Annotated in this window: 32 protein-coding genes and 1 pseudogene; 16 read left to right on the top strand and 17 right to left on the bottom strand. The window is 46.1% G+C overall.

Features of this window, described 5'->3' with window-relative positions; translation table 11 throughout:
* Positions 1-318: 318 nt before the first annotated feature.
* Together QUA83_RS19435 and QUA83_RS19440 are read right to left on the bottom strand one after the other, a co-directional pair.
* Positions 319-633 carry an RNA-binding protein gene (locus QUA83_RS19435; protein WP_333295206.1) on the bottom strand — a complete coding sequence of 105 codons (315 nt, stop codon included), beginning with the start codon at positions 631-633 and terminating at the stop codon, positions 319-321.
* Positions 634-1606: 973 nt separating this feature from the next.
* On the bottom strand, positions 1607-3289 hold the full coding sequence (locus tag QUA83_RS19440; protein ID WP_333295207.1) for a tetratricopeptide repeat protein: 1683 nt from the start codon (positions 3287-3289) through the stop codon (positions 1607-1609).
* Positions 3290-3536: 247 nt separating this feature from the next.
* Between QUA83_RS19440 and QUA83_RS19445 the strand changes: the two genes are divergently transcribed.
* A complete protein-coding gene (locus QUA83_RS19445; protein WP_333295208.1) occupies positions 3537-5414 on the top strand; it encodes a pseudouridine synthase in 1878 nt (625 codons plus the stop codon).
* Between the two features lie 158 nt (positions 5415-5572).
* On the opposite strand, the gene QUA83_RS19450 is transcribed toward QUA83_RS19445, so the two are convergent.
* Positions 5573-8029 carry an ATP-dependent helicase gene (locus tag QUA83_RS19450; protein ID WP_333295209.1) on the bottom strand — a complete coding sequence of 819 codons (2457 nt, stop codon included), beginning with the start codon at positions 8027-8029 and terminating at the stop codon, positions 5573-5575.
* 459 nt (positions 8030-8488) lie between these two features.
* Between QUA83_RS19450 and QUA83_RS19455 the strand changes: the two genes are divergently transcribed.
* Positions 8489-9502 (top strand): DUF4349 domain-containing protein, encoded by a 1014-nt coding sequence (locus tag QUA83_RS19455; protein ID WP_333295210.1) that lies wholly within the window; start codon positions 8489-8491, stop codon positions 9500-9502.
* 216 nt (positions 9503-9718) lie between these two features.
* On the opposite strand, the gene QUA83_RS19460 is transcribed toward QUA83_RS19455, so the two are convergent.
* The gene (locus tag QUA83_RS19460) at positions 9719-10813 is read right to left on the bottom strand and encodes a RuBisCO accumulation factor 1 (protein ID WP_333295212.1); all 1095 of its coding nucleotides are present in this window, start codon (positions 10811-10813) and stop codon (positions 9719-9721) included.
* Positions 10814-11040: 227 nt separating this feature from the next.
* Here QUA83_RS19460 and QUA83_RS19465 point away from each other — a divergent pair, with 227 nt between their 5' ends.
* From QUA83_RS19465 to QUA83_RS19505, 9 genes and pseudogenes are all read left to right on the top strand, one after another.
* Positions 11041-12255: a transposase gene (locus QUA83_RS19465; protein ID WP_333295213.1), complete on the top strand. Its 1215-nt coding sequence runs from the start codon at positions 11041-11043 to the stop codon at positions 12253-12255.
* 87 nt (positions 12256-12342) lie between these two features.
* Positions 12343-13287 (top strand): response regulator, encoded by a 945-nt coding sequence (locus QUA83_RS19470; RefSeq protein ID WP_333167152.1) that lies wholly within the window; start codon positions 12343-12345, stop codon positions 13285-13287.
* 385 nt (positions 13288-13672) lie between these two features.
* Complete coding sequence (gene ubiE, locus QUA83_RS19475) at positions 13673-14374, top strand: bifunctional demethylmenaquinone methyltransferase/2-methoxy-6-polyprenyl-1,4-benzoquinol methylase UbiE (protein ID WP_333295215.1); 702 nt, start codon at positions 13673-13675, stop codon at positions 14372-14374.
* Between the two features lie 82 nt (positions 14375-14456).
* Entirely contained in the window at positions 14457-15689 is a 1233-nt protein-coding gene (locus tag QUA83_RS19480; RefSeq protein ID WP_333295216.1) for a DUF445 family protein, read from the top strand.
* Between the two features lie 168 nt (positions 15690-15857).
* The gene (locus QUA83_RS19485; RefSeq protein ID WP_333295217.1) at positions 15858-16166 is read left to right on the top strand and encodes a DUF3493 domain-containing protein; all 309 of its coding nucleotides are present in this window, start codon (positions 15858-15860) and stop codon (positions 16164-16166) included.
* A gap of 692 nt (positions 16167-16858) precedes the next feature.
* Positions 16859-17434 carry an alpha/beta hydrolase gene (locus QUA83_RS19490; protein WP_333295219.1) on the top strand — a complete coding sequence of 192 codons (576 nt, stop codon included), beginning with the start codon at positions 16859-16861 and terminating at the stop codon, positions 17432-17434.
* Positions 17435-18233: 799 nt separating this feature from the next.
* Positions 18234-19451, top strand: a complete 1218-nt coding sequence (locus QUA83_RS19495; protein WP_333295221.1) for a DegT/DnrJ/EryC1/StrS family aminotransferase — start codon at positions 18234-18236, stop codon at positions 19449-19451.
* Between the two features lie 530 nt (positions 19452-19981).
* Positions 19982-20236, top strand: a complete 255-nt coding sequence (locus tag QUA83_RS19500) for a hypothetical protein (RefSeq protein ID WP_333295222.1) — start codon at positions 19982-19984, stop codon at positions 20234-20236.
* A 276-nt stretch (positions 20237-20512) separates the two neighbouring features.
* A pseudogene (locus tag QUA83_RS19505) lies at positions 20513-21121 on the top strand (glycosyltransferase family 4 protein).
* Between the two features lie 545 nt (positions 21122-21666).
* Here QUA83_RS19505 and QUA83_RS19510 read toward each other — a convergent pair.
* The 10 genes from QUA83_RS19510 to QUA83_RS19555 all read right to left on the bottom strand — a co-directional run bounded on the left by QUA83_RS19510 (position 21667) and on the right by QUA83_RS19555 (position 34366).
* Entirely contained in the window at positions 21667-21891 is a 225-nt protein-coding gene (locus QUA83_RS19510; RefSeq protein ID WP_333295223.1) for a hypothetical protein, read from the bottom strand.
* 235 nt (positions 21892-22126) lie between these two features.
* Entirely contained in the window at positions 22127-22873 is a 747-nt protein-coding gene (locus tag QUA83_RS19515; RefSeq protein WP_333295224.1) for a low-complexity tail membrane protein, read from the bottom strand.
* 421 nt (positions 22874-23294) lie between these two features.
* Positions 23295-26459 (bottom strand): translation initiation factor IF-2, encoded by a 3165-nt coding sequence (gene infB / locus QUA83_RS19520; protein ID WP_333295225.1) that lies wholly within the window; start codon positions 26457-26459, stop codon positions 23295-23297.
* Positions 26460-26841: 382 nt separating this feature from the next.
* A complete protein-coding gene (locus QUA83_RS19525; RefSeq protein ID WP_333152294.1) occupies positions 26842-27156 on the bottom strand; it encodes a YlxR family protein in 315 nt (104 codons plus the stop codon).
* A 262-nt stretch (positions 27157-27418) separates the two neighbouring features.
* A complete protein-coding gene (nusA, locus tag QUA83_RS19530; protein ID WP_333289703.1) occupies positions 27419-28702 on the bottom strand; it encodes a transcription termination factor NusA in 1284 nt (427 codons plus the stop codon).
* A gap of 270 nt (positions 28703-28972) precedes the next feature.
* Positions 28973-29440, bottom strand: a complete 468-nt coding sequence (gene rimP, locus QUA83_RS19535) for a ribosome maturation factor RimP (protein WP_333040953.1) — start codon at positions 29438-29440, stop codon at positions 28973-28975.
* A 325-nt stretch (positions 29441-29765) separates the two neighbouring features.
* Entirely contained in the window at positions 29766-29954 is a 189-nt protein-coding gene (locus QUA83_RS19540) for a MoaD/ThiS family protein (RefSeq protein ID WP_333295226.1), read from the bottom strand.
* The gene (locus QUA83_RS19545) at positions 29932-30081 is read right to left on the bottom strand and encodes a thiamine S protein (protein WP_333295227.1); all 150 of its coding nucleotides are present in this window, start codon (positions 30079-30081) and stop codon (positions 29932-29934) included. Before QUA83_RS19545 ends, QUA83_RS19540 begins: the two co-directional genes overlap by 23 nt.
* Positions 30082-30152: 71 nt before the next feature.
* Positions 30153-31544 (bottom strand): response regulator, encoded by a 1392-nt coding sequence (locus tag QUA83_RS19550; protein WP_333295228.1) that lies wholly within the window; start codon positions 31542-31544, stop codon positions 30153-30155.
* Positions 31541-34366, bottom strand: coding sequence for an ATP-binding protein (locus tag QUA83_RS19555; protein ID WP_333295229.1), 2826 nt, complete (start codon positions 34364-34366; stop codon positions 31541-31543). Before QUA83_RS19555 ends, QUA83_RS19550 begins: the two co-directional genes overlap by 4 nt.
* Before the next feature lie 376 nt (positions 34367-34742).
* Here QUA83_RS19555 and QUA83_RS19560 point away from each other — a divergent pair, with 376 nt between their 5' ends.
* The gene (locus tag QUA83_RS19560) at positions 34743-34949 is read left to right on the top strand and encodes a hypothetical protein (protein ID WP_333295230.1); all 207 of its coding nucleotides are present in this window, start codon (positions 34743-34745) and stop codon (positions 34947-34949) included.
* Between the two features lie 164 nt (positions 34950-35113).
* Here QUA83_RS19560 and QUA83_RS19565 read toward each other — a convergent pair whose 3' ends face one another.
* Positions 35114-36565: a hypothetical protein gene (locus QUA83_RS19565; RefSeq protein ID WP_333295231.1), complete on the bottom strand. Its 1452-nt coding sequence runs from the start codon at positions 36563-36565 to the stop codon at positions 35114-35116.
* 609 nt (positions 36566-37174) lie between these two features.
* Here QUA83_RS19565 and QUA83_RS19570 point away from each other — a divergent pair.
* Entirely contained in the window at positions 37175-38674 is a 1500-nt protein-coding gene (locus QUA83_RS19570; RefSeq protein WP_333295232.1) for a GUN4 domain-containing protein, read from the top strand.
* Positions 38675-38758: 84 nt separating this feature from the next.
* On the opposite strand, the gene QUA83_RS19575 is transcribed toward QUA83_RS19570, so the two are convergent.
* Positions 38759-39973, bottom strand: coding sequence for a transposase (locus QUA83_RS19575; protein WP_333295233.1), 1215 nt, complete (start codon positions 39971-39973; stop codon positions 38759-38761).
* 310 nt (positions 39974-40283) lie between these two features.
* Between QUA83_RS19575 and QUA83_RS19580 the strand changes: the two genes are divergently transcribed.
* The gene (locus tag QUA83_RS19580; protein WP_333295234.1) at positions 40284-40547 is read left to right on the top strand and encodes a hypothetical protein; all 264 of its coding nucleotides are present in this window, start codon (positions 40284-40286) and stop codon (positions 40545-40547) included.
* A 128-nt stretch (positions 40548-40675) separates the two neighbouring features.
* On the opposite strand, the gene QUA83_RS19585 is transcribed toward QUA83_RS19580, so the two are convergent.
* Complete coding sequence (locus QUA83_RS19585; RefSeq protein WP_333295235.1) at positions 40676-41203, bottom strand: P-loop NTPase family protein; 528 nt, start codon at positions 41201-41203, stop codon at positions 40676-40678.
* Between the two features lie 356 nt (positions 41204-41559).
* On the opposite strand from QUA83_RS19585, the gene QUA83_RS19590 reads away from it, so the two are divergent.
* The gene (locus QUA83_RS19590) at positions 41560-42126 is read left to right on the top strand and encodes a nucleoside monophosphate kinase (protein ID WP_333295236.1); all 567 of its coding nucleotides are present in this window, start codon (positions 41560-41562) and stop codon (positions 42124-42126) included.
* Positions 42127-42250: 124 nt separating this feature from the next.
* Positions 42251-42970, top strand: a complete 720-nt coding sequence (rph, locus tag QUA83_RS19595; protein ID WP_333295237.1) for a ribonuclease PH — start codon at positions 42251-42253, stop codon at positions 42968-42970.
* Positions 42971-43066 lie beyond the last annotated feature (96 nt).

Consider the following 43066-nt stretch of genomic DNA (forward strand, 5'->3'; position numbering starts at 1 on the left):
GATGAAGGACAGATTTTGGACGCATAAGGGTGGTGGGACAATGAAACTATCTTTCTCTTATTATAGGATCAATTGTTCTGTGGTGTTCTCTTAAAAACAGAAGTTAAGAGGATACCGAATCGCGAATTAGACTGGGAAGTTCGCTGCGGGCGTACCTGGGGGGATTTTTTGCCAAAAACAAAGCCCCCTCGAAGGAGGGGGCAAAACTGATTTAGAGGTTTGGGAGTTTTATTTGATGGGTCGATCGAACAACCCGAAAAAAAAGCAGCATTCGCACCTGCCGTCAACTACCAAAACTCAAATTTTCCGTGTCAAAGCTTAGTAGCGTCCGCGTGAAGAGCGATCGTTGTCGCCCCAGCCACCGCCACCGCCCGAGGGGCGTTTGTTGTTTTCGCGAGGTTTGGCTTTGTTGACTTTCAAGTCGCGGCCCATCCATTCAGCACCGTCTAAAGCTGCGATGGCTGCTGCTTCTTCTGCCTCGCTTGCCATTTCCACAAAAGCAAAACCCCGCATCCTGCCTGTTTCCCGGTCCACTGGCACTTGGACGCGGCTTACAGTACCGTACTCGGCAAATACTTCGTTGAGGTCGTCTGATGTTACCTCATATGAAAGATTACCCACGTAAATCGACATAAAATCTCCAGAATCATTAGGGTGCAGAGATTTAGATTCGGAGAGACGCTTGTAAATAAACACCAACAAACTACGCAACCGAATTTAATTCTTGGAAAACCACTATAACATGAAGCCAGCATAATCAGCAATTGGCTGTCATAATTTTCAATTTTGGGTGCCGTCGGGCAATCGCCAACAGAAAGTATTCGTGATAACTGACATCTTACACTCTTGGCGTCCTCCGCTTGGTTTCTTGCAGTGCGATCGACCTGATATCTTAGATTTTTCGTCGCTGTTAAGTAGGTGTGCAGAATTAATTACACAATATTTCTACTGAAACCCTTGCCTAGCAAGGAGTCTTTATGTAATTAATTTTGTGTGGTTACTTACCAGGTTGATTGGGTCTGATTGAGAACAGTGCCTAAGATTCAGTTATAACTGACATCAGGCATTTTTCTGGAACAGGCAGGATGCCTGGGTGTTCCACCAGATATCAATGTTTTTAGTCGCCGATTCATCTTCTGATTTGTTAATTTTTGCCGATTATTCATATTATTTCCTATCGAAAAACCTCCCTACCAACCTAATCAGGGGTTTTTTACTGGGCAGGATATTATGACTTTGTTGAGCTAATTTCATCGGGATATAGCAATACTATTTAACATCAATTCCGGTTGCACTCATACCTGATTGTTGACTGTAGAAGGAGGGGTGGAAAAACTCAATGGTTGAGTGTTAAGTGTTGACTGGATTTTATTATTCCGATGCAACCGGAAACGATATAATTTGTGAATTAGATTTGTTTATGCACCGCAGAGGGCGCAGAGAACGCAGAGGAAGAGAAAAGAGGGAATGTTTTAGGAGTGTTGGCTGTCGGATCACAGCAGAGCTTATATCTCACAGCGAGCCTCCTGCTAGGGAGCGAGATATATCTCGCTTCGTGATCGGAGAGCGAACACTACGAAATAAAGCTATCCTTGGGATGCTCCCATTACCACTTTCCTGACATCGCGCCCTTGAGTCTCAATTCTTCTCGACTGACTAAAGCTTCGTAGTAATCGGGTTTGATTTCGAGGGCGACTCCGTAAGAGCTAATGGCATCTTGAGTTCGCTGCAATTTTTGCAAAACGTCGCCCCGCTGCGCCCAAGCTTCCCAGTTGTCTGGCTTGAGTTGAATCACTTGGTCAAAAGCGACGAGTGCTTGGGAATAGTTCTGCATTTCTCCTAGGATCAGACCTCGCTGTACCCAGCCTTGATAGTTATCCGGCCAGATAGTAATTGCTCGATCGTATGATGCTAGAGCTTGTTCGTACTGCTGCAATTTTGACAAAGCGTTGCCGCGTTTCAACCAAGCTTCAAAATTGTCGGGCACGATTTTAATTACGCGGTTGTAAGCTGCGACGGCTTCTTGGTAACGCTGCAATTTTTCCAGCGCTGCGCCTTGCTGCAACCCTACTTTTGATGTAATTTCTGCTTCTGAAGTCAGAGAGATTACTTTATCAAAACAGGCGATCGCTTCTTCGTATTGCTGTAATTTTTCCAAAGCTTCGCCTCGCAAGTTCCAAGCTTCTAGAAAATTACCTTCAATTTGTAGAGCATTACTGTAAGCGATAATTGCCTCTTTGTAGCGTTCCAATCCGGCCAGGGCGATGCCTCTACCCAGCCAAGCTTCGGGAAAATTCGGATTAATTTGAACGGCTTGGTCAAATGCAGCGATCGCCCCTTCAAAATCTCTCGATTCTGACAGTGTTTGACCGCGCCCGATCCATGCTTCGGGATAAAAAGAATTAATTTGAATTGCCCGATCGAAACAAGCAATTGCCGCATCGGCCCACTGGTGTTTGAGGGCCATTCCTTTATAAAACCAAGCTTCGCAGTCGTTGGGCTGCATTTGCAGTACGCGATCGTAAGCTGTCACCGCTTCTGCATATTTGTGCAATTTTGCTGAAGCAATGCCCCGATTGAACCAAGCCAGACTATTTTGCGGTTGCAGTTGAATGGCGCGATCGTAAGAAGTTACAGCTTCAGCGTAGCGTTCCGCTTTCATCAAAGCCAAACCTCGGTTCAGCCAAGCTTCCCAATTAGTCGGGACGAGTTTCAGCGCGCGCTCAAAAGCGGCCACGGCTTCAGGATAGCGCTCCGCTTGAACCAACACGTTGCCTTGCCGATACCACATGGCGGGCAAATTCGGATGAAGTTGGGTTGCTCTTTTGTAACAGGTTGCGGCTGCATCCCACTGCTGCAATTCCTCTAAAACTCTGCCCCGCTGATACCAAGCTTCGTGCTTTTCTGAATTGATTTGAATTGCGGTGTCGAAAGCAGCGATCGCTTCTGAGTGATTTTGCAAACTTAACAGCCCTGTGCCGCGCAGCATCCAAGCCCAGTATTCTTCGGGATTAATTGCTGTAGCTTGATCGGCGCAGGCTACGGTTTCTGCGTAGGAATGCAGTTGCTTGTAAGCTTTGCCCAGATTCAGCCACGCCCTAGCCCAGTCCGGCTTAATTTGAACCGCTTTTCCGTAGCAAAGGACTGCCGCTTCGTACCTTCCTGCGGCGTACAATCTATTGCCCCGATCGTAATCTGGAAATGCTGCAAAAATTCTTAAAATCGGCGGCAGCAGAGCTGGTTGGGGGTTTGAGGAGTTTTCAGGAGCCGAAGTCGAGAGGTCTGGCATACGCCTTGCACATAAAAAATTTAGTGGGATAACAAGCTTGCGGTCTTATATATTAACTTATGCTTTTCTTAATCTCGCTGCTGTTTGGAAACAAATTTAGCATATCAGGCTTGGTGCAACCAATCATTTTTACTTAATTTGAGTAGGTATAAAATTATGCCCCGTTCCCGCTTTCGTTACACCGCTGTAAAATACCGTCAAGACACAAGCAGATATGTCCTAATTCAGGTTTCAAACCAAATTGAAGATGCTAGAGTTGCACGCGCTTTTAGATTTTACGGACTGTCATTGGGAGTCGATCGACTCGCACCCGAATTATTGGTACGAAGGCCGTTGTCCTCAAAGTGGCGAGCTGCTGAGACTGCCCCGCACTCGAATGTCCGAAGATCTCGCGCGGCGTTTGATGCAGTACCTGGCCGCTGACGATTCCTACGATCGCGAAGGGAAGATGTACGGCATATTACTTGTGGAGATGCCTTCGGGGGAACAGGGGATACTCAAAGCATTTTCCGGGCTGCTGAACGGTTGCAGCATTGTTGAGGGCTGGGTGCCACCGATTCCGGGACGCGAGCGAGTTGCTTTCGATGAAGCCCGCACGTTAACTCAATTGGAGGCGATGAAACAGGAACTTATTGCACTCAATCAACTCCCGCAGCGACAAGAGTATGAAGCCTTATGTCGGGAGTTTGAAGTGCAAATGCAAGTTTTGAGCGATCGGCATCGCAAGTGCAAGCTGCTGCGAGACGAAAAACGCCAGTTACTGTGTCAAACTCTCCCAGCAGAAACACTAGAAATTGCCCTGGAACAACTGAATCAAGAAAGCCGTTTGGAGAAAAGTGAGCGCAGACAATTGAAACGACAGCGGGATGAAACATTGCAGCCGATCAAACAATTAATTGAAGCTGCCGATCAACGGATGCGGGCGCTAAAACAGCGGCGAAAAGAACTTTCCCGCGAACTTCAGACGCAAATGCACGCGGCTTACACTCTGATGAATTTTTTGGGGAAATCGCGATCGCTCTCCTCATTGATGCCAACTAATTCTATTCCCACTGGCACCGGCGACTGTTGCGCGCCAAAATTGCTCCACTACGCGGCAGCAAACAATCTGAAACCGCTGGCAATGGCTGAGTTTTGGTGGGGGCCGCCATCGGAGGATAAGATACAGGGAGAATTTTATGGTGCTTGTGGCGATCGGTGTCAGCCGTTGATGGGTTTTTTGCTGTCAGGATTGGCTCAAAATCCGATTTTTTCTAATATAAATGAGGGTTTGACGGGCGGGCTAGAAGCCCAACCCCTACTCCCCACAAGCAATAATTTTTCTTGTGGAACGGGCATCTTGCCCGTTGCGGGCGGGCTAGATGCCCAGCCCCTACTCCCCACAAATCATCATATTTCTTGTGGAACGGGCATCTTGCCCGTTGCGGGCGGGCTAGATGCCAGCCCTAAAAACCATAATATTTCTTGTGGAACGGGCATCTTGCCCGTTACCCAAATGCCACCGATTATTTATGAAGACAAATGGTTGATAGCGGTCAATAAACCCTCTGGCTTGCTGTCAGTTCCAGGTCGTTATTTGGAAAATCAAGATAGTGTTTTCAGTCGTTTGCGTAACTTATTACCGGATTGTTTAAATTTGACAATCGTGCATCGTTTAGATTGGGAAACATCTGGAATTTTGCTATTGGCGCGAGACAAAAAAACTAGCAGTCAACTCAGGCAGCAATTTGACAAAAAGCAGGTTCACAAAGTTTATGAAGCGGTGCTTTTGGGTACTGTAAAAATTGATGCGGGGACGATCGATCTCCCACTTTGGGGCGATCCAGAAAATCGCCCTTACCAGCAAGTCAATTGGGAGTGCGGAAAACCCAGTGTTACTCGCTTTCAGGTAATGGCGAGGGAGGGAAATTGCGATCGCGTCGAGTGTTTGCCGCTGACGGGACGCACGCATCAATTGAGGGTTCATGCAGCGGATGTTCGAGGGTTGGGGATACCGATTTTGGGCGATCGGCTTTACGGATGTCGGGCTGCTGCGAATCGGCTACACTTGCACGCGCGGGAACTTTCGTTTGAGCATCCGCAGTTGGGAGGAAAGCTGCACTTACAGGCAGAAACACCCTTTTAAGCTAAGGGCGATCGGACAACGAAGGATAGTTGAGTAGTAGGAATTACAGATTTATTGTTGAGTAATCGGAGCAACAAATCGGGGAACTTCAGCTTAAGTTGTCACCCATGAGTAGAGCCGGAAACAAGCTACTTATTACTGATTACTTCTTACTTCTTTTATATCGCATTACTCGGAAATCTCTGCTTCAAAACAGGCATTACCGGACAAGGTTTTTGCTCCTGCAAATTCTCTGGTTTGTTCCAAGTAAAAGGCCCTTTTTTCTCCGCTGCCATCCACAGCAAGCTTTTTGCTCTGGTCATCGCCACATACAGCAGTCGAAACTCTTCTGCTGTTTTCAAATAACCTGCTTGTTCCCAGGCTTCGCCTAGATTTGGTAAAGGATATTTTTCGTGCAAACTCGCTCGAATTTGTGCTCTCGCTACCTCTGCTAAAGTGAAATCTCCTAAAAATCGGGATTGGGGCAAAACTCGCAAATTTCCGGGGATGGTTTGTTCGTGCAGAAACGGCAAAAATACACAATCCCAATCTAATCCTTTGGCTTTGTGCATGGTAATAATTGTTAGTTGACCTTTGCTGGTATAACGTTCTTCTATTTTGTCGTCTGCATCCACAGGTTCAAATCTTTCGGAACTGACAATTTCGCTTAGTACATCCAAAATATTACGCATTGAATTGTTGCCGGCTGTTTGGATTGCTACCCGTTCTGCTAATTTGTCGGCGGTGGCTAATTCTGTTTGGTCGTATTGCAGCGCTAAGGCTAAGAAGGAAATGATTTGGTAGGGTGGCAGTTCTAAGCTAGCTTGCAGCAAACCGCAGCAAAAATAGCGGCATTTGCGAACGGGGTCTGACTGCTGCGGGTCTAGGGGGCCTGGGTAAAGGAATTGTTCGGGGCTAGTCGCAAAAGCATTGTAGTCTTGTTTGGGGATCAGTTGTCGATCGCTCAAAATCTTTAAGGCTGCTTTTAGGTAGTCTGGAGAGTGCGGGCGATCGAGAAATTGCAGCAGTGTTAAGATTTCCCAAGGTACTTGAGAATGTCTGTCCCGTTCTCCCACATCCTCAATTTTAATCCCGTATTTACGCAAATCAAAGCTTAATCCGTGTTTTTGAGGATTTTCCAGCACTTCTTTGATAAACTTACCTTGTTTGTTTTCCCGCACCAAAATAGCCATCGATTTCAGATTTTCTAATGGCAATTTAGCGCTATTTTCCCCCTCGCTAGCTTCCGTGGCTGAATGGATAGCTTTTTCATTCCTTGCGAATTCAAAATCGGCAGGTAAAAATTCCTCAACTAACTCAATTACCCGCTTGCCAATCAACTCAACTGTATGGTAAATATCGCGTGGAGTATGCAATTCTAAGCCTCGACCAATGGGAGCCGGATTGGCATTATGCTGCGGGTCATCGCTGGGTACTGGCTTAATAGTTTGGTCGCGAAAAGGCTTTTCATGTTTTGCTAATTCTGAGCCATTTACCCATTGCAACATAAAGTTAGCGGCATCGATAATCACCTGGGTGCTGCGACCTGCACCGTCCATTGTCGCTAACTTATTCTCTACTTCGCAGTTATCGCAAAATTGGTTAAAATAAATCGGGTCGGCGGGAGTGAAAGTAGAATTAATCGCTTGATTTGGGTCGCCAACTCTGATAAAATTGGGAGGTAAAGTAGGATGATCGGGATCGATCGCCAATGTTTCCAAAAGCCGAGTCTGCAAAGGTGTCGAATCCTGCGCTTCGTCCTCAAAAACGGCAAATACTTGCTTTTGCTCGATCGCCCTCGCCCTCGGATTGTCCAACACCCGCAAAGCTGCTAAAATCATCTCGTCGTAATCGATGAATTCCCGACTCCTCAACAAAGCCTGATATTTTTGATATAAACCCCCAGCTACTGCTAAAATCTCATAACCGTCCCCAGTATCAAGAGCGCTCATTTCTAACAACTGTTCGGGAAACAAACCAGAAGATTTCGCCTCGTGAATCACAGTTTTAGCTACCTGGGGCAAAATTTCTGTCCGCAAAACCGATTGTCGCCGCAGCCTCTCCGTTTCCTCTCCATCGAATTGCTGTCCTTCCAACAAAACTTGATATCGGCGGGGATTTTCAGCAATCCAAAGTTCTACACAGGTGCGAATTAATCGGTGACTTTGAGTTGGAGTAACTAAGGTTGAATTTTCTAAATTTAAACCTGACAAATCAGGATGGCGCATCGCAATATTCAAAGCTAAACCGTGCAAAGTGTGCACGGCAAAACCGCCTTGAGATAAAGACAATTCTGCCAATCTTTCCCGAATTTTAGTTTTAATATTAGCAGCAGCCGATCGCGTAAATGTCACGACAATTAACTGGCGGCGGCTGTGAAGCCCGTTGCGCGCGATCGCAATTGCCGACGCAGCAGCCATTCCCGTAGACTTCCCGGCCCCCGGAACCGCCGAAACAGCAAGGGGGCCGCCTTGCCAGTCCGCCATGTCCTGCTGCCCCGCACGCAAGCTTTCGCGAATTTTAAGGCAAGCTTGTTCTCGCAAAACTGCGGCAGAGTCTAACCCAGAGGAAATGTTGCCAGGGCGATCGATATTGGTTGTCGATCGTATAAAATCAGTATCAAATTCATCTGTCATTCGATTTTAGATTTTAGATTTTAGATTTTAGATTTTAGATTAGAAAAATATTTGTGTCGTTGAGCCTTTTCAAACGTTATCAGAAACCGAGTTGCTTTAGTTGCGCCTATGCCCAGAACCCAAACCGTCAATCGATTTTAGATTTTAGATTTTAGATTTTAGATTGAATAAAGCGACCTCGCTCATAAATCCGGGGGTTGGCGATGGGAAGCGAGGAGCTTTTTTCTCCCTCCACGGATGAATCCGGGGACTTGTGACCAAATTGTTTTCGGTCATCACACCGATATTTATTGGCTTTCATCTGCGTTCATCTGCGTTTATCTGCGGTTAAAAATCCCAAAGTATTCAACCTCTACCGTTTCCATTTCGGTATCGGCTAAACTAACGCTATCTATTCGAGCTTAAATTGAAACCAGCATAAAATTCAATACCCAAGCCTTTTTTAGAGGAGTCACCCAAATGAAAACTCACCTCAAAATCAATTCCCCCCCACACCAGCCAAACCCAAACCCAGCCAACAGCAGCACAACTCGTTTTGCTGTAGCAGTATTCTTAACTTTATCTTCAGCCATTGCTTTGCCTAGTTGCGGAGGATCTCCGCTGCCCAGCAGCGATACAGGCGGCGCAGTTTCATCCAGCAGCCCTGAAAACCAACTTGTCCGATCGGCTCCACCACCCCCTCCTGTACTCCCAGCTATGCCAGGAGTCACAGCCTCAAGACCTCGTGGTATATCACAAAAAGTAGCAGAAACTCCGGCAATCCGTCCCCAACTGATTAAAAAAGCCGAACTCAGCGTAGTTGTCAAATCTATTGACGCCAGCACTAAATCTGTTACCAATATTGTCGAAAAACAGCAAGGCGATATCTTGGGTTTCCAAAATCAAAAGCCTCCGGATTCGAGTGTCCGCCAAACCGCATCTATGGAGATTCGGGTGCCCCAAGAACGTTTAGAAACTACTTTACAGGCTTTAGCAAAACTCGGAAATGTAGAGAACCGTTCTCTGATGGCTGAGGATGTTACCGATCAATTAGTTGACAACGAGGCTAGGCTACGGAACCTCCGCAAATCAGAGGAAATGGTGTTGAAAATTATGGAGCGATCGGGTTCTGTCGGCGATGTGCTCAAAGCTTCTCAAGAGTTGAGCAAGATTCGGGAGTCGATCGAACGCATTGACGCGCAGTTAAAAAGTTTGCGAAATCAAGTAGCCTATTCGACTATTAGCTTAACTTTAGAAGCAGCAGTATCGGCTCAACAAACTCAGGAACCTTCTCTCGGTTTGCGGGCGCAGGAAACTTGGGGAAAAGCGACTCATTCTGTGGGTGAATTGACCCTCGGTTTGTTTGGTTTGGGTATTTGGCTGTTGGCTTACAGTCCTTATTTGCTGTTAATTGCGGCTGCGGTTTACGGCTTTAATCGATTTAAGAAACAGCATTCTGTTCCGCAAATTCAAGAACCGAAACCGCCTCAGTAGTCAGTAGTCAGTAGTCAGTAGTCATTAGTCATTAGTCATTAGTCATTAGTCGTTATTAGTTATTAGTTATTAGTTATTGGTCGCAGCTAACAAATAACAAATAACAAATAACAAATAACAAATAACAAATAACAAATAACAAATAACAAATAACAAATAACAACTAACAACTGCCAACCGTCAACAGTCAACAGTCAACTGACAACTGACAACTGACTAATCATCAATTTGCCATCCATCTTTGGTATAGTCTTCGTCCACAATCTTTTTCGGACGCATCACCAGAACAACTCGCCCCAAAATAGGAATATCTGGGGATTGTTCAAACCAGTACAATTCTAAATTGCCAGCGTTATCGGCGAGGAAATAACTGTCAGCATCCCACTGTCTTTGAGCTCGATCGGCAATAATCAAAACTTCTTCAACTTTGCCTTGCAGCGGTACCGGCAATCTATCGCTCATTTCCAAAACCGCCACCGGATCTTCAGCGTTCAAAATTACCTGCCATCCGGGAATCGCCACCCAAGCTCCGGCTCCAGAAAATTTTACCATTCGGAACGGCTCGATTTCCTCCGGCAAAGGCACTGCCAGCAAATCTCTCGTAGAAAGCGGCAATTTGCCCACAACCGGGACAATCCGGGGCAATTGTTCCTCGGTATCGAGTCGGTAGACTGGTAAGCGGGGCGCTTCCCTTCTCGGAACTACGGTAAAATCGACCAGCAACTGCTCGATTTGCGCCCTAGCGGTTGGGCTGCTAGCTAATTTTAAACCGCGAGCAATTAAGCGCGATCGCTCTTGCAAATCGCTTTTCTGTCTCGCTAATTGCCAGCATTGGTAAGCCATAGCATCGCCGGGAGTGTCTGTGAACCCTTGGGGGAGACTCCCGAAGTGGGAAAACTCCTTGATCGCTTTAGCAACTTGGCGAGCATCGTCAACATCCAAGTTGTGGGTTAGCATCAAAGCAGCCGCCCCGGCCCGCTCTACTTGAGATAGAATCCGAAACTCGTATAAGATATCGCTACCTTTTTTCAAGAAGTGCGATCGAACTTCCTCTGAAGCCCCAGCGTTGACCATGCTGGTGTAAACTTGGGCTGCGACGCTTACTTGATTTTGCTGAATTGGCTCAAAACCAGTTTCTTCAAAAATCCTTTGAGAGTTGTAGCCAGCTTTTAGCAGTGCAGTGCAGGCCTGTCCCCACTCTACCCAAGTGCCTTCTTTTCGGCGGAGCGATCGAATTAACTTTTCAGCATCCACAACATTTGTGGAGGATGCAGATGAAGGAGGGGAGGAATCTTGCGGTGTATCAGTCATAATTGAATCAAAAACTAAGGCTAAGTTATGTGTAATTGGATACCGGCAAGGCTCGTGTCGCGGCAGAGCGATAAATTAATAGTAAGTGAGTTATGAGACTATTGTTACCGGAAAACGAGAGGAAAGCCCCCGACTTCACGCGTGGGGATGAACTCGGCAGCGGATGCGGCCACCTACAGTCTTAGAAAAATCCTGGTTGATTTCTAAAAGCATGATATGATTATATCATGCTAACAGTAACTCACGAGTACAAACTACGTCCAACCAAATCTCAAGTTCAAATATTTGAGATTTGGTTGTCTGTTTGTCGTCAGGTTTATAACTATGCCTTGCGAGAACGGAAAGATTGGGTGAATTCTCGTAAGTCTTCTGTTAATGCTTGTTCGATAGTTGGTGAGTATATTATCTCACCGGATACTCCTAGACCAACCTATGCTAGTCAGTGCAAAGGTTTGGCAGAAGCTAAGAAGCATTGTCCCGAATTAAAGACCCCTCATTCGCAAGTATTGCAGCAAACTTTAAAGGTTTTAGAGTCGGCATTTGTAGCAATGTGGGAGAGAGGGCATGGGTTTCCTCGCTTCAAAAAACGGATGCGATCGTTTGTTTTCCCGGCTGTTAAGGATGCAGCAGTGGAGAATGGAAAGGTTAACCTGCCTAAGATTGGGTGGGTAAGGATGAAAATGTCTAGACCCACACCAGAGGGTTTTATACTCAAGCAAATTAGAGTAGTTAAAAGGGCATCAGGATATTTTGTCATGCTGACCTACCAGTTAGCAGTCAACCTGCCCGCTCGCCCACCGTCAGGACATCCATTAGGGGTAGATATTGGGATTGACAAATACCTCGCAACTTCAGATGGAGAATTAGTCAACAGACCGAGATTTTTTCAGGCACTTCACCGCGAGTTGAAATCACTGCAGCGAAGATTAAAGCATCAAAGAAAAGGGTCTAATAATTGGCTTGCTCTCCAGAAAAAGATTGCTAGAATTCATCAAAAAATCAGTGATACCAGAAAGGATTGGCACTATAAATTAGCTCATAGGTTATGTGACCAAGCAGGAATGATATTCATTGAGGATATCAATTTTAAGGCTTGGGCAAAGGGGATGTTCGGTAAACATACTCTCGATGCAGCCTATGGTCAATTCTTCTCGATTCTGTCTCATGTGTGTTGGAAGCGCGGGGTGTATTTTGCTCGTGTTGATAAAAACTATACGAGTCAAATTTGCCCCCAATGTGGAACCCATACTGGTAAGAAAACCTTGGATGTCAGAATCCATAGTTGTCAGTCGTGCGGGTACACCACTGATCGCGATACAGCAGCAGCACAAGTAATTAGAGACAGAGGTATCCTTGCGGTCGGGCAGCCCGTGAGTAAAACTGCTTCTGGAGGCGTTCTATCGGGGATCGATAGTAATATCGGTCTAGAGTCGAGCCTTTGAGAGAAGAATCCCCCGCATTCTATGCGTGGGGAGTGTCAAAGAATAGTTGCTCGCCTAAATTTACGAAGGGGAGTTTATCGTATTGTTATGGATAATGCCATTTCAGAGCTAGATCAAATTAAACGCCAGCTCATGACCCTACACAGACCGAAAAAGCCCAAAATGCTGGTAGTAGACGACGAACCAGACAATCTGGATTTACTCTACCGCACTTTCCGACGAGATTTTAACGTTCTCAAAGCTGAGAGCGGAATTCGCGCCTTGGAAGTCCTCGGCATCGAAGGCGAGGTCGCCGTCATCATTTCCGACCAGCGGATGCCCGAAATGAAGGGAACGGAGTTTTTGAGCAAAACCGTGCCCCAGTTTCCGAATACGGTCAGAATTATCTTGACTGGTTTTACGGACATTGAAGACTTGGTGGATGCGATTAACTCAGGACAGGTTTACAAGTATATCACCAAGCCTTGGGACCCGAACGAACTGAAAATGGTGGTGCAAAAGGCGGCCGAGACTTATGAAATTCTCAAGCAGCGGACTGAGGAATTGGATCGCGCTCAAAATCAAATACAACTGTTAGCAACAATCATGCAAACGGCTGTGGATTATCCGAGTTTGGAAGCAAGTTTAGATCCAATTGCTACTGCTATAAGTGATAATTTTTTGGCGGACTCTTGCATTTTGCAACTGGTGGAAGGAAATGTTTTAATCCCAGTCCAAGGCTGTCACACCACGGGTTCAACTGTGGAAAATTGGCTGGCGGATGACCCTCTGGTTCGAGAAGCAATTACCTCTCAAACTATTCAGGGTGTTGTGAATATTGGACTCGACACCAACCTAGCGAGTCTGCCGCACTATCAGAAATCCGGCATTCAAGCTCACCTGAGCATCCCGGTGAGTCACAAAGGTCGATCGATCGCCCTGATTTCCATGCAGTGGAAACAACCTTGTTCCCTGCGCCCCGACGAACTCACAACCGTTCACCTCGCCGCTCAAGAAGTTGCTTTGGTATTGACGAGTTTTCAGGGTCATTAGTCATCAGTCAGTCGATTTGAGATTTGAGATTTGAGATTTACTTGCAGCGCAGTGAATCTTGGAGCTTGAACAAAAGTCTAAAATTTTGGAATCTCCACGACGATTGTCGGGAGCTTGTACCTGTTTTTGGGCGGAGCATCAGTCATTAGTTGTCAGTCATTAGTTATTAGTCGGCTCTCTGTCTTGAGTTTAAAATAATAGCAAACGAAGGATTAAAGAAGACAAAATCTCGCGGATAGCTAACAATAAAAAGCATTAATGACTGGCGACAGCATGACATGAATGGACGGATTAATTATTTTTATGTAATGACAAACTAGCAGTTACCAATTACAAATCACCAATTACAAATCACCAATTACAAATCACCAACCACCAATGGCCAATGACTAATAACCCCGAAGAAATTAAAACTATATTTAATCGAATTGCACCAGTTTACAACCAATTGAACGACTGGTTGAGCTTTGGGCAACACCGGATTTGGAAGCAAATGGCGGTGAAATGGAGCAGTGCGGGCCCCGGAAATACTTGTTTAGACTTGTGCTGCGGTAGCGGGGATCTAGCTTTGTTGCTGGCCAAACAAGCAGGGCCGACTGGTTGCGTATTTGGAGTAGATTTTTCCGCCGAACAATTGGCCGTGGCGGCCAAACGCGCGAGACCTTTTCTTACCCCTGCAAGTCCCATTTCCTGGGTAGAAGCTGACGCCCTAGACTTGCCTTTTGCTGACAATTACTTCGACTGCGCCACAATGGGTTACGGCCTACGTAACGTGACTGACATCCCCCGCAGTCTTCAGGAATTGCACCGCGTGCTCAAACCCGGTGCCAAAGCAGCTATTCTCGACCTCCACCGCCCCAGCAATTCCCTAATGCGGAGCTTTCAGCAGTTTTATCTAGACACTCTGGTAGTGCCCATTGCTCAGCAATTTGGCATGACTCAAGAATATGCTTACATTAATCCTAGTTTAGAAAAATTCCCGATCGGCCAGGAGCAAGTCGCGATCGCCCGCCAAGCCGGATTTGCCGCCGCCACCCACTATCCTATTGCTGGAGCTATGATGGGAGTATTGGTATTAGTCAGTTGACTGTTGTCAGTTGTCACTTGTCAGTTGTCAACAGTTAACAGTTAACAGTCAACAATCAACAATTCCCAATTCCCAATTATTGATGAATCCGTCTGACATTTGGCTGTTGCTGGCCCCACCTGTAGTGGGAGGAATTATTGGCTATTTCACTAACGATATAGCTATCAAAATGCTGTTCCGCCCCTATCGAGCTATTTACATCAAAGGGCGGAAGTTGCCTTTCACTCCCGGCTTGATCCCCCGCAACCAAGAACGCTTGGCAAAGCGAATTTCCGACACAATTATGGGTTCGCTGCTGACGCCGGAGGAACTGCAAAACTTGGCGCGCCGCCTCCTGCAAACCGAGCGGATGCAGTCGGTGATTCTCTGGCTGTTGCAGTTGGCGCTGGATCAGGTAAAAGCAGACGCAGAGCAAAAAACGGCTAAAATTCTCGCTAACATTTTGCGAGATTTGCTGGGGGAATCTGTGCCGCGAATTCTCAAAGTTTTGGCGCGCCGGGAAGATTTTTTAGAAGCTCAGCTTAATCAAATTTTTGACCAAGTTTTGCTGGAGATTCAGCTAACTGAAGCTCAGGCGGCTCAGCTTGCTGAGTGGTTGTTGCAGGTAGTAATACCACCGGAAGTGCTGCGTCAGGCTTTAATTGACTTTTTGACGGATCGCAATATTTCGATCATCGATGAAGGGTTTCGAGAAAAAACCAGCGGCACTTATTGGGTAGTAGCAAATTTGTTTGGTTTGCGGAACACTTTAACTCGGCTGCGGACTTTTTGTCTGGATGACAGAGAAGCGACAAATCAGCGCTTAGCAGAGTTAACTATTTCTTTGGGAATTCGCGGGCGAATTCAGGAATGGCTGCAAAATTTGTCGATGCAAAATTTACCGGTTTCGACTGTGAGACAGTTGCGAAAAACTATGCGGGACAGCGTTCGCAGCTACGTTCAGCAACGGGGTACAGATGTACTTGAGGGGTTGAGTAAATCTATTGACTGGGAAAATATTTCGCGGTTGATTCTCAATCGCTTGCAAACTTCAGCGGTGATGAGTGCTTCCCTGGAAATTGTCAGCAAAGAACTGGCTTTGGTTTTAGAGCGTTATTTAGAGCGGGATTTAGAAAATATTGTAGCTCAGGCTATCCCGATTTTGAATATTGACCAGGTGATTGTCGATCGAGTCAAAGGTACTTCTCCTGAAGAGTTGGAGTTAGCAATTCAGGGAATTGTCAAAAGCGAGTTGCAGGGAATTGTAAATTTAGGAGGCATTTTGGGCGTTTTTGTCGGCTGTTTGCAGACAGTTGTGCTTTGGATTCAGCGGTGATTTATTTTGGCAGTTGTGAGATATTTGTTGTAGTCTAATATTCGCTTGACTTGCGCCCACATTACCAAAAACCTGGTTTTGCGACCGTATTAGCCACCTCAGCCAGAGAATTTTTGGTATAAATCGGGTTTTTGTGGCCCAATCCTAATTTACTTATTTTCTAAATCTATGCCAGCCCCCAATTCGGACGATCGCACAAACATCCCAAAAAACCCGCGCAACCTCAGCCGCCAACAATACGAGCGTTTAACCGCAGAAATGGCCACTCCCTACCGGCCTCTGCGACAGTTTGTCTATCTAGCTTGTGGCGCTTCGGGCTTTATCGGCGGCTTGGTTTTCCTCGCTAAAATTGCCTCTGGCCGGGAAATTGGTTCTGCTTTGCCTAATTTTGCCCTCCAAGTCGGAGTTGTGGCTCTGATGGTGTTCCTGTTTCGGTGGGAGCAGCGCGCCGAGGGCCGATCCCCGAAGTCGAAGTAACAAAAATGTACAAATCGATACAAAAATTTATCTGAGGCAATAAAAATTTATAAATATAAAGAAATTATTATGAAATCCTGGTTTTCCAGCGATCCCTGTAATACTAACAATGTGGCTTAAATTGGGGTCAGCAAATTTAAAGACCCTAATCATAAACCGCTTGTAATTCGTTCAATTGGGGTCAGCTTTCATAAAGACCCTAAATATATAAAATCAATTTAAGCCCAGCGCCAGCCTTCACTGATAGAAGAGCTGGCGTTCGGCATTTTGGTAGGATCGGGAGATTGGAAGAGAGAATCATGTCAATTCCGGTTGCACCATCGGTGACTGTGGACTGTGGACTGTGGACTGGGGAGTGTTGAGTGTTGACTGTGGAATCGCAGTCGCAAAACTGAATGGTTGAATGTTATCAGTAGGGTGTACACGGCGTACAGAGAGGCCCGTACCAGCGCCCTGAACCGAGTTTTTTGCCTAGCATCCGATATAGGTAATACCAGTTCCCTAAAATCATGCAACTGTAGACCAGTGCTCGAAATCACGATCGTCATCACTCATTCACCATTCTAAAATCTAAAATGATATCAGTGCTGGGGCGATCGAATAATGTGGCATTTCCCGAAGACCTTAGCCTGTAAAGTAACTAATGAGATGTGTCAAAGTCCAAGTAGAAAAAGATGTTGGGAGATTTTACTATGGGTCGATCATTTTTCAAAGGGCGGTGGACGTTATTTTTAGCAGCAGGCGCGGGAATTGTATTTTACAGCAATGCTGCGGCTGCTGCCGAAAAGGTAGTGCTCAAATACAGTGCGATCCGAATGACTTTACCAGTCAGCGAATTAGAAATTTTTGTAGAAACTGGGAAAATGTCGCCCGGATTAGAAATGCTGCTGGGAAATGCAAAAAAAGACCCGGAAGCGGTTCGCAACAGTCTGACGAGACCTGTCAAAGTCAGTCAAAGCTTTTTGGATCGGACGCTTACCAGCAAGGTTGGGGAAATAATTCTCGATGAAGTGGGTCAGGTAATTCGCACTCCTTCTGGGAATGCAAATCGAGAAGCTTTGCGCGAGGCCTTGGTGCTGTCTGCAACTAATGATAACGAGATTACACTGCTGGAAGCGATGAAGAATTATCCTACTCCCGAAGTTTATGTTGAGGGCGATCGCTTAGTTGAAGCTTACGGCAAACTTGTAGCTTTGTCAGAACAATTGGGCGGCGTTTCCGAACGGCTGCAAGACATTTTGAACAAGATTCGTCTGCCTAGATTGTAGTGGATTTGGTCAAGGACGGTTGATTGCTTCGAGCGATCGCAGAATGTTGCTGAACCTGAATCAATTACAGCCCACATTCCGCACTTCTTAACATAGTCAAAAGTATGTTGACGAGAAAACGTCATCCTAGGAATTTAATCGCCCACATATTCTCTATAATTAATGACTATTGAAAACAGATACACACTCCTTAATAAAAACTCATATTTCTACATATCAGCGGAATGCTTGTAGCCAAATAATTACAGCCATTTCTTACCAAAAAATTCCCAATAAATGTTAAGACCTGCGGAATGTGGGTTACAGGGAAGTTACATTTTTTTTGTGCAAAATTTGCCTAATTTTTACACAACTTAAAAAAAATATAACTCCAGGCAAGCTCCAAATCTCACGGGAATCAGTCATTCCTAATTCTAAAATCTAAAATCAGATAACTTCGCTGTAATATCTATCTCATGATAGATGTTCTACAGTAAAAAAAAGTTTATGAAGGACTAGCAGTGTTGTTTGGCAGGAAAGTATTTAAAACAAGGCGGGTAAGAGCTTGTGTATCGCCGATAAACTGAAATACTATCGGGTGGATAGTGCCGATTATCTATCTTACGATAGATAAATTCTCTCAGAGTCAGGCGCGGGCGGAAAAACGGCTGCTCATTAGTAAGCTTGTGCTACAAAAGATGCCATTACGCAATGTATTACCAAAAACTATAAAATCCCAAAAATAGAATCAAAAACGCTGATACTCCCTTAATTAACACTTGCACTTGTTCGACTCTACTTACTGAGTAAGACTAGCAACATGAACAACAATCCTATTCGTCCAAAAGACCGTTTTTTGGTGTTCGGTGCTCCGGCGATCGAAGATGCTGAAATTCAAGAATTGGTGGCAACAATGAAAACAGGTTGGTTGGGTACAGGGCCGAAAGTGATGAGTTTTCAAGACGAATTCAATGCTTACAAGGGTTCTCAGTACGCGATTGCAGTCAATTCTTGTACAGCGGCAATGCACTTGAGCCTCCTTGCTACTTCGTTACAACCGGGGGATGAAGTCATTACTACTCCAATGACTTTTTGCGCTACAGTTAATGCCATAATCCACGCCGGGGCAACACCGGTACTGGCGGATGTAGATCCGGTGACAATGAATATTGACCCGGCTCAAGTCGAAGCTAAAATAACTTCAAAAACTAAAGCAATTTTGCCAGTTCACTTCGCGGGTCGTCCCTGCGATATGGATGCGCTTTGCGAAATTGCTAGCCGTCACAAATTGAAGTTAATTGAAGATTGTGCTCACGCGATCGAAACAGAGTACAAGGGGCGGAAAGCAGGGACATTTGGCGACTTCGGATGCTTCAGTTTTTATGTTACCAAAAATATCACGACGGGTGAAGGAGGAATGATTCTGGTAGCGAGTCAAGAAGATACCGACAGACTCAACATTTTAGCGCTGCATGGTATGAGCAAAGATGCTTGGAAGCGATTCGGAGACTCGGGTTACAAGCACTACCAAGTGGTGGGAGTGGGTTTTAAATACAATATGATGGATCTGCAAGCTGCGATCGGCATTCATCAAATGAAACGAATTACTCGTTATTGGCAGCGACGGGAGCAGATTTGGCAGCGCTACAACGAAGCATTTGCGGATCTGCCGATTACTTTGCCCGCCCCGCCCGAACCGGATACAATTCATGCTTATCACCTGTACACCATTTTGGTAGATGAAGCCAAAGCAGGAATCAACCGGGACGAGTTTCTCAACGCTATCAATGCTGAAAATATCGGTGTCGGCGTACATTACAGGAGTATGCCGGAACATCCTATCTATCAAGAAATGTTTGGATGGCAGCCGGAAGACTATCCGAATGCTGCGTACATCGGGCGGCATACAGTTAGCTTGCCGATTTCGGCAAAATTAACAGATGCAGATGTCGAAGATGTAATTGCTGCTGTTAAAAAATGTTTAGCGACGAGCAAAGTTCGGAATCGATTAGAACTGACAGCCTGCCAAGTTGCCTAGACTATTAGCCAAAAAACAATGTGAAACCTCTCCGGCTAGTCAGCATTTACAGGGTATTCCAGGTTTATGAAATTCACCTCAGAAAGCGGGTTTCTTTACAGTTCTCGCATCATTACTGATGCTGTTGCTCGAAACCCGGTTTCTCCGTACTACATCCACATAAAATATGCTGTAAGCTGTTGTGCATTTAATTTGTATGTTGAGGGCGGGCTTTCCTGCCCAACCCCTACTCCCCACAAGAGGAAAAATTTATTTTACTATGCAATTTAAATGCGGATTAGCTTATTGAATGACGGTTCACCTTCAGCACCTTAAAATTTTACACCCTTTCAACGTAGTGCAATTGGAGTTTTTGATTGATACAAATATAGTGTTTGGTATACCCCAAACTATATTTGTATCAATCAAAAGTTCTAATACCCAAAAATGGGGGGCGTGGTTTCCGCCAGCTAAAAATCTTTGCTCAGGAACAAACAACCGATTGTTTAGCATATTTCAATTTGTCAAGTTGCTAAGGAAAATAATCAATAATGAATAAACAGATTGGCTACTTTATCCCTGAATTTCCCGGACAAACTCATACTTGGATATGGCGAGAATATCAAGCAATTCTCGATCTTGGTATGAAACCTCACATCATATCAACCCGCCGTCCGCTCACTAAAGTTGTACATACTTGGGCTGAGAAAGCGCGAAGTATGACTGATTATTTGATACCCTTTGAGATCAAAGATTTTGTGAACGTTCCCATAGAACTCATCAAAGCTAGCCCGATTGCCTGGTGACGCTGCCTCAGTGTAATTGCTAATACTAAAAATATATCCTTTTCTCCAAGGCTTTACTATTTGTTATGGGTTGTTATGGGGGCTAAGCTAGCTTGGCTTGCCAGAGCCCAGGGCTGGTCTCACGTCCACGTTCATTGCTGTAGCAATGCTGCTAATATTGCCCTATTTGCCTCCATACTTTCGGACATCACTTATAGTCTGGCTCTTCTCGGTCAGTTAAAAGATTTTGGACCCAATCAAGAACAAAAATGGAAACATTCTGCTTTTGCTTCTATAATGTTTGAACAACTCCTCAACTATGTCAAAGATGAGCTGGCAGGCTTCTTGCCCAAGGATTTGAGGGTATCACCAGTCGGTGTAAATCTCGATGAAATTAAGCGTAAAACTCCTTATAATTTTTGGCAGGAAGGCAGTCAATGCCTAATTTACACTTGTCGCCGTCTCAATATAGCCCAAGGACAAAAGTACCTGATTGAGTCAATTAACTTGCTTCGACAACAAGGGTTTGATGTCCGCTTGCATATTGCTGGGGAGGATGCAGAAGCTGGTAATGGCTACCGTAAAGAACACGATAAATTCATTCAAGAGCAATCAATCTCTGATTATGTTGAGCTGCTTGGTTCTGTCTCAAAAGAACGAAATCGCCAAGGTTATCAAGAGGCTGATATTTTTGTTTGACCCCGCTTGAAAGAGGAAATTTCTGTAGCTGTTATGGAAGCTATGGCTATGGAAACTCCTGTAGTTGTGACGCAGGTGGGTGGAATGGCGGAACTGATAGATAACGGTGTTGACGGTATGCTAGTCCCGCCGGAAAATCCACAAAAAATGGCAGAGGCCATAGCAAAATTGCTAAAGGACAAAGAATTAACATTGAGCCTGATTTAAAAATCACGACAGAAGATTGCTGCTAAATTCCACCATCGGCGTAGTGCTCAGATATTACTTCAGTTGTTGGAGGAACTCCGTTCAGGGGGTAAAAACTAGGTTAAAAGCATTGCTAGACCAGGTTTTCAGTTAAATGACCAAGCAAAAATATCTTCGCGGGTATGAGTCAGTAAAAGAGAGTGGCGATCGTAGAGAATCAGGTTCAAGCTTATCTAGAACGATCTTATGAGTCAATAAGCCTGTCGAGAATCCGCTATCTTTTTTGAGGTTCAGGGGATTCAATGCTTTTACCATCAAGGTAAGATAAGCGTTGTCGCCCCGTCAAGGAACTCAGCTCATTGTTTTAAGATTGAACACGGTGATTTTATTTGAGTAGGTATCGATAACGTCCTAGCTCCTGAATAGAAGGAGCTAGGATATCTATGATTCATTCTAAAACGCCCTTTGTTCTGAAAAATCGTTAAATTAACGCCGTGTTTCAAGTTGGTTTTAAACATGGGGCGATGGGAATGTACTATCGGTTACAGCATTTGGCTTGGCTGCTCTCAGTAAGCCAAAGTTTCTAAAGTTTCCCGCAGATAGGAACGAACCTGCTGATCGATGGTGGCATTTTGCTGCTGACGCTCAAAATTGAGTTCTAGCTGCCAGCGTTGAAATCCTGAACTTGCGCCGATCGCGGATTTGAGACTGCCCCAGATTTCAGAATCTTGGCACAGCTCGATCGGCTCTGCGGCTTGAGGTTCTTCTGCGAGCGGTAGATAATTCGCCATATTGTTATACCTCTGTTTTAATCCCTTGTAAGGATTGAAAGCTGACCTTGACACTCTCTATTATAGATTCTTCTCTCCAAAGAGCCAACATAAAATATCCACAACCTGCGATTAAAAATTAAATATTAAGACTATTAATAATCTCTATCCGAAGAGGGGCCTTACCTATTTTTTTTACAGCATACATCTGTACAAATTAAAGTAGCTTAAACTACAATTGTCCCCCTTTTAATTTTTAATTTAACTTTTTTTCGCTCGACTGTTCGGGTAGAGATGTAAGGCTGTGGGTGTCAGCAGGTTGTGGGTTGACAATACTGCCGACTGACGAATTCCCTATGCCGGATGCTGGCCCAATGGACTCTGCAGGTGCAGCCACAGCGGCAGTTGTCTCGGCTGCCAAAGCCGGCAAAAGTCGATCGACCTGCCAAGGCGCGATCGTAAAATCCTGCCGAATTTTTTCTAAAACATGAGGCTTTGTCGCTGCAAATTCTGATTCCGGCGTCAGCAAAACCCCCATGACACTGGCAGACACCTGCAAAAACAAATTGCTAGCTAAAAAAGCAGCAACTGCCAACAACAATCCAGCCCACCGCCAGGAAGGAGGAAAGGGAGCCACCGAAGCCGCGAGGGGAGCCAATCGGTAGATTTGCCACAAAATTACTGCCAGCAAAACAGCGACAAAAAGAGCGATTCCTTGATTTAACTTAGTTTTAAAGCGAGTCAGAATCCGCTGTTGCACAGAAGTTAAATTCTGCGGTTTCACCGCCACAACTAAAATACTAAAAATGTAAAAAGGGCGGAACCACTGCATCCACAGCACAGGAACAATACCTGCTACAGCCACTAAAAATATTTCTAACCAGATAGGGAGCAGGGGAGAACCCACTGCGAGTCCCAGCAAACACAGTCCCAGGAAAATCGGCAGTGTAGCCGCCCCAGAAAGGTGAATCCACAAAAAAGGATCGGACCAAAAAGAACGCACTTTAAATAATTATGAGTTATGAGTTTTGAATTTTGAATTTTGAGAGTCTGGGAGGCACTCTCAACCAAGAAACCCGGTGCGAAGAGTAGATATCTAGCCGTCTAACCAAGCATTGTGTGAGGAAACTCGATTGCTTTGCGTAAGTCTTATTTAAGTTTTAAATTTTGAATTTTTAGCAACAGCCAAGACGATGAGGACGTTGTTAGTTGTGAATATATTTGCTTTTCTTACTTCTTCCTTCTCTCCTCGATAACTAAAACCTTCTGCCTTGTCTGGCTTCTTCCTTCTGCTATAAGTTAAAAACAAAATTTGGGAGTGATGAGTTTGGGAGTATTGAGTGAAGAGAAGAGTTGCGAGCGATCGGCAATTTGATTGCCATCGCTCAAAAATTCTCTTCCCACTCAACACTCACAACTCAAAACTATTGAGAGAGAGTCCGGCGTTTAGTAACCATCCGGTAGGCTTCAATAATATCGCCATCCGCCCAGTCGCTAAACCCACTCAAGGAAATGCCGCATTCAAAGCCAGCATTGACTTCCTTGGCATCTTCCTTCATCCGTTTTAGGGAGTCGAGGACACCTTCGTAAACGACATTGTTACCCCGGCGCACCCGCACCTTACAGTTACGGATGACTTTGCCAGAGAGTACCATACATCCAGCCACAGCGCCGCGACCGATCGCAAAGACAGCGCGCACTTCGACTTGACCCAAAGGTTCTTCCACCAATTCGGGTTCCAGCAGGCCTTCCATCGCCCCTTGAATGTCATCCAAGAGGTTGTAGATGATGCTGTATTCCCGCACGTCTACCCCCGCTTGGTCAGCCGCGAGGCGAGCGTCGGTGGCGAGAGTAGTATTGAACCCGATAATTACAGCATTACTGGCTGCAGCGAGGTCAATATCTGTTTCTGTAATTTCGCCAGGAGCAGATAGCAGCAGTCGGAGTTGAACTTCTTTTTGAGGAAGTTGAGTCAGAGCGCCGACAATTGCTTCGAGGGAGCCTTGGACATCTGCCTTCAAGATCAAGTTGAGTTCCTTGAGAACGCCTTCCTTAGCTTGTTGAGAGAAGCCGCTGAGGCTGATCCGGCCGCCTTGGAGCAGGCGGGAATCTCGTCGGGAGGTAGCTCTTCCAGAGGCGATCGCCGCAGCTTCTTTTTCGTTTGCGAAGACATCAAACTCGTCTCCGGCGCGAGGCACTTCTCGCAGCCCCAGCACTTCCACCGCGAAGGATGGAGTTGCTTGCTCTACGCGATCGCCCCGGTCATCGATCATGGCGCGCACCTTGCCCAAAGCCGAGCCTGCGACCACAATATCGCCCACTCGCAGAGTACCGTTCTGCACCAGCAGAGTTGCCACAGGCCCCCTTGCCTTGTCGAGGTGAGCTTCAATCACAGTACCCTTAGCCGGTCGGTGCGGGTTGGCGTTGAGGTCTTCCATTTCCGCCACTGTCAGAATCATTTCCAACAGAGTATCCAGGTTTTCGCCTCGGATTGCGCTGACTGGAACCATCGTGATATCGCCGCCCCAGTCATCTGCGACCAAGCCGTACTCAGTAAGCTCTTGCTTCACCCGTTCCGGCTGAGCACCCTCCTTGTCAACTTTATTGATAGCCACGACAATTGGCACTTTCGCCGCTTTCGCGTGGCTGATCGCTTCAATTGTCTGGGGTCGCACGCCGTCGTCCGCCGCCACCACCAAGATGGCGATGTCCGTAACCCGTGTTCCCCGAGCCCGCATCGCTGTAAAGGCTTCGTGACCGGGCGTATCCAAAAAGACCACCTGCTGGCTCTTGCCTTCGTGTACCACATCCACGTGGTAAGCACCGATGTGCTGGGTAATGCCCCCAGCTTCTCCCTGAGCCACCTTGGTTTTGCGGATCGAGTCGAGCAAGGTAGTTTTACCGTGATCCACGTGACCCATAATCGTTACTACTGGGGGACGGCGTTCGAGGTATTCCAAATCCGCTTCGTCCAGCATCTCGATCACTTTGATAGCTGGGGCTACTTTTTCTGGGGTTTCCACCTCTACGCCCATTTCTTCGGCTACCATCCTCACCGCTGGAATGTCCAGGGTTTCGGTAATATTTACCGCAATTCCTTTAGAGAAAAGCCGCTTAATAATTTCGGTTTCGGGAACAGCCAGAGTAACTGCTAGTTCTTGAACGGTCATCGGCCTGCTCAGCAGCAGCTTTTCTGGACGTTCTACCTTAGCTTCGGCTGTTTTGCCCCGGTTGCCGCGTCCCCCGCTCGAACCTGAAGAACTTTTATCGTGAGAAGGGCCTGGTCTCTTATTTTTTCCGCTGCTTCCAGGTGCGCCCGGAGTTGGTGTTGACTTGGGTGCTGCTTGTCCCTTCGCTTTAGCTGGCCGGGCTAGGGACAGGCTGACCGTGACTGGTGCTGGCAGATCCAAGCCGTTTTCTAAGTCATCGTCATCCTCGTCTATGGGTTTGAGGCGAGAACGTTTTGCCTTAACAGCTTTGGCAGCTTTGGCAGCATCTGAGTTTTCGTCATCATCTTCTTCCCAAATGACCGATGTCTTTTTGGCAGGACGAGGGAGGGAGGGCCTTTCGAGGAGAGGAATCTCCAGCAACGGCGTATTATCTTCTTCATTGTCATCAGTGTCATCCCCTAGCGCTCCGGTGCCACCGCCCCGGCTACGCAGCCCGGTAGCTGACGTTGCGGGGGCCAGGCTCCGGCGCGGCCCACCGGGCTGGGGTCGATCGGCAAGTGGAGTTTTGACTGGGCCACCAGCGCCTTCCCGGCGCGGTCTTTGCGCGTCGCGAGATTCGGTAGGAGATCCCGGTGCAGGTCTGCTGGGGCGGCTGGGTTTAGCCGGCGCTTCCAGAGTTTCTGACTGTCCTGATTGCTCTTGATCGGTTTTTGCAAGTTTGAGTACCGGCTTGTTTCCCAGATTTTGTGGGCTACGGCTAGCCGACTCGGACGCCCCTCTGACTGGCGGCGACGTGAGTTTTGCCGACGGCGCAGGGGGGGCGATCGGCGCTTGCTGGGTGCGTTCTGGAGCCTTTTCCGACGGCGGTTGAGGTGCCGCCGGTGCCTGAGCCTGGGCGGTGGTTTCCGGGGCGATCGCACCTACATTTTCCGACACTTCTGACGAAGCCGCCGAGACAGCGACATTTGGCTTCGACAGTACAGGTCGATTGATATTCGGTTTAGCTGGAGGCTGGAGTTGTTGAGCTGCAGGCGACTTGGGAGGAGTTGCCACGGTTGCCGCCGGCTGATTTTTGTTCTCCTCGTTGCCTGCAGGCTGGGAGTTTGCACCAGCCGGTCGTACTTTTGGACTGCGTATTTCTAAAATTTGCTGCTTTTTTTGTTGGTCGTTAGGGTGAGGGCCAGATTCTCTAGATGGCGCTGCTGCTCTTTCGGGTGGAGCTGGCTTGCCGGGGGAAGAGTGGCTACTGGCTACGTATTTTTCCGCCGTTTTGCGAATGCGCTCTGCTTCGGATTCTGTAATTGTGCTGCTGTGGCTCTTGACTGAAATATTGAGCCGCTCGCAAACTGCCAAGATGTCTTTATTATCCAAATTTAGTTCCCGTGATAATTCGTAAATTCTTACTTTGCCGTTGTTCATCCACTCTGCCCTCTTTTGTGCCAACCAGTTTTTACATTGTGATTTTTTGTGCTAATGACGACATCATTCGGTGTGATTGATTCAGTGTCAGGAATCGGGGTTTTGGTACTCGCTCAGCAATTTTATCTAAAAGATGCAACTCGCTGAAGTCTGCGGTTGAAGAATTCTCAAGTCTGTTTGGGAACTTGGAACTCCGAAGTCTGAGTTTTGGCAAAACCCACTCTCTCAAGCTTCAAAGTTTGCCTTTCCACCTTGAGGATACCTCTGCTAGTACCCTACCCTTATCTAATCTGACACAAATCTTTCCAGACTGGTGGGCAGATCGGATTGGGGTTTTATAGCTGGCGCTACCGGTAATTACTGGTAGGGCTGCCAAGAGGGTTTATACAGTCGATGCCGAACTATTGTCGGTTTTTCGTCCGGCTAGGCCAGAGTAAGATGTACAGTCAGATGTGGCTAAACGCTGCCAAAGTGTTTGGTACAGTTCGTCAGACACAGACGCTTTGAGCGATCGCCCAAGTCGATTTTTTTTCTGAGCTGCTTTGAGGCATTCGGCTTCCCGACAAAGGTAAGCAGAACGGCCCATGCCACGATCTAATTGTACCTGATGAGAAGGATAGAGCCTGACTACTCGCCAAAAAGCTTCCTTTGGAGCTATTTTTCGACAACTTGCACAGCACCGGTAGTTCGGTTTCATTTCTTGTCAGAGGGGGAGTAGGGGAGAAGTCCTCCTTGTCTGGCGAAGATAGAAAATCTTATGACAAGGAGTCAGAAGACAGAATTCAGAATTCAAAATACGCCATGCCCCAAGTCAGGGGTAACGGTCAGGGAAAAAATTTTTTGTGATCCACGATTCAAATCGCGGGATTTAAACCTCGATTCTCCATCCTGTCGCACAGAACCCATTCTGGATTCTCGTTGTTGAATTCTGAATTCTTCTTCGGTAAATGTCACAGTTTTTAGACAGCGGCTTCGGTTTCCTCCGTGGCGGCTGCCTCCTCTTCCTCAAATTCTGCAGTTTCCTCGTCGTAGTCGCCCGCTTCGTCTGCGTCGTAGTCGTCTGCTAGTTCTTCGAGCCTAGTTGCTTCTGCTGCCAATTTGCTGTCTTCGGCCGCGCGATCGTACTTAGCAATATCTTTGATATCGATTTTCCAACCAGTTAGGCGGGCTGCGAGACGGACGTTCTGACCTTCTTTGCCAATGGCAAGACTTAGTTGGTCTTCAGCGACCAAAATGTGAGCTCTCCTGCCTTCTGGAGCCACTAAACGCACTTCATCTACTCTAGCGGGACTCAGAGCGTTAGCAATATAAGTTGCTGGGTCTGGAGACCAGCGGATCACGTCGATTTTTTCGCCGCGCAATTCGTTGACTACTACTTGAATTCGCGATCCCCGCGCTCCGATGCAGGCTCCTACAGGGTCTACGTCGCGATCGAGAGTATCAACTGCTATTTTAGTCCGGGGGCCGACGTGCCTGGATGGCGGATTTGCCTCCCTGGCTACGGCGACAATCCTCACCACCCCGTCTTCTATTTCTGGTACTTCGTTAGCAAACAGGTAAACCACCAAACCTGCGTCGGCTCTAGAAACAAGTAACTGCGGCCCTCTAGTAGAGCCTTCGCCTACTTTTTTGAGATAAACCTTGAATGTAGCGTTTGCCCGGTAATTGTCGTTGGGCAACTGTTCGCGCTTAGGGAGTTCGGCATCTACTTCTGGCTGACCGAAGCTGCTGGTAACTGCTAAAATTACCGACTGCCTCTCAAACCTGAGAACTCTTGCTTGAAGAACTGTTTCTTCTAAATCTTTAAACTCTTCTTGAATCATTTTGCGCTGTTGGTCGCGCAGTTTTTGAGCGAGAACTTGTTTGGTTTGGATCGCGGCCATGCGACCAAATTCTTTTTGATTTGGTGTTACGTCTACGAGCACGATGCTCCCAGGCTGAGCTTCCGTGGCTACTTCTTGCACTTCCGAAAGTGAGATTTCGTGATCGGGATTGATGACTTCTTCGACAATAGTTTTGTTGGCTAAAACGCGGAAACCTTCTTGTTCGGCATCGAGTTCTACATCAAAGTTGTCGAAGTATTCTTCGCTGAAGTGATCGAGTTTTTGGGTGCGGCGGTAGCGTTCGTATCCTTTGAGCAGGGCTTCTCGCAAGGCTGCTTGGACGGCGTGTTTGGGTAAATTGCGTTCTTTGCTAATACCTTCGACCATTTCTTTTAGTCCGGGCAGGGGAACCATTGACATATAAAACTCTCCTTTTTTGCTGTGGTAATAAGTAACTGGTAATCGGTAATTTGTACTTGGAAATTTTCAAGTAGAAGTGATGACAGAGGAGTGATGAGTTACTGGATAGGATTAGGGTCACTCGGTGCTGTAACAATTTATTTGTTGTCCCTATTCAATCCGCTGCTACAGATATGATTGTTAAAAATTAACTCGCAGCCAAGCGTTTTCAGCTTGCTGCGAGGCAATCTCAAAACTCAAAACTCAAAACTCAAAACTCAAAATTTCCCTTTACATCTCCTTTCCTTCGTCTAGTTCAACTTTGACAATCTGAGGGCGGGGAATTTTAACCTGTCGCCCTTTTTGATTGAGATAAACCGCTGTTTCATCCCGGCCCAGGAGTAGTCCTTTCCACTCTTTGATTCGCGAGTCCGGTTCGGTGGTTTTGGCTGTCACGGGGAAACCTTTAAAGGTAATAAATTCTCGATCGCTGCTGAGCAATCGGGATATTCCGGGACTGGAAATCTCTAGCACGTAGGCATCGGGTATGATGTCGGCTGCCTCTAACTCAGCATCGAGGGCTGTGCTCATGCGCTCGCAGTCGGCTAAACCAGTGTCTTGTTGGAGGTTGCGGATGTCTACCCGCAAGACGGGAGGATTTTGGTTGGTGTGAAACACTGCTCCCACTACTTCCAATCCCAGTGTTTCCGCAACAGGGGTAGCTAAGTCAATGATTTGTGGGATTAGGGGATGAGTCATATCGAATACTTAAGTTAAAACTCCTAAACTCGGACACGGGCAAGGAAAAATTTGGTGTTGAGATTGCTTGGCTTTGAGGTGGTTTGATTAGGTGGCTGCGACTTTCGTCTTCAACTTTGGGACTTACCCAACATCCCAGCAGGGGATCTCAAGCGGGGGGGTACCCCTACTAAATCAGTCCTCAACTTGCAAATCAGACGCCCTGAGCTCTTTTCCTGCGACTAATGCAACAAAAAAAGTGGGCTTGACCCACTCCTAGGTAAAACAATTTCTTCCAAGAAGTTTGAGGACTTCTTCTGATCGAAGGGAGGCCTCAGTTCTCAGTTTAGCTCGATCGCCCGCCCGGTGACAAACCGATCGCCCTCGGCGGACTGTCCGAGGGCAGAAGAGGAGAGCTGACAGGGGGAATAAGGACGACTTCATCACCGTTTTGGAGTGGGGTGTCGCGTGTGGCAAATTCCTGGTTGATACCCAAGCGGGTGCGATCGCCCCTATAACAGTGGGGAAGTGGCACTCAGGCCTTCTAGGACTTGCGATACGGGAGTTTCTTTGGGAAATTCTAATTTCAGTTCGGACAAGCCCTCTGCTTCTTGATAGGCGGCAAAGAGTTTGACAGTGAGGGTGATTGGTAGATTAGACATGGGCGATCGCCAAATTAACAGTATATTGACCAAACAGCCAAACTAAAATTAACCCTAAAAAATCCCCATTACTAATGCTGAATTGGAAGCTCAATTACAAACTCTACCCCCCATTCGGGCGACGAAATGCAGGTCAGCTTACCACCATGTTTTCGTTCTACGATCTCACGGCTAATAGACAAACCTAAACCTGTCCCTTTACCTACTGATTTAGTAGTAAACATCGGCGTGAATAAATGCTGCATTACTTCCTGAGTTATGCCAACCCCATTATCAGCGATCCGAATCACCACTCGGTCATCCTGAAGCATTTCCGTGCAGATCCGAATCTGTGGAGTGTTATTGCTCTGTTTCTTTTCCCCACACAGCGGACAACTGATCGTAGACTCTTCTAAAGCATCTATTCCATTCGCCAATATATTCATAAACACCTGATTTAGTTGCCCCGGATAACACTCTACTAGCGGCAATTCCCCATACTCTTTAATCACTGCAATTCCTGGGAAACTTCCTTTAGGTTTCAGTCGATGCCCTAAAATTAATAAGGTACTATCTAGCCCATCGTGAATATTCACTGGCGTTAGTGCCGATGTATCCAAGCGAGAAAAATTACGCAGTGACTTAGAAAGATTGTAAAGTCGCTCTGTTCCTACCGCCATTGAATCAATAATTTTGGGCAAATCTTCAACAATAAAATCTAACTCAATCTCCTGGGACTTATCCTCAAGTTCTGATGTCGAAGTAAAGTTGTGCTGGCAAAGCCGAGTCATCTCGATCAAATCGGCAATATATTCCTTAGCAATCGGAATATTATTGGAGATAAAACTAACTGGATTGTTAATTTCGTGAGCTACCCCAGCTACAAGTTGACCCAGACAAGCCATCTTTTCACTTTGAACGATTTGCACTTGAGCTTTTTTAAGATTATCCAAAGCTTGAGAAAGTTCAGCCGTTCGTTCTTCCACCCGTTTTTCTAACTCCTGCGCGAGCTGATGTAACGCTGCTTCTGCTGCGAGCCTTTCTTCTATTTCCCGTTTGAGTACCAGATTTTGATCGGCAAGAATTTTAGTAAGAGAACGCAGCTTTAAATGGAGGTTGACGCGAGCTAACACCTCCTTTTGTTCAAAGGGCTTAGTAATGTAATCCACAGCCCCTAGATTAAAGCCTTTGACCTTATCTCCTATGTCCGAAAGAGCCGTCATAAAAATTACCGAAATTTCGGTTGTCAAGGGACTTGCCTTCAGCCGATGACAGGTTTCAAACCCGTCAATTCCTGGCATCATCACATCTAACAGAATCAAATCAGGTTGACTATATTCAGCCTGTTCGATGGCAGTTTCGCCATCAGTTGCTACCAATATCTCCCATCCCGAACCCGCTAAAGCTTCAGAAAGCACGTCTAGATTGCTAGGATTATCATCGACGATTAAGATGCTACTTGTTTCCATATTTGCTGCCTTCATTCTTTTTCTATTCTGTGGGATGTAATAAACTCTTTTATTTTTTTGACTTGATAGCCTTGGGCTAACTGGCGCAGCTCAACAGCAAAGGACACAAATTTCTGATCCAATTTCTCTATGTGCTCAGTGCGCTTCACAATTCCTTTCACGTTGCCTCTCATCGCCAGTTCAAGTAGGAGTTCAATTTCTCCTGGCGGGGGAGCAACTACAGAATTGGATTCAGAAAGTGATTGAGGATCAGAGGAAAATGGAATATTGCTGATTTTTTCATTTTTTCGTTCGTCATATATCCATTCAAGTTTTAAATACTTTTGCAACATCTCAAATAGCTCTTCTGCCTGCACTGGCTTACCGAGAAAATCGTTGGCTCCCCCCTCCAAACTTTTATGTTGATCGGTAGCAAATACACTGGCAGATGAAGCAATGATTGCCACGTCTTTATAGTGTGACAAATTTCGGATACGGCGCATCATCTCAAAGCCATCTAACACTGGCATCACCAAGTCAGTGATAATCAAATCGAACTGAAACTCTTCTATTTTTTCTAAACCTTCTTGACCGTTTTTAGCTTCGGTTACTTCAAAGCCGAGGGGTTCCAGGAGATTCACAATGACCGAGAGGTTTTCCCATTTGTCATCCACAACCAAAACTTTCTGCTTTCTACCTTGGTAGCCAACCAGCTTTCTTTGCTTGGCAATCGTGGCTGTATTTGCCCAGTCTGCCGCTTCCGGTAAATCCAAATCTAGCCAAAAAACACTGCCTGTTCGTGACTGACTTTTTACTTGAATCGTACTACCCATCATTTCGACAATTTTCTGGCTAATTGTTAAACCGAGTCCGGTTCCTTCCGCCTGACGATTGCTGTCTCCTACTTGTTCAAAAGGCAAAAATATTTTTTTTAATTGTTCTGGTGTCATACCAACGCCAGTATCTTCTATTTGAAACCGAATTTTGTGAATTGGTGAGGCTACCTTTTGCCGATGGCTTTGTACCTTTTCACCTGTCCCTTTTTCCAGATGTTCTATCTTAAAAGTCACTCGTCCACCATCGGTAAACTTAATTGCATTGCTCAGTAAGTTAATTAGTACCTGTCGTAAGCGTTTCTCGTCAGCGTAGATGCCAGCAGGCAGGTCAGAACTGGGTTGATAAACAAAAGCAATTCCTTTTTGTTCGGCTCGGATGCGGCAGATTTCTGCGACTCCCTGCAAAAAGGAAGGAAAATGGAAATCTTTCGCGTACAGTTCCAATTTCTGGGCTTCTATTTTAGCGAGGTCTAAGATGTCATTGATCAGGGTTAGCAGGTGGGAGCCACACTGGTGAATAATACTGATGCCTTGGAGTTCCTTCGGAGCCATCGTTTTTGAGCGTTCTAGGATTTGAGCGTATCCTAAAATTCCATTGAGTGGTGTTCTCAATTCGTGACTCATATTCGCTAAGAATTCACTTTTAGCTTGGTTGGCACTATCAGCGATTTGTTTGGCTTCCGTGAGTTCAGCGGTGCGTTCTTCTACTCGGATTTCTAGCTCGGAATTGGTCTTGGCTAGCGCCTCAAAGGATTCGCGCAACTGTTGTGCCATAAGGTTGAAAGACTGCCCCAGAACTTCTAGTTCTTCTACACCTTTTACCTGCACATTTTTCTCTAAGTCGCCACTGGCGATCGCTCTAGAAGCTGCGCTCAAATGGAGAATCGGGCTGGTAATCCAGCGTGCGGTTAAGATTCCCAAAATGGTAGCCAGCGCCAAGGCTCCGAAACACAACAAAATGGTAGTCTGGGTATTGGCGTTAATTTGATCCATGAAATCGCTTTCAGGAACTACGACGACGATCAGCCAGTCCAATCCTCGGCTATCCTGAAAGGGCATAACTTGGAGAAATTGCCGCTGGCCGGCGATCGTAAAATCCAATTGCTGAGAGCTATTAATTTTAGTGAGGTCGCCAAAGTGTTCTTTTAAATGCGCTGTTGTCAGCCGAATTAAATCATCTGTGCTATCTAAAGCATTCAGGCGATCGAGGGTGTCATTTTTGGTGATAAATGCTTCTTTGAGAGTTGAACTGGCTACTAGGAGTCCAGAACGTTCCATAATGAATGTCTGTCCCGAACGACCGATGTTTAAGCTGTGCAGGAAGTCACTGAGAAAAGAGATCAGAAAATTAGCAACGAATACTCCGCGCAGCTCGCCACTTTCGTCATAAACTGGATGTCCGGTAGGAAGCGAGAGCGTTTTCTGACCTATAAGCGAAAAAATTTCGCTCCATGTGGGCTTGCCTAAGCGTACACTGTCTTTATACCATGAACGGCTGAGTATATTGTAGTTGCGGGAGACTGTTAAGAGCTTCGTTTGATTGCCTTTGCTATCAGATTCATAAATATGAAGTTCATTCCGATGCTCTTTGTCTGCTATTTTAAAAACTACTTTGCCATTCTCTTGGCGTTCAATGGCAATGAATTCTCCAGTTTTACTAGCAAAACCCATATTGGGCAGAGAAGGAAAGACTTGAATTTGCTCCCACAAATAGCGCTCCGTACTCTCCAATTCGTCGGGATTTAAGTACCCTAGTCGAAAGGCATTGGCATTCAGTTGATTGACGCGAGGGGCTGTGTCTAGGTATGTGGTGAGCTGCTGCTGGATGCGGGCCGTAATTTCACTCCGCAACTGGCTGGCCACTTCGTTGACTGCTTTTTGCCCGTTGCGTAAGGATAGCCAGCCTGTCAGCCCGACGGCGACAAATATCTGCAGAACGAATGGGAATACTAAAATTAGGCGCAGGGACACCTTTTTTTTAAAACGGTTGGACAGGAAAGTGGTTGCAGAGGTCTGTGACATTGATTGGTGTTACTCCTGGGGTAACGAGTTGGCTGAAAAATCTCAGGGGATTTAGTGAAATGAGGCTGAGGAAATATATATTGAAAAGCAATCTATAATAGTTAGTGAAAAGTTTGAGACAGTAACTTGCTTAAACAAAAATGGCTACCTATGTATTTTTTCTGGGAAGGGTATAATAAGAGCGGACTAAAGATACTGACGCGCCTTATTTTTTTATAGCATTGGTAAATTATTTTAGCCTTTAGCAAACCAGTTAGTAATCATATCTAATAGATTACTTGGTTTAGAGCTATGTGTAGTAGTTTTTAACTTTACTTTACAGAGAACCTCTAAAAAGTAGAATCTCATCAAACTTACATATAAATTGATATAATATATGTCTAAAAAATTGACCTTTCTCGCTAAAAACATGACACCCCTGGTCGGTGAGAACCCTAACGGCGGTCTAACTCACTACCGCGCTGAAGATGTGATGCACAACCCTGCCGATGACTTTCGTAGAGAATGCCGATCGCACATGAAACTTTACAATTCCAGCAAGTTTCATTTGCTGGAGATACAGCCGACTAGAAGGATTCGATAGCCACGACAAGTCGCCGTTATGCCCTACGGGATTAACAGTGGGAAAAAATCAAAGATTTGTGGCGCGGAGGTGAAGGTGATGTGGGTGGGACAGCCTGCCTAAAATTGGTTGTTCGTGGAAGCGGTGTTGTACCGCTACCCCGGCATCGCGTGGGGAGACTTGCCCTAACGCGGGGCTATCCGTTGCAGTTCTTTGGCTTGTTCTAAAATTTTCTCGAAGTCTTCTTCGCTCAACCGCTGAATGTAGTTGATTTTGAACTCTTCTAGGAAATCGCACAGCAGCAGTTGTATTTCTTGCCAGGTTTGCTGCTGTTGCAGTTCGGTTCCTAAAGCTTGCCCGAAATGTTGGACTAGCTGGCTGGAGAGTTTGATGCTTATGGGGTCTTCGCTGGCGATTTTGAAGGCTTCGTAGGCATCTTGGGGGCCGAGGGTGGCTAATTTTGAGATTTCTGCAACTAATTGCTGTGCTAGCTGTTCGGGCAGGTTTCCCAGGCCGGGTACTTGCTTCCATCCTTGATAGAGGGGGGATTGTTTGAGGAAGCTTTCAATATTGTACCGGAGGAGGGCTTCTAGGTCTGGCTGGAGTTGGGGGAGCACTTTGTAGACGGTTATTTGCACTAGATGGGTGGCGATCGCTTCTATTTCATTGATATTGTTGATGTCTAGATAGCGCTGTTTTTTAGATTGAAATAGTTGACGAGCCAGTTCGCCTGTGGTTATTGATTGTTGCATCTGATTGATCAGTTGAATTACTACAACTTCGGTCAATTCTTGAGCGAAGTTGGCGACGAAACCTCGGCTGATTTGGGTGCGTATCGGTTGGAGATCTGGCATTTTGGCTTGGTGGATGCGAATTGTGACGGGTAATACTCGCAACAGGCGCCAGAATGGGAGTAGCAGGAAGATGTCGTACCATCGCCAGAGCATGGCCGATCGCCAAGTGACGCTGCGGTGGCGGCGGCTGATCAGGTAGGTACGGGCTAGAAATTCGATCGCGAATATGGCAATGAATGGCAGGTCGATTAGCCAGAAGTTATCGGTGAATTCGCCGTTGTCTCCGATCGCGCGGTAATAGTTGGTGGCGATTAATGGCTTGATTTTGGAGTCAAACCACTGGATTTCTTTTTGCCAGCCTTGTTTGTTTAAATAGTCTTGGCTCCAGAAGCTTTGGAATGATTGTTTAGCGGAGTCTTGCGGATTCGGGACGCGATCGCGCATCCGGTCTTTGATTTTTTCTAGGGTGCCACTTTTGGATGCTACTCGAAAGGGATCTTCGTCGATCATTTTCGCGCTCAGATTGTTTATTTCCTGCAATTTTGCTGCTACTTGGGGAGAGGGCAACCCTGTTTGCACTACTTGAATTTTTAATTCTTCTAAGGTTTCCAGATATTGCTGGGTGTCTCGGTGGGGTTTAATTCCTTTAAATGGGTCGTATACTTGAGTTAGAACTGGCAGTTGCCGGAGGTAGAAATCTCGGCCGGGCACGTAAGTTATGTCAAATAATACTAGGCTTAAATTTCCTAGGGCTACCAGTGCCATGAACCGCTCGAACCAAGGTACTTTTGGTGATTTTATGCGGGAGTTTGGATTGGGAGAGGGCTTTAGTTTTGGTGTCACTGGCGATTCCTAATTAAGTAGACCTATGGAAATAGATGTAACTGGTAATAGCTGAAAAAAGGAAACAAGGAAAACTGGCTAATTGTCTGGTCGCGCTCGGATTGCGATCACGGAAGCTAGTCTTTATTTTAACGTGCGTTTGTTGGGGAGTTTTGGATTGTTGATTCCGCCTGGTTAGGTAATAAATTATGCTGCTAAAATATTAAAGCCGATCGAAGTTGACGGAAGCTGCGGCTCCCGTTAGTGTGCTTCTCTCTGGCAATAAAATTATATCTCAGGCGGAATCCTCAGTTTTTTCGGCGTTGCAGAGCTCACGGGGCTGGTAATAAATTACTATTTCTGTTTGATCTGGTGGCTCTTTGACCGCTAAATCAAATGTATTGCACGCAGCGGAGTCTAAGGTTAGATGAGGACTTCGAGTTTGAGGTCAAACCCTCAAGAGAGTTATACTTGCTCAGGGGCAGTCTGGTGAGAGCGCCCCCTCTGATGGCGAGGGTGGCTGCCGCCTCCGTAAGGTTCGAGGTCTCGCCTCTACAAAAACCAGCTCGCGATCGGACTCTTGAATAATATAAAACCCTGAGTATAATTTTGTTCGCATTTTTTTAATATATGACATACTGCCTTAATCTCGATTGCCCAAGAGACAAGCGTCAGAACCCACCAGGCACAAAGTATTGTCTTAATTGTGGTTCAAAGCTGCTGCTAAAAGACCTTTATGCAGCAACTGAACCGCTGCGCGACGGGGGATTTGGCAGGACTTTCCGAGCTGTTAATCATGGAAAATTTGAGGAATTGTGCGTAATAAAGCAGTTGTCGCCCCCTCAAGAGTTTCAGCGAAAGCCCGGTCATTTTAAAAAATATGTTCGACTGTTTGAACAAGAGGCAAGGCGGTTATACGAACTTAAGCACCCGCAAATTCCTCAGTTAATTTCTTATTTTGAGGAAGATGGGCGATTGTATTTAGTACAAGAGTTTATTGATGGCAATAATTTAAAAGATGAGTTAGACAAGTACGGTGCTTATAGCGAAATCAAAACTTGCGAACTGCTGTTAGATTTATTGCCTTTATTGAAGTTTGTTCATGACCGAAATGTAATTCACCGTGATATTAAGCCGGAGAATGTGATCCGCCGTTCTCGCGATCGTAAATTAGTGCTGATAGATTTTGGGGTTTCTAAACAGGTAGTAGCTGCTGCTCCCACCAAAACAGGAACGAAGTTGGGAACTCCTGGCTACGCGGCTCTAGAACAGCGTCACGGTAGGGCTGTGCCTGCTAGCGACCTTTATAGTTTGGGGGTGACTTGTATTCGCTTGCTGACTTCTGTTATGCCTTATCTGGATATCTACGGGGACATTCACGATGACCTTTACGATCCGCTTGAAGGCCGATGGCTTTGGAGGGAGGCTTTGCCAAAAGGAACACAAATTAGCGACGATTTAGGTCAGGTTTTGGATAAGTTGATTCAGGAATATGTTAAAGATCGCTACAAATCGGCTGTGGAAGTTTTGGATGCTTTAAAACCTCCTGTTGTTGTTGTCCCAGTCCTGGAAAAGTCGCAGCAGGCAACTGTTGTGAGTCCTTCGGTTCCGACTCAACCTGTGACGGATACTCCGCTAGTTTCTGTGAATTTAGAGTCGGAAAAAGGTATTGATTATTCTCACTTGGCAAGGCTGCTGGCTGCTAAAAATTGGCGTGGTGCTGATGAGGAAACTTCTGTGAAAATGCTGGAGGTGATGCAGCAAAATTCACGGGGTTATTTGAGTGAGGAAGATATTAGGAAGTTTCCAGCTAAGGATTTGCAGACTATCGATCAACTTTGGGTGCGGCACAGTCACCGCAGATTCGGTTTTTCTGTGCAAAAGGGTTTGTGGCTCAAGTTGGGGGGAAAGCCTGGTGTTTATGATGCTACAGTTTGGGAGAAGTTTGGCGATCGAGTGGGCTGGCGGGTTAACAGCCAGTGGGTATACTATTCGGAGCTGAATTTTACTTCTAAAGCAAAGCCTGGACATTTGCCGGGGGGGACTGTTTTTGGGTGGGAAGGCGGGGTTTTGTGCGGTGTTTTGGGTTTGGGTGGGATCTGGTTTCTGCTGTCGCGGCGGGATTTGTAGAAGCAAGGTAGAAGGTAGAAGGCAGAATTTATTAGTCAGGCTGCACCCCAAGCGAAGTCGAAGTGTTATTGACACTCCCCACGGCTAGAAGCCGGGGGATTCTTGCTTCACAGGGATTCCAATGAATTTACCCTCAGCAAGCATCTTCACCGTATGCCCTACGGCTGCAAGTCCTCTAATTAAAACTACTTGAGCGGAGGCTACATCTCTATCTGTTATATACCCGCAGCTTGAACAACTGTGAGTGCGTTCTGATAGGTCTTTTTTGCCTGTTTCTGTACCGCAATTTGGACAAATTTGACTTGTTTTTCTGGCATCTACTTTTTGAAAGTACACACCACGTTTAAAACAAGTTTGTTCGAGAATGTTGAAGAATTGACCAAAACCAGCATCTAAACAATGCTTGCCCAAGATTCCTCTCGATAACCCGACCAGATTCAAATTCTCGACAAAAACCATCCCTGCATCATCGCAGATTTTGTGTGATAGCTTGCGATGCCAGTGTTTTCGGCAGTTGGCTACGTACTCGTGCAGCAGTGCCACTTTTTTCTGAGCTTTCTTCCAATTATTTGAGCCTATGCGTTTTCTACTGACACTCTGTTGCAGTAATTTAAGCTTGCGTTCTGCATCAATAAAAAACTTTGGACGTTTAATTAGAAGCCCATCCGAAGTTGCAATAAAATTAGTCAAGCCAACATCAAGCCCCACTGGGTTTCCATTTGGAATAATATCGGGGATTGAAACGTCCCATTGCAAAGCTAGCATGGCATACCAGCCAGACGCACGCTTGACTACGCGCACTTGTTTTAGTATCGCACCACTTGGTATTTCGCGACTTTGGCGAAACTGCACCCAGCCAATCTTAGGTAGTTTAACAGCACTATTTTTGATAGGTTCTACTCCCATCTGAGGAAATACAAAAGAGCGCATCTTCCCAACTTTTTTGAAGCGAGGAAATCCGTGTTTTTGTTCCCACATATTTACAAAGGCGCCTTCAAGCCGTTTAAGAGTTTGTTGCAGAACGTGCACTTGAACTGCTTTCAGTGCTGGTATAGTTGCTCTAGCTTGAGTTAAACCCTTACACTGACTGGCGTAGGTCGGTCTGGGTACGGAGGCGGGAATTATATATTCAGCGCGAATTGAGCAAGCGTTAATTTGACAACTACGAGATTTAAACCAATCTTTGCGCTCTGCCAGCGACCAGTTGTATACACGACGGCATTGTTCTAGCCAATCTTCAAATATTGTTACTTGTGCTACTGTGGGCTTAAGTTTGAATTCGTAGGTCAGATTGAACACTTACTTTACCTCCTTGACCTATTCTACTCTTTTCTTGAGTTATCGACTGAACGTTTTTTCAAGAAATACAAGAGAACACGAGCTAAATATTCAAGGCGGTTGAAACCGCTACCGACTTATCCCCACGTAAGACAGCCGGGGGCTTGTGTCTCGCTTTTCGGTCATGAAAGAGTTTTGAGTTGCGAATTAAAGAGTTAACAAGTTTTGAGTTTAATCATCTGTTATGTAGAAATTAGCTCTAAAAAAAGCTAAAAATAAGATATAATCACAAACCCTTTTTTTTGTGCTATGTTCTTAGAGAAGGGCAAGTTTGCAAAGTCAAAAGCCAGTCCTCGGCGGTTGCCAACCAAGGGGACTGGCTTTTGCTCCAATTTACCAAGGAGATTTATCTATTATGTTGCAAGAAAAACGTCTCAAGCCGTGGACTATAGTTCGCTCGCTTCCAAATGTGGAAAAGGTGGTTGTGGGTGAGTTTCGCAGTTGGTCTGATGCAGACGGTCACTTGAAAATTCTCAAGCGGATGGTGCCGACGGATCGATTGAGTGTTGTCTTCGATCCGGTAGTTCAAGCGTAACGTCGCTGGTAAATTGATCAGCGTGCGATCGCTCTTTGAGCTAAGCGATCGCCTCTTTTTTTAGATACTGTTTTTTTACATAAAAAATGCGACCGCTAAACAGGCGATCGCAAATTGAATCATTGTCGTTAACTGCGGCGAATTTCAGTAATTTGGTCGGCAATATCCAAAATTCTTTGGGGCATGGATGGCCCGGTAAAAATCATATCCAAATGATGTGGCTTGTTGTCAATCAATGCCACCACTTCGGCTTCGGGAATCAAGCCCAAATTAACCGCTAAACTCAATTCATCGAGAATAACTAAGGCATAACGGCCTTCGCGCACCGCATTTTGAACATACTGCCACAATTGTTCGATCGATCGCGTCTCCAGCTCATCTAAATCGGCATTCTCAATGCAGCGTGACAAATCGCAGCGCACCCAATCTAAATTTTGCCCCAGCCGCACCGGATGCTGGTGCCCTTGATTAATTCCCCCTTTGAGGAACTGCACCGCTAGCACGGGAGCTCCCTGTCCTGCAATTCTGAGGGCCTGAGCCATGACACTGGTAAAAAAGCAGCGGTGCGGGCCTGTAAAGACTTGCACCAGCCCTTGAACTGTGTAGGGCAAGCTGTGGGTTAAATTGAGTTTAGGGGTTTGTAACTGAGCAACCATAGGGCAATATTTAATCAGCAACTAAGTCTTGAGTGCAGCTCCGACCTTGGCGTGGCTGAAGCCTGCTTGACAATATATAGTGTACGGGGCCGAGTGCACATCGGATCGAACACTAGATATACAAGTTGTCAAAAGCTCGCGGCAGTGGCATTCGCAGTCGTTTGTTCGATTTTTGAACTCAATGAGCACTTAGGCAGAAACGGGGTTTTTTACCAAAATACGGCGTGGAGCTTGACATTTATACAGTTATAGGGTGAAAAACCAAGGTGATGAGAGTCTTGCGGCGTCCAGGGCTTTGAAGAAAAGGTACACACATCGCGTAAAATTTGAATGTCGCGGCACTAGGAGCAGAGACTGTGAGAGTAGTGATTCTGGGAGGGCCAGGAGCGGGAAAGGGAACTCAGGCTGAACTACTGTGCAGCAATTTGAGCCTTCCTTTGCTGGCGGTGGGGGACATTCTAAGGGAGGCGATCGCAGAAGACACAGATTTAGGCAAGCTGGCGGTGTCTTATGTCGAAAGAGGGGAATTAGTTCCCGACGCAACTATGATTCAATTCTTTCGCCGCCGGCTGTTGCTGTGGGATGTCTTTAATGGCTGGGTGCTGGAGGGCTATCCGCGAACGGCTTTTCAAGCTGAGGAGTTGGATTTTTTATTAGAGGATTTGGCGCAGGAGCTAGATTGGGCCGTTTGGCTGAAAGTGCCGATCGAGGTTTTGCTGAGTAGGTCGATCGAGCGCGATCGATCGGATGACCATCCTGAAATTTTACAGCGTCGGCTCGATTTGTTCCACGAACGCACTATTCCTCTTTTAGAGTATTACGAATACCGCAACAAACTGTTAACTATTGATGGCGATCAATCTCCACAACAAGTCCAGCAGGATATTCTCAAATTAATCGAGGCTAAGAGCAAATCGGCATAAAATTTTAGATTTTAGATTTTAGATTGAACGACTGCATATTTACCGCATCAAAAAAAACCGAAAGATTAATACCCAATTTTTAAGTTTTAATGCCCAATTACCCATTACCAATAACCTAAATATTATGTCTTTCCAACGTCCAGATGGCAGACAACCAAATCAAATTCGTCCGATTAGTTTCGATCGACAGTTTACCAAATTTGCTAGCGGTTCCGTACTGGCGAAAAGTGGCGATACCCAGGTACTTTGCAGCGTTACAATCAAGCCGGGAGTGCCTAGATTTCTGGAGAATACCGGACAAGGTTGGCTGACAGCGGAATACCGAATGTTGCCGGGTTCTACGCCGCAGCGACAAGAGCGGGAATTTATGAAATTATCGGGACGCACTCAGGAGATTCAGCGGTTGATTGGGCGCAGTTTGCGATCGTGCTTGGATATGCAATTATTGGGGGAACGCACAATACTTGTCGATGCGGATGTTTTGCAAGCGGACGCGGGGACTCGCACGACTTCAATTACTGGCGGGTTTGTGGCTGTGGCTGATGCTTTGAATAAATTGGTACAAAAAGGTGATTTAGTGCGATCGCCCATTATTCGTCAAGTGGCGGCCGTGTCTGTGGGGCTTTTGGAAGGCGAGCCGTTTTTAGATTTGAATTATCTTGAAGATGTGGCGGCAGAAATTGATTGTAATGTGGTAATGAATGGTGATTTGAATATCATAGAAATTCAGGGAACTGCGGAAGAGGGAAGTTTCAGCCGGAGTCAGTTAAATCAAATTTTGGATTTGGCAGAAACGGGGATTCAGGAATTGTTGGAGGCTCAGCGGCTGGCTTTAGTGGAGTAGGTAAATCTAATTGCTGATATGGGAGCATCCCAATTTTGTAAAAGGGGAAAAGTATGATACAGTTCCCCTTTTATTTTAGCTTATCCCTATATTATA

It is taken from the genome of Microcoleus sp. K1-B1, from assembly GCF_036704705.1.
GTDB lineage: Bacteria > Cyanobacteriota > Cyanobacteriia > Cyanobacteriales > Microcoleaceae > Microcoleus.

What these genes read in the sequence shown, in the direction of transcription:
- QUA83_RS19435 (WP_333295206.1), bottom strand. Translation starts at nt 633, where the DNA reads ATGTCGATTTACGTGGGTAATCTTTCATATGAGGTAACATCAGACGAC.
- QUA83_RS19450 (WP_333295209.1), bottom strand. Translation starts at nt 8,029, where the DNA reads ATGACAGATGAATTTGATACTGATTTTATACGATCGACAACCAATATC.
- ubiE (WP_333295215.1), top strand. Translation starts at nt 13,673, where the DNA reads ATGACTAATAACCCCGAAGAAATTAAAACTATATTTAATCGAATTGCA.
- QUA83_RS19550 (WP_333295228.1), bottom strand. Translation starts at nt 31,544, where the DNA reads ATGAAGGCAGCAAATATGGAAACAAGTAGCATCTTAATCGTCGATGAT.
- QUA83_RS19510 (WP_333295223.1), bottom strand. Translation starts at nt 21,891, where the DNA reads ATGGCGAATTATCTACCGCTCGCAGAAGAACCTCAAGCCGCAGAGCCG.
- rimP (WP_333040953.1), bottom strand. Translation starts at nt 29,440, where the DNA reads ATGACTCATCCCCTAATCCCACAAATCATTGACTTAGCTACCCCTGTT.
- QUA83_RS19495 (WP_333295221.1), top strand. Translation starts at nt 18,234, where the DNA reads ATGAACAACAATCCTATTCGTCCAAAAGACCGTTTTTTGGTGTTCGGT.
- rph (WP_333295237.1), top strand. Translation starts at nt 42,251, where the DNA reads ATGTCTTTCCAACGTCCAGATGGCAGACAACCAAATCAAATTCGTCCG.
- nusA (WP_333289703.1), bottom strand. Translation starts at nt 28,702, where the DNA reads ATGTCAATGGTTCCCCTGCCCGGACTAAAAGAAATGGTCGAAGGTATT.
- QUA83_RS19585 (WP_333295235.1), bottom strand. Translation starts at nt 41,203, where the DNA reads ATGGTTGCTCAGTTACAAACCCCTAAACTCAATTTAACCCACAGCTTG.
- QUA83_RS19465 (WP_333295213.1), top strand. Translation starts at nt 11,041, where the DNA reads ATGCTAACAGTAACTCACGAGTACAAACTACGTCCAACCAAATCTCAA.
- QUA83_RS19525 (WP_333152294.1), bottom strand. Translation starts at nt 27,156, where the DNA reads ATGAAACCGAACTACCGGTGCTGTGCAAGTTGTCGAAAAATAGCTCCA.
- QUA83_RS19560 (WP_333295230.1), top strand. Translation starts at nt 34,743, where the DNA reads ATGTCTAAAAAATTGACCTTTCTCGCTAAAAACATGACACCCCTGGTC.
- QUA83_RS19555 (WP_333295229.1), bottom strand. Translation starts at nt 34,366, where the DNA reads ATGTCACAGACCTCTGCAACCACTTTCCTGTCCAACCGTTTTAAAAAA.
- QUA83_RS19480 (WP_333295216.1), top strand. Translation starts at nt 14,457, where the DNA reads ATGAATCCGTCTGACATTTGGCTGTTGCTGGCCCCACCTGTAGTGGGA.
- QUA83_RS19445 (WP_333295208.1), top strand. Translation starts at nt 3,537, where the DNA reads ATGCTAGAGTTGCACGCGCTTTTAGATTTTACGGACTGTCATTGGGAG.
- QUA83_RS19490 (WP_333295219.1), top strand. Translation starts at nt 16,859, where the DNA reads ATGGGTCGATCATTTTTCAAAGGGCGGTGGACGTTATTTTTAGCAGCA.
- QUA83_RS19455 (WP_333295210.1), top strand. Translation starts at nt 8,489, where the DNA reads ATGAAAACTCACCTCAAAATCAATTCCCCCCCACACCAGCCAAACCCA.
- QUA83_RS19570 (WP_333295232.1), top strand. Translation starts at nt 37,175, where the DNA reads ATGACATACTGCCTTAATCTCGATTGCCCAAGAGACAAGCGTCAGAAC.
- QUA83_RS19545 (WP_333295227.1), bottom strand. Translation starts at nt 30,081, where the DNA reads ATGTCTAATCTACCAATCACCCTCACTGTCAAACTCTTTGCCGCCTAT.
- QUA83_RS19470 (WP_333167152.1), top strand. Translation starts at nt 12,343, where the DNA reads ATGGATAATGCCATTTCAGAGCTAGATCAAATTAAACGCCAGCTCATG.
- QUA83_RS19460 (WP_333295212.1), bottom strand. Translation starts at nt 10,813, where the DNA reads ATGACTGATACACCGCAAGATTCCTCCCCTCCTTCATCTGCATCCTCC.
- infB (WP_333295225.1), bottom strand. Translation starts at nt 26,459, where the DNA reads ATGAACAACGGCAAAGTAAGAATTTACGAATTATCACGGGAACTAAAT.
- QUA83_RS19440 (WP_333295207.1), bottom strand. Translation starts at nt 3,289, where the DNA reads ATGCCAGACCTCTCGACTTCGGCTCCTGAAAACTCCTCAAACCCCCAA.
- QUA83_RS19485 (WP_333295217.1), top strand. Translation starts at nt 15,858, where the DNA reads ATGCCAGCCCCCAATTCGGACGATCGCACAAACATCCCAAAAAACCCG.
- QUA83_RS19500 (WP_333295222.1), top strand. Translation starts at nt 19,982, where the DNA reads ATGAATAAACAGATTGGCTACTTTATCCCTGAATTTCCCGGACAAACT.